At 56.1% G+C, this 56866-nt stretch carries 54 protein-coding genes and 4 pseudogenes (1 of these 58 cut by a window edge); 30 read left to right on the top strand and 28 right to left on the bottom strand.

Going from position 1 to position 56866, the window contains the following annotated elements:
• The 4 genes and pseudogenes from N4A58_RS06930 to N4A58_RS06945 all read right to left on the bottom strand — a co-directional run.
• Positions 1-192: pseudogene (locus N4A58_RS06930) on the bottom strand (IS110 family transposase); the annotation flags it as partial.
• 86 nt (positions 193-278) lie between these two features.
• Positions 279-455, bottom strand: a pseudogene (locus tag N4A58_RS06935) (transposase); the annotation flags it as partial.
• 62 nt (positions 456-517) lie between these two features.
• Positions 518-4027: a M10 family metallopeptidase C-terminal domain-containing protein gene (locus N4A58_RS06940; protein ID WP_293708513.1), complete on the bottom strand. Its 3510-nt coding sequence runs from the start codon at positions 4025-4027 to the stop codon at positions 518-520.
• Between the two features lie 792 nt (positions 4028-4819).
• Positions 4820-5149 (bottom strand): annotated as a pseudogene (locus N4A58_RS06945) (transposase); the annotation flags it as partial.
• A 304-nt stretch (positions 5150-5453) separates the two neighbouring features.
• Between N4A58_RS06945 and N4A58_RS06950 the strand changes: the two are divergent.
• The 6 genes from N4A58_RS06950 (at position 5454) to N4A58_RS06975 (ending at position 12276) form a co-directional block, all read left to right on the top strand.
• Positions 5454-6893 carry a methyl-accepting chemotaxis protein gene (locus tag N4A58_RS06950; protein WP_293708514.1) on the top strand — a complete coding sequence of 480 codons (1440 nt, stop codon included), beginning with the start codon at positions 5454-5456 and terminating at the stop codon, positions 6891-6893.
• Between the two features lie 734 nt (positions 6894-7627).
• Complete coding sequence (phnC, locus tag N4A58_RS06955; protein WP_293708515.1) at positions 7628-8452, top strand: phosphonate ABC transporter ATP-binding protein; 825 nt, start codon at positions 7628-7630, stop codon at positions 8450-8452.
• 66 nt (positions 8453-8518) lie between these two features.
• The gene (gene phnD / locus N4A58_RS06960) at positions 8519-9424 is read left to right on the top strand and encodes a phosphonate ABC transporter substrate-binding protein (RefSeq protein ID WP_092465394.1); all 906 of its coding nucleotides are present in this window, start codon (positions 8519-8521) and stop codon (positions 9422-9424) included.
• Between the two features lie 70 nt (positions 9425-9494).
• Entirely contained in the window at positions 9495-10346 is an 852-nt protein-coding gene (phnE, locus tag N4A58_RS06965; protein ID WP_293708516.1) for a phosphonate ABC transporter, permease protein PhnE, read from the top strand.
• Entirely contained in the window at positions 10346-11665 is a 1320-nt protein-coding gene (gene phnE, locus N4A58_RS06970) for a phosphonate ABC transporter, permease protein PhnE (RefSeq protein ID WP_293708517.1), read from the top strand. The genes phnE (N4A58_RS06965) and phnE (N4A58_RS06970) overlap by 1 nt, the downstream gene beginning before the upstream one ends.
• The gene (locus N4A58_RS06975) at positions 11665-12276 is read left to right on the top strand and encodes a DapH/DapD/GlmU-related protein (protein WP_293708518.1); all 612 of its coding nucleotides are present in this window, start codon (positions 11665-11667) and stop codon (positions 12274-12276) included. The genes phnE (N4A58_RS06970) and N4A58_RS06975 overlap by 1 nt, the downstream gene beginning before the upstream one ends.
• Here N4A58_RS06975 and phnF read toward each other — a convergent pair.
• A complete protein-coding gene (phnF, locus tag N4A58_RS06980; protein WP_293708519.1) occupies positions 12273-12983 on the bottom strand; it encodes a phosphonate metabolism transcriptional regulator PhnF in 711 nt (236 codons plus the stop codon). The genes N4A58_RS06975 and phnF overlap by 4 nt on opposite strands.
• Before the next feature lie 91 nt (positions 12984-13074).
• Between phnF and phnG the strand changes: the two genes are divergently transcribed.
• From phnG to N4A58_RS07020, 8 genes are read left to right on the top strand one after another with little or no spacing between them, the layout of a single operon-like run.
• Positions 13075-13530, top strand: coding sequence for a phosphonate C-P lyase system protein PhnG (gene phnG, locus N4A58_RS06985; RefSeq protein ID WP_293708520.1), 456 nt, complete (start codon positions 13075-13077; stop codon positions 13528-13530).
• A complete protein-coding gene (gene phnH / locus N4A58_RS06990; protein WP_293708521.1) occupies positions 13530-14099 on the top strand; it encodes a phosphonate C-P lyase system protein PhnH in 570 nt (189 codons plus the stop codon). The genes phnG and phnH overlap by 1 nt, the downstream gene beginning before the upstream one ends.
• Positions 14099-15187: a carbon-phosphorus lyase complex subunit PhnI gene (locus N4A58_RS06995; RefSeq protein ID WP_293708522.1), complete on the top strand. Its 1089-nt coding sequence runs from the start codon at positions 14099-14101 to the stop codon at positions 15185-15187. The genes phnH and N4A58_RS06995 overlap by 1 nt, the downstream gene beginning before the upstream one ends.
• A complete protein-coding gene (locus tag N4A58_RS07000; protein ID WP_293708523.1) occupies positions 15184-16056 on the top strand; it encodes an alpha-D-ribose 1-methylphosphonate 5-phosphate C-P-lyase PhnJ in 873 nt (290 codons plus the stop codon). The genes N4A58_RS06995 and N4A58_RS07000 overlap by 4 nt, the downstream gene beginning before the upstream one ends.
• The gene (phnK, locus tag N4A58_RS07005; protein ID WP_293708524.1) at positions 16053-16823 is read left to right on the top strand and encodes a phosphonate C-P lyase system protein PhnK; all 771 of its coding nucleotides are present in this window, start codon (positions 16053-16055) and stop codon (positions 16821-16823) included. Before N4A58_RS07000 ends, phnK begins: the two co-directional genes overlap by 4 nt.
• Before the next feature lies 1 nt (position 16824).
• Positions 16825-17508: a phosphonate C-P lyase system protein PhnL gene (phnL, locus tag N4A58_RS07010; protein ID WP_293708525.1), complete on the top strand. Its 684-nt coding sequence runs from the start codon at positions 16825-16827 to the stop codon at positions 17506-17508.
• Positions 17508-18077: a phosphonate metabolism protein/1,5-bisphosphokinase (PRPP-forming) PhnN gene (gene phnN, locus N4A58_RS07015; protein WP_293708526.1), complete on the top strand. Its 570-nt coding sequence runs from the start codon at positions 17508-17510 to the stop codon at positions 18075-18077. Before phnL ends, phnN begins: the two co-directional genes overlap by 1 nt.
• 8 nt (positions 18078-18085) lie before the next feature.
• On the top strand, positions 18086-19225 hold the full coding sequence (locus N4A58_RS07020; RefSeq protein ID WP_293708527.1) for an alpha-D-ribose 1-methylphosphonate 5-triphosphate diphosphatase: 1140 nt from the start codon (positions 18086-18088) through the stop codon (positions 19223-19225).
• 49 nt (positions 19226-19274) lie between these two features.
• On the opposite strand, the pseudogene N4A58_RS07025 reads toward N4A58_RS07020, so the two are convergent.
• The 12 genes and pseudogenes from N4A58_RS07025 to N4A58_RS07080 form a co-directional block, all read right to left on the bottom strand.
• Positions 19275-19417: pseudogene (locus N4A58_RS07025) on the bottom strand (IS256 family transposase); the annotation flags it as partial.
• A 162-nt stretch (positions 19418-19579) separates the two neighbouring features.
• Positions 19580-20500, bottom strand: a complete 921-nt coding sequence (locus N4A58_RS07030; RefSeq protein WP_293708528.1) for an endonuclease/exonuclease/phosphatase family protein — start codon at positions 20498-20500, stop codon at positions 19580-19582.
• 90 nt (positions 20501-20590) lie between these two features.
• A complete protein-coding gene (locus N4A58_RS07035; protein ID WP_293708529.1) occupies positions 20591-20872 on the bottom strand; it encodes an amphi-Trp domain-containing protein in 282 nt (93 codons plus the stop codon).
• Between the two features lie 14 nt (positions 20873-20886).
• The gene (locus tag N4A58_RS07040; RefSeq protein ID WP_293708530.1) at positions 20887-21960 is read right to left on the bottom strand and encodes a metallophosphoesterase; all 1074 of its coding nucleotides are present in this window, start codon (positions 21958-21960) and stop codon (positions 20887-20889) included.
• A 274-nt stretch (positions 21961-22234) separates the two neighbouring features.
• The gene (locus N4A58_RS07045) at positions 22235-22921 is read right to left on the bottom strand and encodes a histidine phosphatase family protein (RefSeq protein WP_293708531.1); all 687 of its coding nucleotides are present in this window, start codon (positions 22919-22921) and stop codon (positions 22235-22237) included.
• Entirely contained in the window at positions 22914-23999 is a 1086-nt protein-coding gene (locus tag N4A58_RS07050; protein WP_293708532.1) for an HprK-related kinase B, read from the bottom strand. Before N4A58_RS07050 ends, N4A58_RS07045 begins: the two co-directional genes overlap by 8 nt.
• On the bottom strand, positions 23996-24877 hold the full coding sequence (locus tag N4A58_RS07055) for a GAK system ATP-grasp enzyme (RefSeq protein WP_293708533.1): 882 nt from the start codon (positions 24875-24877) through the stop codon (positions 23996-23998). Before N4A58_RS07055 ends, N4A58_RS07050 begins: the two co-directional genes overlap by 4 nt.
• Positions 24870-26501 carry a phosphotransferase gene (locus tag N4A58_RS07060; protein ID WP_293708534.1) on the bottom strand — a complete coding sequence of 544 codons (1632 nt, stop codon included), beginning with the start codon at positions 26499-26501 and terminating at the stop codon, positions 24870-24872. The genes N4A58_RS07055 and N4A58_RS07060 overlap by 8 nt, the downstream gene beginning before the upstream one ends.
• A 130-nt stretch (positions 26502-26631) precedes the next feature.
• A complete protein-coding gene (locus N4A58_RS07065) occupies positions 26632-27108 on the bottom strand; it encodes a CYTH domain-containing protein (RefSeq protein ID WP_293708535.1) in 477 nt (158 codons plus the stop codon).
• The gene (locus N4A58_RS07070) at positions 27105-27857 is read right to left on the bottom strand and encodes an AAA family ATPase (RefSeq protein ID WP_293708536.1); all 753 of its coding nucleotides are present in this window, start codon (positions 27855-27857) and stop codon (positions 27105-27107) included. Before N4A58_RS07070 ends, N4A58_RS07065 begins: the two co-directional genes overlap by 4 nt.
• Positions 27858-27859: 2 nt before the next feature.
• On the bottom strand, positions 27860-29386 hold the full coding sequence (locus N4A58_RS07075; RefSeq protein ID WP_293708537.1) for a CHAD domain-containing protein: 1527 nt from the start codon (positions 29384-29386) through the stop codon (positions 27860-27862).
• Between the two features lie 4 nt (positions 29387-29390).
• Positions 29391-29564, bottom strand: coding sequence for a ribbon-helix-helix protein, CopG family (locus N4A58_RS07080; protein WP_293708538.1), 174 nt, complete (start codon positions 29562-29564; stop codon positions 29391-29393).
• Between the two features lie 161 nt (positions 29565-29725).
• On the opposite strand from N4A58_RS07080, the gene N4A58_RS07085 reads away from it, so the two are divergent.
• The 6 genes from N4A58_RS07085 to N4A58_RS07110 all read left to right on the top strand — a co-directional run bounded on the left by N4A58_RS07085 (position 29726) and on the right by N4A58_RS07110 (position 35052).
• The gene (locus N4A58_RS07085) at positions 29726-29923 is read left to right on the top strand and encodes a hypothetical protein (RefSeq protein WP_293708539.1); all 198 of its coding nucleotides are present in this window, start codon (positions 29726-29728) and stop codon (positions 29921-29923) included.
• A gap of 224 nt (positions 29924-30147) precedes the next feature.
• Positions 30148-31224, top strand: a complete 1077-nt coding sequence (locus tag N4A58_RS07090; protein ID WP_293708540.1) for an ABC transporter ATP-binding protein — start codon at positions 30148-30150, stop codon at positions 31222-31224.
• Complete coding sequence (locus tag N4A58_RS07095; RefSeq protein WP_293708541.1) at positions 31211-32488, top strand: ABC transporter substrate-binding protein; 1278 nt, start codon at positions 31211-31213, stop codon at positions 32486-32488. Before N4A58_RS07090 ends, N4A58_RS07095 begins: the two co-directional genes overlap by 14 nt.
• 54 nt (positions 32489-32542) lie before the next feature.
• A complete protein-coding gene (locus tag N4A58_RS07100) occupies positions 32543-33415 on the top strand; it encodes a carbohydrate ABC transporter permease (protein WP_293708542.1) in 873 nt (290 codons plus the stop codon).
• The gene (locus N4A58_RS07105; RefSeq protein ID WP_293708543.1) at positions 33412-34230 is read left to right on the top strand and encodes a carbohydrate ABC transporter permease; all 819 of its coding nucleotides are present in this window, start codon (positions 33412-33414) and stop codon (positions 34228-34230) included. Before N4A58_RS07100 ends, N4A58_RS07105 begins: the two co-directional genes overlap by 4 nt.
• A 12-nt stretch (positions 34231-34242) precedes the next feature.
• A complete protein-coding gene (locus N4A58_RS07110) occupies positions 34243-35052 on the top strand; it encodes a sugar phosphate isomerase/epimerase (RefSeq protein ID WP_293708544.1) in 810 nt (269 codons plus the stop codon).
• A gap of 823 nt (positions 35053-35875) precedes the next feature.
• Here the strand turns inward: N4A58_RS07110 and N4A58_RS07115 are convergent.
• The 8 genes from N4A58_RS07115 to N4A58_RS07150 form a co-directional block, all read right to left on the bottom strand.
• On the bottom strand, positions 35876-36733 hold the full coding sequence (locus N4A58_RS07115) for a fumarylacetoacetate hydrolase family protein (RefSeq protein ID WP_293708545.1): 858 nt from the start codon (positions 36731-36733) through the stop codon (positions 35876-35878).
• Between the two features lie 21 nt (positions 36734-36754).
• Positions 36755-37468 (bottom strand): ThuA domain-containing protein, encoded by a 714-nt coding sequence (locus N4A58_RS07120; protein ID WP_293708546.1) that lies wholly within the window; start codon positions 37466-37468, stop codon positions 36755-36757.
• Positions 37465-38337 (bottom strand): NAD(P)-dependent oxidoreductase, encoded by an 873-nt coding sequence (locus N4A58_RS07125; protein ID WP_293708547.1) that lies wholly within the window; start codon positions 38335-38337, stop codon positions 37465-37467. The genes N4A58_RS07120 and N4A58_RS07125 overlap by 4 nt, the downstream gene beginning before the upstream one ends.
• On the bottom strand, positions 38337-39845 hold the full coding sequence (locus N4A58_RS07130) for a sugar ABC transporter ATP-binding protein (protein ID WP_293708548.1): 1509 nt from the start codon (positions 39843-39845) through the stop codon (positions 38337-38339). Before N4A58_RS07130 ends, N4A58_RS07125 begins: the two co-directional genes overlap by 1 nt.
• A complete protein-coding gene (locus N4A58_RS07135) occupies positions 39842-40843 on the bottom strand; it encodes an ABC transporter permease (protein ID WP_293708549.1) in 1002 nt (333 codons plus the stop codon). The genes N4A58_RS07130 and N4A58_RS07135 overlap by 4 nt, the downstream gene beginning before the upstream one ends.
• Positions 40844-40854: 11 nt before the next feature.
• Positions 40855-41829, bottom strand: a complete 975-nt coding sequence (locus N4A58_RS07140; RefSeq protein WP_293708550.1) for an ABC transporter permease — start codon at positions 41827-41829, stop codon at positions 40855-40857.
• Between the two features lie 46 nt (positions 41830-41875).
• Complete coding sequence (locus N4A58_RS07145) at positions 41876-42679, bottom strand: SDR family oxidoreductase (protein WP_293708551.1); 804 nt, start codon at positions 42677-42679, stop codon at positions 41876-41878.
• An 85-nt stretch (positions 42680-42764) separates the two neighbouring features.
• The gene (locus N4A58_RS07150; protein WP_293708552.1) at positions 42765-43727 is read right to left on the bottom strand and encodes a sugar ABC transporter substrate-binding protein; all 963 of its coding nucleotides are present in this window, start codon (positions 43725-43727) and stop codon (positions 42765-42767) included.
• 329 nt (positions 43728-44056) lie between these two features.
• Here N4A58_RS07150 and N4A58_RS07155 point away from each other — a divergent pair, with 329 nt between their 5' ends.
• The 6 genes from N4A58_RS07155 (at position 44057) to N4A58_RS07180 (ending at position 50662) form a co-directional block, all read left to right on the top strand.
• Complete coding sequence (locus tag N4A58_RS07155; protein WP_293708584.1) at positions 44057-45796, top strand: extracellular solute-binding protein; 1740 nt, start codon at positions 44057-44059, stop codon at positions 45794-45796.
• A 15-nt stretch (positions 45797-45811) separates the two neighbouring features.
• Positions 45812-46621 carry an SDR family oxidoreductase gene (locus N4A58_RS07160; RefSeq protein WP_293708553.1) on the top strand — a complete coding sequence of 270 codons (810 nt, stop codon included), beginning with the start codon at positions 45812-45814 and terminating at the stop codon, positions 46619-46621.
• A gap of 66 nt (positions 46622-46687) precedes the next feature.
• The gene (locus N4A58_RS07165; protein ID WP_293708554.1) at positions 46688-47986 is read left to right on the top strand and encodes a Xaa-Pro peptidase family protein; all 1299 of its coding nucleotides are present in this window, start codon (positions 46688-46690) and stop codon (positions 47984-47986) included.
• Between the two features lie 3 nt (positions 47987-47989).
• The gene (locus N4A58_RS07170) at positions 47990-48754 is read left to right on the top strand and encodes a glucose 1-dehydrogenase (protein WP_293708555.1); all 765 of its coding nucleotides are present in this window, start codon (positions 47990-47992) and stop codon (positions 48752-48754) included.
• Positions 48755-48764: 10 nt separating this feature from the next.
• On the top strand, positions 48765-49508 hold the full coding sequence (locus N4A58_RS07175; RefSeq protein WP_293708556.1) for an SDR family oxidoreductase: 744 nt from the start codon (positions 48765-48767) through the stop codon (positions 49506-49508).
• Positions 49508-50662 (top strand): alpha-hydroxy acid oxidase, encoded by a 1155-nt coding sequence (locus N4A58_RS07180; RefSeq protein ID WP_293708557.1) that lies wholly within the window; start codon positions 49508-49510, stop codon positions 50660-50662. Before N4A58_RS07175 ends, N4A58_RS07180 begins: the two co-directional genes overlap by 1 nt.
• A gap of 175 nt (positions 50663-50837) precedes the next feature.
• Here the strand turns inward: N4A58_RS07180 and N4A58_RS07185 are convergent, their stop codons facing one another.
• From N4A58_RS07185 to N4A58_RS07195, 3 genes are all read right to left on the bottom strand, one after another.
• A complete protein-coding gene (locus tag N4A58_RS07185; RefSeq protein WP_293708558.1) occupies positions 50838-52697 on the bottom strand; it encodes a calcium-binding protein in 1860 nt (619 codons plus the stop codon).
• Positions 52698-52958: 261 nt separating this feature from the next.
• On the bottom strand, positions 52959-53651 hold the full coding sequence (locus tag N4A58_RS07190) for a fumarylacetoacetate hydrolase family protein (protein WP_293708559.1): 693 nt from the start codon (positions 53649-53651) through the stop codon (positions 52959-52961).
• Entirely contained in the window at positions 53648-54061 is a 414-nt protein-coding gene (locus N4A58_RS07195; protein ID WP_293708560.1) for a VOC family protein, read from the bottom strand. The genes N4A58_RS07190 and N4A58_RS07195 overlap by 4 nt, the downstream gene beginning before the upstream one ends.
• A 344-nt stretch (positions 54062-54405) precedes the next feature.
• On the opposite strand from N4A58_RS07195, the gene N4A58_RS07200 reads away from it, so the two are divergent.
• The 4 genes from N4A58_RS07200 to N4A58_RS07215 form a co-directional block, all read left to right on the top strand.
• Positions 54406-55266: a transporter substrate-binding domain-containing protein gene (locus N4A58_RS07200; RefSeq protein ID WP_293708561.1), complete on the top strand. Its 861-nt coding sequence runs from the start codon at positions 54406-54408 to the stop codon at positions 55264-55266.
• A 128-nt stretch (positions 55267-55394) separates the two neighbouring features.
• Positions 55395-56135 carry an amino acid ABC transporter ATP-binding protein gene (locus N4A58_RS07205; RefSeq protein ID WP_367176802.1) on the top strand — a complete coding sequence of 247 codons (741 nt, stop codon included), beginning with the start codon at positions 55395-55397 and terminating at the stop codon, positions 56133-56135.
• On the top strand, positions 56135-56803 hold the full coding sequence (locus N4A58_RS07210; RefSeq protein WP_293708563.1) for an ABC transporter permease subunit: 669 nt from the start codon (positions 56135-56137) through the stop codon (positions 56801-56803). Before N4A58_RS07205 ends, N4A58_RS07210 begins: the two co-directional genes overlap by 1 nt.
• 10 nt (positions 56804-56813) lie before the next feature.
• Positions 56814-56866 carry the 5' portion of an amino acid ABC transporter permease gene (locus N4A58_RS07215; protein WP_293708564.1) on the top strand. The gene runs 616 nt beyond the window's last position, so 53 of the gene's 669 nt are visible here — the first part of the coding sequence; the start codon lies at positions 56814-56816; the stop codon falls past the right edge of the window.

Genomic DNA, 56866 nt, shown 5'->3' on the forward strand with positions numbered 1-56866 from the left:
CTGCAACCAAATCGATAGCATTCCGCTTTCATGCACTATCCGTCGGGGCGTAAGTTCGCGGTTGCGAAACCAGCCCGCGACGCCCTCGGGATCAGCGGGACAGACGCCACGCGCTACAGTCTTGCCATCCCTGTCTACAACACAGATCGAAATCTCTTTCAGCGACACATCCAAACCGACATAGTATTCCATAGGTCGTTCTCCTCACGGCTTATATCCATGAGGCCAACATACCGGACCTCGTTCGCCCACGGAGAGCGACCGCCGCAATCACACCATGTCTTATGCGGGCCATACTCTTTTGGGGCGTCACGCCAGCGCAAACCGTTGCGATTGATGAAGATAATGCCGCTCAGGACCCGCCGGTCGTCGACCCGGGGCCTTCCATGTGACTTTGGGAAGTAAGGCTCCAGACGCGCCATTTGCGCATCACTCAACCAGAAAAGATCAGACATGCTCACCGCTCGTTTTCAAACGGTGAATCATGCGCGACCAACCAAATCAATGGGTCCTGACCCTAGATAAGTTCAATCGACGATGATATATCGGATATGTCTGATATGTTCTTAAATCCAATCAAGCCGTTTTCTGAGTATATTATAGACATATAGCCATCGACTTCTGCAAATTCTAAAAACTCAGCCCCAGAAATCCGGACGATATCTCCCTCTTCTATGGAGAAATCGACAATTAGATCTTTCCCGTTGCCTGCTTTGAAAACAAATATGTCTTCTCCTGCGCCACCCTCAAGTGTGTCGGCCCCTTCAGCTCCAAATATGGTATCGATGCCTAATCCACCAATCAGCGTATCTGCCTTGAGGCCTCCATCAAGATAGTCATCCCCCTTGCCTCCATTTAGGATATTTTTATCGCTATTTCCGATCAGGGTATCATCATCAGTTCCACCAATGATGTTTTCAATGCTATCGAACTGATCATTACCATAACTCCCAATTGACTGGATGGAGCGCGTCAAATTCACTCGAACGCCCAATGCCGCATTGCTAAAATCCAACCAATCACTTCCGCTTCCGCCAAAGTACTGGTCATCGCCATCGCCCACGAACGCAATGAATGTGTCTGCACCCTCGTCACCATAAACAGTATCAGACCCAGCACCTCCCGACAGAGTGTCGTTGCCATCTGCACCTTTCAAAAAGTTGTCCTGCGTATTCCCTGAGATATGGTCATTGCCGACCGTACCTGCCACGGCCTCCACTTGCTCTGCGTAAACGCTCCCAATGTTCGTTTCCTGTGCGCGCTCATCCGCAAGTGAAAAGGTCACATCTATCACCCCCTCATCAAAGCTCAGCAAATCAAAACCATCTCCGCCATACACGCGGTCGTTACCATTTCCCGCAACGAGTTGGTCGTCATCGCCTCCGGAGTATAGAAGATCATCACCACCTTGAGAGACTAGTTTATCTGCACCATCACCTGCCTCGAGAACATTACCCACGTCGCTCCCATTGATGACGTCATCTCCAGCGCCTGTAACCACATTTTCAATACTGATGAGGGTATCGGTTCCTTCACCTTCAGAGGTACCAGAATCTAGGTTGACGTACATATCCGTACCGGAGATGAAAATCGCCGAGTCGTACCCCTTACCGCCCTCCAGGGTATCGTTCCCAGAGCGGCCGTTTAAAGTGTCGCTACCACCTCTAGCGTTCAGGTAATTGTCGTCCCCATTGCCCGTAACGCTATCACTTCCACCTTGAGTCTCAACATTCTCAATATTGACAAAAGAAACCGTCAGTCGAAGCTCATCGTCATATTTTGTAATGTCTAAGTCGACCTCACGATCAACCTTTCCCAGAAATTTCAGGGTGTCAGATTCCTCTCCGCCATTAATGATCTTTTCACCCGTTTTCACGACGAAGAGATCATTCCCGCCCTCTCCCAAGATGCGCTCAACGCCGCTGCCAGCTATTACCGTGTCATTGCCTTCTCCGGCCTCTACACTATCGTTGCCTGCATGGGTTTCGATCCAATCTTCGCCCTCTCCAGCAATAATGGTATCGTCTCCGGCGCCGCCATACAGGTAGTCGGAACTGTATCCGCCTTCAAGCCGATCAGCACCACTATTCCCATTCAGAGTGTCGGAGCCGCGCTCACCAAATAAAGTGTCAGATCCGGGCCCGCCGAACAGCCTATCCTTGTCATTTCCACCGTAGAGAATGTCATTGCCACCCAGACCTGACAAATAATCAGCCTGATTTCCGCCTGTCACAGTTTCGCCGATATTTCTGCCGCTAAACGTCAACGAGAGATCCAGTTCAACACTCGCGACTTCAAAGTTAGATAATTGTCCCGAATTATCTGTCGACAAATCACTGAGGCGGATATCATAAGAGTAAAGTTTGGCTGCGGCATCAACCGTCACATCGCTATGGCCAAAGTTAACGAAATGGATGTGGTCTTGTCCACGCTGGCCATTAAGGGTTGAAAGCGCACTATTGACCTCAAAAAAATCATTGTCACTACCTCCACGAACCACTGCATCATTTGATAGAAGCTTGAAGACATCGTCTCCAATGCCGCCGGTAATAATAATATCTCCCATATCAACAATCATTTCATCGTTTCCGCGCATGCCGTGGACTCTGGTGAAATTGTTCAAAGGATCAGCGCTCATGACAAATTTGTCATCAAAATCAGATCCTTTAATCTGTTCGAATTCTTCATAATCCAGTGTAAGGAACTTGCCTGTCGCGAGCGCTTCAAGCTGATGCGTGTCAGTATTTAAAGAAAATCCCGCAGTTTCCGTGAGGTCGTCAAATTCTAGAGTGTCTGAACCAGCCCCTCCACGAAGAGTGTAATTGGAACCGTTAATTTCACTAACTATTAGCTTGTCTCTTCCAGCTCCTCCGTCGAAGAAGCCGCCATCGCCAACCCAAATTTTGTCATTTCCTGCCTCTCCCCAAACGCGGTCGACGCCTTCACCAGCATCAATAGTATCGTGACCCGCGCCCGCTTCTACGAAGTCGTGACCTAAGCCAGTTTCAATAGAATTTGCGTAACGGTTCCCAAATATGTCATCGTGCCCAGAGCCTGTTTTGACATTTTCAATAATTGAATCGTCAAAGATGTAGAGATTGTTCTTGCCCGATAGGATGCTCGAGTAACTATTTGGATTTAGGTCGACGATGTTTCTAACGTTGTAGGCATCAAAATCTCTGAGTGAAGAAACCAGATTGAGTGTGTCTGTCCCGCCCGTGTCAACTACTGTGAGAGCTGGGACTCTGTAAGAGCCAGTTTCGTCGTATGATGAATCCACCTGGACTGAAAAAATTTCGTTGATATAACTGTGCGAAACATTACCATCGAAGCCCCAGATTGTGTTATCTTCTTCTGCTGAGAACTCAATATCGTAGTGAATTTTGAGTGCGCGCAGATCTGCTTCGCGAAATGTTGCTGGAAAGCCCGAGAATTCGAAACGACTATATGGTCCCTCTCCAGGATTGACATACGACATTATAGACCATCCAACGCTGTCATTGGTAAATCTACGGTCTTCGAGTTCTAATTCACCATTATAATCTCCTAGATGACCCAAGCCCAGAAGATGTGTTAGTTCATGTATAAACACCTTTACATAATCGTTTCTTAGTACAGGATCGCTCAGAGAGAAAGCTTCTTCATCAAATAGTATCTTTGGATTGACTTGATAATATCCAGCGCTTCCAAACCATCCGAGGTCAGCTTCTGCATGCGCGAATTCCGTTCCCACAATTGCATCAACCCAATCTTCTTTGTGAATATTTACGTCTCCTTCGTCGCCGTCTGCGACGCGAAATGAGACTGTAATATTAAGAATATCGGCAACATACTTAAAAGCGTCTTTGACAATACTCTTCATTTCGGATGAAATATTATCGTCTTCATCAAAGTGAACGTTTAAGTGGTTGTTTTTAGAATGATCACCAGAGCTTGAAAAATTAAATTTGCGCCAGTGGTCATCTCCGAGATCCGTCCACGCATCATCCCAGTACTGATGACGCAGATAGTAAACAAAGTCGTCCATAGATCCGCGACGCATTTTCAAAACCTCTAACTAAGACCCTCTATAGATTATCTGATTCGAAGTGTTCTATAATATATCTTGTGTGTAGCGCCTGATATCGATCGTGTGCTTGGTGCTGATTTAAAGTGAACCCGCAGGGAATAATATTAATGGCATATTCATGTTCTTATACGCGAAGCCACCCGGAGGGATCCCGTTCCCGCCTATCTGGTCAACCTTAGATCCACTAGGAGTTTTTCGTGGCATCGCACTTTTATACTTTCAACGGTTCGGGAAACCCCCAAACACCATCATTGTTATCTGGATGTGTTTTGGCGTGTGAGGGGGGGTAGAGACGCTCAGAAATTTAATCGAGAAGGCTGTTAAGGGGGAGTGTTTTCCTGAGTATGGTGTTTGCATCCTTAAATAATTGATAGATATCAGATATATAATTGTCGTGGACAAAATACGCTCCGGCCACGCTCAACTTTGGAAGTAGATTTGCATCTTATTTTTGTCGACAATTCGAGCGGTGGAAAATCTCTTGCTCTGTCCGTCGTCACAGTTTTATGGGACAGCTGTCTATCTGATTTAGGAAAGGGTCTGACTCATCTGTTTGGTCGGACTATGCGGCGAGTTTGTGGTGAAGCAAGCGCTAGGTTTCGATGGCCTCTCGTTTGATCCTTTTTCAGCGTTTCAAGATTGTCTGTCGGCGCCCGAAGTTGAATAGCCCCGCGTTTTTTAGACGCCTTTGTTGTTCAGCTCGTGCCGCCGCTCGAAATCGATTGGCGACGGCATGCCGTTATGCCCGTGCCTACGTTCCAACGCCTGCTCGGCCACGACTTCCTTCAGATCGCGGGCCTCACGGCGAAGATCTTTCACTTCGGTGGATGTTGCCGCACGCGCCGTGGCACCGGAGAGTCGTTTCTTGCCAGCTTCGAGGAACTCCTTGGACCAACTGTAGTACAGACTCTGTGCAATGCCTTCTCGTCGGCACAGCTCCGAAATGCTGTCCTCGTCTTGCAGGCCGTCCAGCACGATTTTGATCCTCTCTTCTGCCGAATACTGTTTGCGTGTCGCTCGGCGGATGTTCTGTCGATTTCCTCCCCAGGGTCTGCTTGGTTCCGGGTTACTGTCTCTTATCCACTTCTTGGTGGTTGTGATGTACCAGAAACTCTCTCTTATCGAATTAACCGGAATAGTCCCATTGGCGCTGACGTCAGACATTTGTTAAATGTCCGAGTGGGGCCGTGGAACAACGTCTGCCGAATTTGAACGCACACCTGTGTGACTGTTCACCCGAACATCTGCGCTACGCTCCATCGACCGCATAATGGACCAATCCAATCGCGCAGCAACGCGGTTCATTCGATAGCGCGACTACAGACATCGCGATTTATGCCGTCAGTAAAACCTACAATTCATTACACGCGCTGGAGCAGTTTTCATGATCGACGCCAACATTCCTCAGTTTTCGCCCGAGCAGGTCGCACAGGGCCATCAGGTGCACGACCTGATCATCGGCAAACTGCCTGAGACGCTCCTTGGGGCGTATCAGAGCGTCTTTCCGGATTGGACAGAACTGCCGCCTGGTCTGTTCGACCAAGAGCGCACGAAGTTCGAGCGCATCATCACCGGCAACTTCTCGCAAGAGTATTTGACCGATCAGCGTGTGATCGCTCGTAACATCGCAGAGAGCGTCGACTATCGCTCTTACCTGTGGGGCTATGCATTCTACACTGGCGGCTTGGTCAAAAGCCTCGTGGCTGCGGCGGACGACAAAGAGCTTACGGCTGAAGACAGGGCTAACAAGCTCCAGACATTGCTTTGCGCGGTTTTCGTGGATGTGGGTGTGGCGATGGAGCAATTCTTTGAAAAGCTCATCAACGATGCCGAGAAACAGCGGGCAGAGTTTGATCGCCAGCGCGAAGCCGAGAGCGCCTCGGATGCCTTGGCGATGGCCAAACTTGGCGAGGCGCTGCAAGCACTGGCCAATGGTGACCTGACTTATCAGCTGACTGATGTGCCGGACAAAATCGCGGACGCCAAAAAGCACTACCAAGAAGCCACGAAAGCCATGTCTCAGGCGCTGACTGCTGTGGCTGAAACTGCAGCGGCTGTAGACGCCAACGCTGGCGAGTTTTCGCAAGCGGTGAAGTCGCTGGCAGAGCGGACTGAAGTGCAATCACGCACGTTGCAAGAGACGGCGACCTCGATGGAAGAGATCAACAATAACGTCCAAAGCAATTCTGAATTCGCAGGCCAAGCGCGCAGCGGCGCGAACGAGGCCCGCACGCTCGTCACTGGCTCGACCGAAGAAATGAGCAGCGCCCGCGATGCCATGGGCCGCATCGTCGATAGCTTCAAATCCATCAGTCAGGCGATCTCGGTGATCGACAATATCGCCATGCAAACCAACCTCTTGGCGCTGAACGCCAGCATTGAAGCCGCCCGCGCAGGCGATGCAGGGCGCGGGTTCAGCGTTGTCGCTCAAGAGGTCCGCGCCCTTGCCGCGCGATCTGCCGATGCAGCCAAAACCATCCGCGATGTTCTGGAAACCAGCGAGAAGCATGTGGAAAGCGGCGAAATGCTGCTTGGTAAAACCAACAACAGCCTCGCCATGACCGCCGAGAAAGTGTCCGAGATTGATGGTCTGATCCAAGAAATTTCGTCCAATGCGACCGCACAGGCGAGCCGGATCGAGCTGATCAACGTTGCCCTACGCGAGCTTGGCCTGACGACCCAGCAAAACCTTGACATGGTTGAAAGCACCACCAAAGGCGCTGACACAATGAAACAGCGCTCTACCCAGCTCTCCGCGCAGATCGGTCAATTCCGCGTGCAGCCCACCATGGCAGGCTATTCTGGGGCGGGGGTACGCTGGTAAAGCCGACAAAGCGAACGCAATTTTCGTAGTGCTTGCGAGGGCGCGCGCCCTTTTGCTGCGGCGATAAGCGTTCGCGAAGCCTTTGGGCGTGGCGCATTCCGCTATGTGGGCCGCTTGGGCAACAGACTGGCGCGATCGACTGTTCGGCTGGGATCAAGATATATTAATTTATGCCTCGCTCCCTGCTTTCGGCCATTTGGTGATCCTTTCCGGCGCCCAGATAACAAGCATCGTCTCAAGGAATGCAGGGACAGGACAGTCATGAGACCGGATGGTCTGGCCCTTCTTGGGTCACGACGCACCTTTGAGGCAAGCTCGCCGCAAGGCGTTCCCGGGTGATCGACAGGTCCAGGGAAAGACACGTGTCAGGTCGATCGGAAACAGAGCCAGATCACACCGAGAAGCCATGCGGCACCAAACCAGCGAATGGTTGATCGGTATTTGTGTCAAACCACCCGAGAACTGGCACCAATTATATGACTATTCGAATGAAACAGGACCGTATCGCGGGATTTTCGGCGCCAGATCGCCATCAGGAGTGTCTGCAGAACCACATTCGAACCGTACAAGGGCATCACGAGAAGCTTATTTAAGTCAATTAACCTTTGGACATTAGCTTTAAGTAAGCAGAACCGCGAAAAAACAGATTTTGATCCGTAAAGAAAAATTTACAATTCTGTTCAGAAACTGACACGTCGATCGGCGATTAGCCTCCTCAAAATACGGGGACAGCTATGCTAGAAGTCAAGGCGCTGACAAAGAAGTTTGGTAACAACACCGCGGTTGATGCGGTGTCTTTCACAGTAGATCAACCGCGCATGATCGGCATCATAGGTCGGTCCGGCGCGGGCAAGTCCACACTCCTGCGCATGGTGAACCGGCTAACTGACGCATCCTCTGGCGCGCTGATGTTCCAAGGCACCAACGTGCTGGACCTGAAGGGCCGCGCCCGCCGTGAATGGCAGTCCGATTGCGCGATGATCTTTCAGCAGTTCAATCTGGTGCCCCGCATGGATGTGGTGTCGAACGTGTTGCACGGGACATTGGGCAAGCGCTCGACCCTGTCGACCATGTTCAACCTGTTCACCCAAGATGAAATCCACAAAGCGATCGACCTCTTGGAACGCCTTGGCATTGCCGAACACGCAGCCAAACGCGCCGAGGCCTTGTCCGGCGGTCAGCAGCAACGCGTAGCCATTGCTCGCGCCCTGATGCAAGACCCCAAGATCATTCTGGCGGATGAACCCATTGCTTCGCTCGATCCGATGAATGCGCAGACCGTGATGGAGGCCCTGCGCCGCATCCACGAAGAAGACGGGCGCATGGTCATAGCGAACCTGCACACGCTCGACACCGCACGCCGCTATTGCGACCGTATCATCGGGATGCGCGATGGGCGCATGGTGTTCGACGGCACACCTGAACAACTGACCACCGGCGTAGCCCGCGACATCTATGGCGCAGGCGCGGGCTTTTCCGAGGCCGCGACCTCGACCGAAATCCGTGACCATGTCCACTCGGCCGAAGCCGAGAAGCTGATGGCCAAGGTCACGGTCTAACCCCTTTTCCCAAGTTTCATCAGCCCGTCAGGAAATAGACGGGTATCAACAGTTGGAGAGACCACGATGAAAACTTTGATCGCTGCCGTACTGGCCACCACCGCGCTTACCGGCGCTGCGGCTGCTCAGGACATCACCCAGTTCAACATCGGCATCCTTGGCGGTGAAAACGCGCAGGACCGTCTGAACAACCATGAGTGCCTGAAAAACTACACCGAAGAAACCCTTGGCGTCGAAGCCAAGCTATTCGCCCCTGCCGACTATAACGGCGTAATCCAAGGCCTGCTGGGTGGAACCATCGATATGGCATGGCTGGGGGCGTCGGGCTACGCCGCGACCTACCTGCAGGACCCCGAAGCGGTCGAGCCTGTGCTGGTCAAAGTTAACATGGACGGCTCGATCGGCTATTACTCGATTGGCTTCGCCCGCAAGGACAGCGGCATCACTTCGCTGGACGATATGGAAGGCAAGACTTTTGGCTTCGGCGATCCGAACTCGACCTCGGGCTTCCTGATCCCTTCGATCGAGATCCCCCAGTACAAAGAGGGCATCACCATGGAGTCGGGTGATTACTTCAAAGAGGTTACCTTCACAGGTGGCCACGAGCAGACCATCGTTGCAGTGAACAATGGCGACGTGGACGGCGGCGTCACCTGGGCCGACGGTCAGGGCGCATGGGAAGACGGTTACAACTCTGGCGCTCTGCGCAAAGCTGTGGACGCTGGCTTGATCGACATGAACGAGCTGACCGAAATCTGGCGCTCGAAAGAGATCCCCGAAGGCCCCGTCGTCCTCCGCAAGGACCTGCCCGAAGAGGTCAAGGCCAAGATGACCGCTCTGGTTCAGGGCATGTACGAGATGGATCCCGAGTGCACCTACAACATCGCGGCAGGTGACAGCCTGGGCTTCCGCCCCATCAGCCACGACAACTACCTGTCGATCATCGCCGCACGCGAAGCGAAATCGAACTAAGCCCTTAAACCTTTCAAAGGCCCCGTCCCCTGCGGCGGGGCCTTTGTCGCCTGTACCGGAGCCCCTCGCCATGACCTATCTCTCAACGGACACCCGCAGCCACTACGTGGCGCTGGTCCGCCGCAAGCGCCTGTATGGCGGCCTGACCCTTGGCATCTTTGCCTTGCTGATGATCAGCGGGTTCGGACTGGCAAATGACCGTAACGCGGGTGGGTTCTGGAACGGGCTGCCCAACATCTTCGACTTCCCTGCTGCGGTCTGGGAAGACACCGCCAAGCATCTGGCCGAAGTGCCTGGCCACTTGGTCACCTATTTCCCTGCGCTCATGGAAACGATCAACATCGCCGCAGTGTCGACGCTCGTGGGCGCGATCCTTGGTACGGTGCTGTCATTGTTGGCCACGCGCGGGCTGGCGCGCTGGCCTGCGATGATCCCTGTGTTTCGCCGGATCATGGACCTGTTGCGCGCCATCCCTGAAATTGTGATCGCCCTGATGCTCATCTTTGTCCTTGGCGGCGGTCCGGTGCCGGCCATGATCGCCATTGCGTTCCACACCAGCGGCGCGTTGGGCAAGCTGTTCTCCGAAGTGAACGAAAACGCAGACCTCAAGCCTGTCGAAGGCCTTGCTAGCGTCGGCGCCAAGTGGGGCCAGCGCATGTGGCTTGGCGTGATCCCGCAGGTCGCGCCCAACTACTTCAGCTACGCTTTGCTGCGATTTGAGATCAACGTGCGCGCCTCGGCAATCCTAGGCTTCGTTGGTGCGGGCGGCATCGGGTACGAGCTGAAGAACGCCATGTCTTGGGGCCAAGGCAAATACGACGAGGCCGCTGCGATCTTTATCCTGCTGTTCCTGACCATCGTTGCCTTTGACCAGCTGTCCAGCCACGTCCGCAACCGCCTGATTTCCGAAGGGGGCCACTGATGTCCACCGATGTCCTTTCGCGCGAAACCCTCTATGCCGATGCGGGCCGGATGTTCCAGCGCAAGAAGCTGATGTCCTTTGCCCTACCGGCGGTCGTTCTGGCCTATCTGGCCTATGTCTTCTTTGCCTTCGACATCCTCGGGCTGGCTGAACGTGCCCGTTGGGACAACGCACAGACGCTGATGTCGGACACCTACAGCTACAAAACCCACGTCACCCGTGACAATCGAAATGGCGAGGTCACCGTCGCGATCGAGGGCGAGCGCAAAGGCACCTATGACACGGGTTCCGCGCCGGATTGGGTTGACCTAAACGGTCAAACCACTCGCATCGACCTTGGCGGCGGCCAGATCGTCACCTTCTTGCCGAACAACGCGCTGCGCTTTGATATCCCCAGCTATGGCGTGATCGAGGCAGCCATGGTCGGCCGCAGTATCGAGAGCAACCTGACTGGCGAGCTACCTGACTGGATTTCGTCGTCTCGTTCGCGGCTGCAAATCACCACCGATGAGGGCCGCGTATCCCTGACCCGGAACAAGACCGAGGCGTTCAACTACTTTGTCGGTTGGGAGTTGTTCTGGTTCACCCTCGACAGCCCCTACCACGGTCACAGCCTGTTCCAGATCCTGTTCGGCGACCGGATCGTAGATGGTCAGAGCAACCTTGGGGGCGCGTGGCATGATTTCTGGTACAATCCCATGTGGCACCACAACATGGTGGCTTGGGCGATTTTTGAAACCATCCTCATGGCTTTTCTAGGGACCTTTGGTGCAGCAGTTGTCTCCCTGCCTCTTGCCTTCCTCGCGGCCAAGAACTTTGCCCCGCTGATGGCCGTGCGGTTTGCGCTGCGCCGTGTGTTCGACCTGTTCCGTGGGATTGATGGCCTGATCTGGACCATCATTCTGGCCCGCGCCTTTGGGCCTGGCCCCATGACCGGGGCGCTGGCGATCCTGCTGACCGACACAGGATCGTTCGGCAAAATGTTCTCGGAAACACTGGAAAACGTGGACAGCAAGCAGATCGAAGGCGTCGCCTCGACAGGCGCAGCGAAGACGCACACTTACCGCTTTGGGGTCATCCCGCAGGTCACACCTGTGTTCCTGTCTCAAGTCTTGTACTTCTTTGAATCCAACACCCGCAGCGCCACCATCATCGGCGCGATCACCGGTGGCGGCATTGGCCTGCTACTCACCCAAGCCATGCTGACCCAGAAAGACTGGGAAGAGGTCACTTACTACATAATCCTCGTTGTGCTGATGGTCATGCTGATGGACACGGTGTCGAGCTGGCTACGCAACAAGCTGATCAAGGGCGAGTGATGCCGCGTCTTGGACCTGAGCCCTTTATCCACCCTGATTGCGAGATCACAGGCTCCAGCTTTGGCACCTATGTCGAGATCGGCAAAGGCAGCCGTCTGAACAATGCTGTTTTTGGCGACTACAGCTATTGCGACCGCTACGCCGATATTGCCAACGCGCGGATCGGTAAGTTCGCCAATATCGCGGCCTTCAGCCGGATCGGGCCGACCGATCACCCGATGGCGCAGGCTTCGCTGCACCACTTTCTCTATCGGTCTGACGATTACTGGGAGGATGCTGAACGAGACGAGGCATTCTTTGATCATCGTCACTCGCGCCTCGCTCATATCGGGCACGACACGTGGATCGGCCACAACGCGGTGATCAAGCCAGAGGTGATTATCGGGCACGGCGCGGTCGTCGCCGCAGGCGCGGTGGTGACCAAGGATGTCGCCCCCTACACCATCGTCGCCGGACTACCCGCGACACCGATCCGCAGGCGGTTCGAAACACCAATCTCCGAACGCCTGATGGAACTGGCATGGTGGGACTGGCCGCATGAGGCGCTGCGCGAACGGCTGCCCGATTTCCGCAGCTTGCCGATCGAAGCTTTCCTCGAGAAATACGCCTAATCGTTCGCCAGCGTCAGCGCCACGCGATCGCCGACAAAGCAAGTGATCCCACGCTCGATCGGCACCCCGTCGAGTGTGGTGTTCAGCCCCACGGTCCGCAAAATCGGCGCGCCCTCGCGGATCCCTAGCAAGGCGGCTTGGCCCGCATCCGCAAGCTCTGCGGTAACTCGCGTGTCGCGGCGCACGTAGTCCTGCACCCCAATTCGGCGTAGGGCCTCGGTAACCGACGGTATTTCTGCCAGCGCCTCTTGCAGGCCCTCCAGACGGGTGATCGGAAAAACACTGACGAACTGCGCCACTGGCGTATGGCTGGACAGAGACAATCCCTCGCAGACCAACACCGGGTCGGTGGGGGACAGGTCCAGCGCCTCGGCTTCGGTGGCGTCGCAGGGGCGTTGCTCCAGCCGCAGCATTTTGCGCGTCGGCGTCCGGCCAGAGGCGCGGATATTCTGGTGAAACCGCACGCGGCGTCCCAGCGGATAATCGGTCGGCGCCGTCTCGACATAGACGCCAGAGCCGCGCCGCGACCGGACCAAGCCGCGCTCGGCCATATCGGTCAGGGCGCGGCGTACAGTGTGACGGTTCACCCCGAAACGGGCGGACAGTTCCGCCTCGGTCGGCAGCTTGGTTCCTTCGGGATAGTGGCCTGCCGCGATCTCTTGGCCAAGGGTTGCAGCGATGGAATTCCAGACGGTTGAGCGGGTCATTCACCAAAACTTCACAAACAGAGACTTGCCAGTATGAGTGGCCAGTCGGTATGATTTGTATAGTTGTATAGATAACTTCAGAGTCTGTCTAATGTCAAACCTCGATCCTGCCCAAGCGGCCCGCCAAAGCCGCATGAGCCTCTTGGCCAAGTCCGAGCCCAGCCGTTTGGCGGCACTCTTTTCTGCGCTGGCTGATGTGCCCGCACACACATGGCTCCGCACGCCCGAGGTTGGCGCTGTCATGGTGCGCGGCCGCATGGGCGGCACTGGCGCGCCCTTTAACCTTGGGGAAATGTCGGTGACCCGCTGCGCCTTGACCCTGCCCACGGGCGAGGTCGGTCATGCCTATGTCCAAGGCCGCAACAAGGACCACGCGACACGCGCCGCACTGGTGGATGCGCTGATGCAAACCGCCCGCTCAGACGAGGTGCAGGCCAACGTTCTAGACCCACTGACCGAAGAGGCCGCGACCGCCAAAACCGCTCGCGCTGCCAAAGCCGCCGCCACAAAGGTCGAGTTTTTCACCATGGTTCGCGGAGAGGATTGATGACCCAAGACACCCTGACCGGAGGCTTCACCGAAGCGCCCCAGCAATCCGCCAGAGCGTTTCGCAGCCTGATGAACGCCCTCGCCCGCCCCGGCACCATCGAAGAGATCACTGGCGGCACGGGCCCAGCGCCCCTGTCCGCCGCAGCCGCGACCACCTTGCTCACTCTGTGCGATGGAGAAACACCAATCCATTTGGCGGGCGGCCACGACACCGATGCGATCCGTCAGTGGATCGCCTTTCACATTGGCGCGCCCATCTGCGCCCGTGATCAGGCGATGTTCGCTGTCGGCACGTGGGGCTCTCTGACCCCGATCACCGATTTCCCCATTGGCACGCCGGAATACCCCGACCGGTCGACCACCTTGATCGTGGAAATGGATGCACTGTCTAACACAGGCGCGACACTCACTGGCCCCGGCATTCAGACAACCGCACAGCTGTCCCTGCCCGAAATCGCCGTGTTCCAGCAGAACCGAATGCTCTTTCCCATGGGCGTGGATTGCTACTTTACCGCAGGCACCCGTATCGCGGCCCTACCGCGCTCGACCAAAGTGGAGGCGCACTGATGTATGTGGCCGTAAAGGGTGGCGAACGCGCCATCGACAATGCACATGACTGGCTGGCCGAGGAACGGCGCGGTCCGACCGACGTTCCTGAACTGTCGGTGGACCAGATCAAAAGCCAGATGACGCTCGCCGTAAACCGCGTGATGGCCGAAGGCTCGCTCTATGATCCCGACCTCGCCGCGCTCGCGATCAAACAGGCGCGCGGCGATCTGATCGAGGCGATCTTTCTGATCCGAGCCTACCGCACCACCCTGCCGCGCCTTGGCCACTCGCGGCCCGTTGAAACGGACAAAATGGCCTGTGACAGACGCATCTCCGCCACGTTCAAGGACGCGCCTGGCGGGCAGGTTCTTGGCCCGACCTTCGACTACACCCACCGCCTCTTGGACTTCAAACTCGCTGCCGATGGCGAAACGCCAGAAGCCGCGAGCGCTGACCCGCTACAGGGCGACATGCCCCGCATCACGGAATTCCTGAAACGCGACGGGCTGATCCAGACCGAAGCGCCTAGCGATGAAACCCCGCGCGACATGACCCGCGAGCCGATGGAATACCCCGCCGGTCGCCCTCTGAGGCTGCAAGCCCTGACACGTGGCGACGAGGGCTTTGTCCTTGGCATGGCCTATTCGACCCAGCGCGGCTACGGGCGCAACCACCCCTTTGTGGGCGAATTGCGCATCGGTAAAGTTGCTGTCGAAATGGACATCCCCGAACTTGGCTTTGCGGTCGAGATCGGCGAAATCACCCTGACGGAATGCGAAACCGTCAACCAGTTCCACGGCTCCAAAACCGAACCGCCGCAGTTCACCCGCGGTTATGGCCTTGTCTTTGGCCAGACAGAGCGCAAAGCGATTTCCATGGCACTCGTCGACCGCGCCCTGCGGTGGGAGGAGCTTGGTGAAGACAACCTTGGTGCCCCCGCGCAGGACGAAGAATTCGTCCTCAGCCACGCGGACAACATTCAGGCCACAGGTTTCCTCGAACACATCAAGCTGCCGCATTACGTGGACTTCCAGTCCGAATTGGAACTGGTCCGCAAAATCCGCAGCGAAGCGCAGGCCAGCACCCTGAAGGAGGCGGCAGAATGAGCGACCCAGCCTATAACTTTGCCTATCTGGACGAACAGACGAAACGCATGATCCGCCGCGCGATTCTAAAGGGTATCGCGATCCCCGGATATCAGGTGCCCTTTGCAAGCCGCGAAATGCCCATGCCCTATGGCTGGGGCACAGGCGGGGTGCAAGTCTCGGCCGCGTGTCTGGTGCCCGAGGACACGATGAAAGTGATCGACCAAGGCGCGGATGACACCACGAACGCTGTCTCGATCCGCAAATTCTTTGAAAACACCGCAGGCGTGGCAACCACGGAAAAGACCCGCGAAGCGACCGTCATCCAGACCCGCCACCGCATCCCCGAAGAGCCTCTGACCGAGGATCAGATCCTTGTTTATCAGGTGCCGATCCCCGAGCCACTGCGGTTTCTGGAGCCTCGTGAGACCGAGACCCGCAAGATGCACGCGCTAGAAGAATATGGCCTGATGCACGTTAAGCTTTACGAAGACATCGCGCAGCACGGCAACATCGCCACAGCCTATGCTTATCCGGTGCAAGTCGAGGGCCGCTATGTCATGGACCCCTCGCCCATCCCGAAATTTGACAATCCAAAGCTCGAAATGGCCGCGATCCAACTGTACGGCGCAGGCCGCGAACAGCGCATCTATGCGATCCCGCCCTACAGTCAGGTCGTCTCGCTAGATTTCGAAGACTACCCCTTCGAAGCGTCCAAGGCCAATTACCCCTGCGATCTTTGCGGGGCCGAGCACACCTATCTGGACGAGGTGATCATCGACGACGCGGGTGGGCGGATGTTCGTTTGCTCTGACACTGATTACTGTGGCGAGCGGCAGGCCGAGGGCCACCGAGGCCGCCTGTCCCCCGAACTGGAGGCTGCCCAATGACCCCGCTTTTGTCCGTCCAGAACGTGGCGAAATACTACGGCGCGCGCGTCGGCTGCGAGGGCGTGAATTTCGACCTCTATCCCGGTGAAGTCATGGGGATCGTGGGCGAATCCGGCTCTGGCAAGTCCACTCTTTTAAACTGTCTGGCGGGGCACTTGGCCCCCGACGCGGGCAAGGTCCTGTTCGACACCCGCGCAAACGGGATGCAGGACACGGTCACCATGTCCGAACCCGAGCGCCGTATGCTAGGGCGCACCGATTGGGCCTTTGTTCACCAGAACGCCCGCGACGGTCTACGTATGTCGGTCTCGGCAGGCGGTAACGTGGGTGAGCGGCTGATGGCCGTGGGTGCACGGAACTACGGCGACATCCGCGAACAAGCCATCGATTGGCTGGGAAGGGTCGAGATCGCCGCCGACCGCATCGACGACCGCCCGCGCCAGTTCTCGGGCGGGATGCAGCAGCGTTTGCAGATCGCGCGCAACTTGGTCACTGGTCCGCGACTGGTGTTCATGGACGAACCGACAGGTGGCCTTGATGTCTCTGTCCAAGCGCGTCTGCTGGACCTGCTTCGCGGTTTGGTGCGCGAAATGGGCCTGTCCGCGATCATCGTGACCCATGATCTCGCGGTTGTGCGCCTGCTGGCCGACCGACTCATGGTGATGAAATCCGGTCAGGTGGTCGAAACCGGCCTGACCGACCAAGTGCTGGACGATCCACAGCACGCCTACACCCAGCTTCTGGTCTCTTCGGTTCTACAGGTGTGACATGATCTGCGTTGAAAACCTTTCCAAGACGTTCACTCTGCACAACCAAGGCAGCGCCGTCATCCGCGTGATGGAGAACGCAAACTTCACCGTTGCGGCTGGCGAGTGCGTGGCCCTAGTCGGCAATTCAGGAGCGGGCAAGTCTACTCTGATGCGCATGATCTACGGCAACTATCTGGCCGCAAGCGGGCGCATCATGGTAGGCGATTTAGACGTCGCCATCGCCGAGCCGCGCGAGATTCTGGACCTGCGCCGGAACACGTTGGGATATGTCAGTCAGTTTCTGAGGGTGGTGCCCCGCGTGGCCACACTTGATGTGGTCGCCGAACCCTTGCGTGCGGTCGGCGTGGATGAGGACGCCGCTTATGCCCGCGCCCGTCACTTGCTGAGCCGCCTGAATATCCCGGAAAACCTATGGTGGCTGTCGCCGACGACCTTTTCCGGCGGCGAGCAGCAGCGCGTCAACATCGCGCGCGGCTTCGCCCACAACTACCCGGCGTTGCTTTTGGATGAACCGACAGCATCACTCGACGCGACAAATCGCGAAACGGTTCTTTCCCTGATCGAAGAAGCCAAGACAGGGGGCGCCGCGATCGTCGGTATTTTTCACGACGCGCCCGCGCGTGACCGTGTCGCCGACCGTGAGATCGACGTTTCAACCTTTACCCCGAAGTGGGCCGTGTAATGGCGGGGCGGCTGTTTGCCATCGTGGGGCCTTCGGGCGCAGGTAAAGACACTTTGATTGAGGCAGTTCGCGCCCGCTGCCCAGATCTGGTGGTGACCAAGCGAGTGATAACGCGCCCCTCGACCGCAGGCGGCGAAGACTTCGAGGGCGTCACCCAAGAGGAATTCGACAATCGCCTGCGCGCAGGTGCCTTTGTTATTCATTGGGTGGCCCACGGATTATCCTATGGCATTCCGGCATCCATAAAAAACGATTTGGCGGCGGGACGTACGGTGATTTTTAACGGCTCTCGGGCAGCGCTCGCCAATGCGCATTCCCAATTTCCAGAGCTACAGGTCATCCTAATTACCGCCGAACCAGAAGTGCTGGCAGAACGCCTGACGGCCCGTGGCCGCGAAACCAAAGAGGACATCCTAAGTCGCCTGCACCGCGCAGATCTTTCCGTGCCGAATTGCTTGCCCGTGCACCGGATCGAGAACAATAGCGCCCTTGAGGATGCCGTTCATCAGCTTGTTACGCTCATTGGCCAAGAGGCATCCACCTGCCCCACATCGGGGAATCTGTTATGAGGACCAACATGACCGACACTATTTTTACGAATGCCCGCATCGTTCTGGACGACGAGGTCATTACCGGCTCCGTTACCCTGCGCGACGGACGCATTCACGGGGTCGATCAAGGATCCTCTAGGATTTCAGGCGCTATCGACTGCGCCGGCGATTTGTTGATCCCTGGACTGATAGAGTTGCATACCGACAATCTGGAACGGCACATGGAGCCCCGTCCCAAGGTCGACTGGCCTCACGCCGCTGCTATTTTGGCTCACGATGGCGAGTTGGCATCTGTCGGTATTACAACGGTATTTGATGCAATGCGTGTGGGTTCAATTCTATCCGGCAAGAGCCGCTACAACGAATACGCACGCAAGGTGACCACAGAACTTATGGAGTTGCGCAGCTCTGGCGCACTTAGGATCAGTCACTTTCTGCATTTGCGAGCCGAAGTCTGCTCTGAAACACTCGAGGCCGAGATGGCGCTCTTTGGTCCTAAAGACCGTGTCGGCCTAGTTTCGCTCATGGACCACACACCTGGCCAGCGCCAGTTTCGTGACCTTTCCAAGCTGCAAGATTACGTTCAAAAAAAGCACGCGATGACAGACGCCGATTTTGACGAACACGTCGCCCATTTGCGGAGTTTGCGCGCCGATTTTGGTGACCACCACGAGGCTGTGGCTGTCGCCGAAGCCAAGCGATATGGCGCGGTCCTAGCTTCGCATGATGACACGACAACAGATCATGTCGCCGTGTCTGCTGGCTATGGCGTCAGGGTCGCCGAGTTCCCCACCACGGTCGAAGCCGCAACTGCCTGCCACGAACGTAACATTGCTGTGATGATGGGAGCACCTAACCTAATCCGGGGCGGCTCTCACTCAGGCAACGTGGCCGCGCAAGAGTTGGCCGAGAAAGACCTGCTGGATATTGTGTCCTCGGACTACGTGCCCTCGGCGCTGATGACCTCGGCCTTCTTGCTTTCGCAATTATGGGGCGATCTACCACGTGCAATTGCCACAGTCACCAAGACGCCTGCACAGTCTGTTGGCCTAACGGATCGTGGACGGATTGCAGAAGGCCTGCATGGCGATATTGTTCGAATTCACGTGCTCGATGACACGCCAGTAATACGCGGAGTCTGGAGTCATGGTCGACAAGTCGGCTAGCAATAGCAGCTTGCGGGGGGTGTCTTAACGCCCAATTCAGGCCCGCTGACCGGGCCATCCGGTCAGCGCTCTTCTCACCGTATTCAGCGACGGTCTTGACGCCAATCACCTACACCATCGGCGGCTAAGCCGATCATCTCCCGCAATAAATCTGCATCATTGCTCTTTTCCACAAGCGCAGAGGTCCATCATGGGCTAGTTCATTGAGTGTCGTCCTTGGTTTAGGTGAGTGTTGAACCCCGACCCTACCAAGAAACCCGATGACCACCTGAGCGACACGACTTCTGTGGACGTCACCGTTACCGGCGGCCTGGGTGGCATCTCCCAATCAAAATTGGTGCGTCTCTGAGTGGTTTATTGGTCGAAACGTAAATCGATCAAATGGGGGTAATGATCGGTTGGCCATTCTCCTAAGAATTGCTGCCTAATCACAGTTGGTTGGCTCGCTGTCTGTACATCGCCGATCCAACCTATATGGTCGATCGCGCCGAAAAGGTTGAGGCCTCGGTTAAAGTGATAGGTTGCGCCTTCGACTGGGGCAAACGTGACGCCCTCGGCCTCTAAAATCTGGAGCGTCGTGTCGCCGAGACGCGCATTCAAATCCCCCATAACGAGGATCGTTTCCCCGGCTGCAACCCAAGGCCTGATGCGTTCGGCCACAAGTGCGACTGACTGTAGCCTGTTGCTGCGACTGGAAAAATCAGTGTGGATGTTCACGGCGCGAAACTCAGCGCCTGCTTCGCGATCCTCAAATGCGGCCCACGTCGCGTAGGCCGGATAAGACCCATTGAAGGTCCGCGAATACAGTGTTTCGGGCGTGTCAGAGAAGAAGAACCAGCCTTGATCGGTCATGCGGAGCCGGTCCCTGCGATAGAGAAAAGGCTGGGTATTGGGAAAAATCGCGGGGTCGCCAGAGGCTGCGGCAGTAGCCTTCGGATTGTTGGCGAGCAGGTAATCCAGCGTCAGATTTCCTTGGGTTTCCTCAGGACCAGAATGGCTCTCCATTTCTTGAAAGGCCACCAAGTCAGCTGCAATATATTTGAACGCCTCGTCCAAAGGTGCTTTGCGCCGGTGCCAGTCTGCGAGCGACCATGGCCCTGTCTCGCGCCGTACCGAGATGTAGTGGACGTTGTAAGTGGCTACGCGCAGAGCTTTTTCATCCTCGGGTGGCAGGGGGTCTGTGCCCGAGTTGCGGTAAATCTGGGAACAGGCGAGCAATGCAAGCAAGGCCAGGAAGCCTGCAAGGGCTTTGGATACTAGTTTGACGTAGGCCACCGAATTCCCTCCTTAACGGGCCAATGGGACTCTTTGGACTACTCTAAAGGACTTCCAACTCGCTGAACTGATAAAAGGAGGCTCCACCGATCATTTTAACGGAGTGATTTGCGGCTTTTGTTTTTGAACATCAGTTCCGCTATCGGGTTCTGCCCATGTAACGCGAAGATTGACGGAACACTGCCCATTCTCGCGTGCTGCCTTAATACGTAGATTGACGAGATTGCCAGTTTGCAAAACCAGTTCATTCTCTTCATCTGACAGCGTCATCTCACCCTTCGCAAAGCCCTTCGAAAGAGCGTTCAATAGGGTTTTCACGGTCTTTGCATCCTGAAGTGACTCGTGGATAAAGCGCGCGTCGCTTTCGGCCATAGGGGCTCCTGCTTTCAATTCATCCGCTCGGGCGCGAAATGTTTGGCCCATGGGTAATCCCTACTAAGACCGATCACATCTCCTGTTGGAAAGATCAAGGTGGCACCGGTTCCGATCCCATCTAGCCCCTCTAAAGCGCGCGATGTGCGGTCCAAGGTGATGTCACCTTCCAGATGCAACAGACCCTTTTTGGCACAGAGGCGTTGGCCTTCGTGGTTATTGACATGTCCTTGAACAACCATGTGCAGACCCGCTTGATGTAATGCTCGCACACCGTGATCCGTGAGTGCACAATCGGTTCCACGGTATTTCGTGCGCACGAGATTAGCGAGGGGACCAAAATAGAAACCCAAGGTCGCGGCGTCCGCCCCTGCGCGGTATTCCGCATTCACGGCTTCGATCCCGTTGGCGGCCAGTGCATCACACATGGTGTCGCACAAGCCCGCATGAACAAAGAGCAACGAACCGCTTCGCGCCACAACATCCATGCGCTGGTAGAACCACCCGTAATGACTGTCAGGTTCGAAAAAGATCTGGTGGCACTTGCGAAGCGAGACCAGAAGTTCGCGGTACGACAAACCAATCCTCAGCCTGTCAGTGTCGAATTTCGCTAGTTTCTCTTCTAGCTTGTGAACCTCTTTGCGAATGGCCTTCTGAGGCAGCTCTGCACGGGCAGCTTGGGAAAACCGCTCGGACCAGTTCTCGCGGGGCAAAAGCCGAGCTCGACACGTGGCTTCATCGGGGACCTTTGCCAGATCTTCGTCGGTAACAAAACGCCCCAAAACCTCTTGCAAAGCTGGCAGGATTTTGCGGCCCATGCGGACGAAAAGATGTTCATTCAGTACGGTGCGCTCTCCTTGGACAGAACCGATGGCCATGCGCATGCGTAGATCATGGTTCCCGGCAAGGATCTGGACGTGAGCACCCGCATCAATCACATCAGCGATCGCGTCCAAGAGCGCCAGATTACTCGGGCCCTTGTCCAGACTATCACCGCCCAAAATGATGCGTGCCTGCTGGCCGAAGGGGGTGAGCGAAATCCCATCCCGATCGCGACGGATGACACCTGCGGCGATCAGGGAACGCAAGAACCCCTCAGCATCTGCATGGGGGTCAGAGACAAAAACAATGGGTCGATCGGGCCAGTGCCATCCCCCGTGCATACGAGCATTTGCCAAGCATGATGCAATTTGTTCTGAACTGGCCTCAGGCCAAGGTCCGAGCGTACGAGGCAGATCCCCGAGGCACGCATCCGGATCGACGATTGGCGGCAAAGAAAATCGATGGCCCAACGCCGTGCTAAGTTCAGTCATCCCTGCCCCTCCGCGTCTTATCTTTGACCTGACGTTCGGAAAAGCGGGATCAATCCTTTGGTTCGTCCTTCGGGGAACGGACCTTCCACGCGCCGGCCAAGTGACACCATGTACCATCGCTTTGATGACAGATGAGTGACGGTTGGGCGTGAAACATGGAATATGCTGCAATATTTTCTTGGTTCAGAATACCTAGATGGTAGCAAGCGTGACGATAGGATGCGCCATGCCCAACGAACACTGTCACCTGGCCTGGCTCTGCGGTTTGGGAAATGTATGTGGCCACGCGTGCCCCGGATTGCATCAGGCTTTCTGCCCCTTCGAGCGGCAAACAAAAGTCGCTGTCAGACTTCCAACCTACGGGTGGCGCATCATATCGAGGATCATTGCGCAGGGCGTCCTCAACCTCAGCGACCGTCAGGTTTGCAGCGCTGCCGAGGCTACGCTCACCCAACGCCGAAGTTTCATGGATGCTATCAACCCGCAGGTTCGACTTCTGAAGTTCATCCGCCAGAACATGCGCGGTCTGCCACGCGCGCAGTTGCCGCGAGCTATGGAGCTTTGGCGACAGGTTCAGACCGAACTTGCCAATCATTTCCTGTAGCAGAGCTGCGCCTGCTTGAGCTTGAGCAATCCCCCGATCGGTCAATGCCCAAGGCTGCCGTGCCGAAGGGACACCCTTGCGCTGATGGTAGTCGCCGTGGCGCAGAAATGCGACGTAGCGCGGTTCAGCCATCGAAGAGTTCTCGCCCTGCTAACGCGATCCTGTCAAAGTCGATCTTGCCCGAGACTTCGCAGACCCGCACACCCTTCAGCGCTTGTAGATAGGAGGCAGGATCGGGTGTATTGCCGTTCGGTTCGAAGCTGCCATCAGTCTTCTGGTAGAAAGGGCCAGGGCTTTTCATAATCGCTTGCAGCAGGTCCGGCCGAGAGACGAGATCGACTTCGCTGATCTGTGTGTCCTGTTCTGCCGAGTGGCTCCAGTTAAGAACCCAGAAATCAGTCATCAAGCCATCGAAGCGTACCCGCCCTGCTCCGTACACGTCTCTGATCACCAGATCATGTTTTTCTTCGAGCGCCCACAAATCGGCAGGCGCCATGGCCTTCAACTCGGCGGTCCGGGCTTCTGTCAACAGGCCTGCCAGGCGCGGATTACCTAGGATCGTGCCCGGATTGATACGTGGCTGCTTCGGTATCCCAAGGGCCTTAGCAGGCGCACCCCCTTTAATCAAAACGCGGTCGTTGCTGAGGAAAGACAGCCCGTCGGTGTCCATCAACCGTAGGATAGATGTCGACTTCCCCCCGCCTGATAGGCCCGAGATTGCCAGCGTCCGTTTCCCATTCGTGACTGCGGCGGCATGCGCCAGCTGCCAGCCTTCGCGCAACGCAATGTTCAGAGCCTGCGTGTTGATGAAGTTGATAACGGTGCTCTCGTTTTGCTCTAGCGGGCCAAAGGCCACTGCGTGATCGAACGACTGATAAAAGGTCACGCCGCTGCGCACTTTGTGGATTAGACGCGCGCCGTCCAGATCGCAAACCGCATCCTTGCGACCCACCTTGCCTCCATCGCGCCGCCAATCAGTCCACGCAGGCTCTGGCGTCAGTTTCTGGTCAGGCAAAAGGTGCACCGTGATCGCGCCTGCCTCATCGGCCAAAGCGTCGTCGAAATAGGCCATCAAGCGATCGCACAAAGGCTGCGGACACAAAACCTTGACCCCAATCCCGCCGACCTTGAGCGCGAACCCTTCGTCTCCGGCCGCCGAGAGATCAAGCTGCGCCAGCACATCCCCAGCGCTCAGTTGGGCAGTCGTCATGCAGATACCTCGGAGATCACGTGCTCGGCCACCAAAGCCGCCGCATCGACCCCACATCCTTTCAACGCGCCGGAATAGCCTCCGAAAGCCGAGACTTCAAAGACAATCGGCCCCGTCGGCGTCAACGCAATATCAACAGTGGTGAAAGTCAACCCAAAGGGCTGTTGCGCACGGCGGCCCAATTCGATGAGCTCTGGCGAAGGCTCGTATGGTGCATATTTGCCCCCAGAACGGATCGTCGTGTTCCAGCTGTCATTCTGACTGACGCGCGCATAAGTGCACAGGTACGAGCCGTTCAGAAAAACCATGCCGAGATCGTGTCCGGACAAATCCGCCTTGGCCTGAATGTACATCATAGGATTAGCGGCTTTGAACGTTGCGATTTGCGCCTCGGCATCGGGGGCGTCGGCATCCAGCAACACCATCCCTCGGGCCTTTGTCGAGAAGAGCGGCTTGAACACGGCAGACCCATAGCGGTTCAACGCTGCACTGGCTTCCTCGACGTTTTCGGTGATCGTCGTCGGCGGCATCGGCAGCCCCGCATTCGACAGGGTCACTGTGCAGGCCAAGCGATCCATCAAGCGGATAACGCGTTCCGCAGGACTGAAGACGCGAACCCCTCGCGCCTCGGCCACGCGGAGCATTTCCAGCCGGTCCAGCGCATCGGGGCTGTATGTCTCAGCTGCCTTTTTCAAAACCAGACCATCAAGTTCACACAGATCAAGCTCGCCGCACATGAGTGCGCGCGTCTGCAAATCAAGGTGAACGTCCGCCATGTCGATCACATTCCGATAGCCGGTACGCTCAGCGAAAGCATCGGCCAACGCCTCGGTCGACCATTTTCCCGGCGTGCCGATCACGCCTATGCGTTTAGTCATTGAAGAGTTCCCTTATGGGCAGTTTGAAACGCGCCTCGCGCCCCTCGGGCACGGCCAGCGCAGTCTCGAGGATATAGCGGGCGCGCAGCAGCATCCGTCGCGCATGGTTCTGATCGACGACAAAGCGGGTTGAGCTGGCGAACGACCGCGCCAACCCCAAGGCAAGCCGATAGTCGTAGGTCGCATCTTTCCGCCGGCGCGCGAATTTCGAAGCCATTTGGTGCATCTCGGTCGCAACGCCGGCGATGCGCTGGCGCGTTGATTGGTCCAGCACCTGCAGCCGGTAGTTGGACACCATGAAAACTGAAACATCCTGCACATAGTCCATGTAGCGCGAGCGATGTAGGTCGATGAAACGGATCTTGGCGCTGACAGGATCATAGATCACGTTGTCCAGATTGAAGTCACCGTGGATGTAGACCGAGAAAGGCGCGGATAGCCGCTCCTCGCGACTTGCCGCTTGGGCGATCAGTTCATCAAAGCAATGTACGACGCAGCCATTCACATTCTGCGCGGCTCGCGCGAACCAAGGGTGCAGGCGATAGACGTCTTTCATCCGCTTTGATAGTTGATCCATCGCTTGCATAGCTGCGGGTTCGGGGCTGGCTGTCTGCCTCCAAATGTCCCTGACAGTGCGATGCAAAGCCGTTTGCGCTTCGGCCAAGGCAGCATCACTGCCACCAAGAACAATGTCCTCGAATGTCTCGCCATCAAGGTGTTCGATTAGCAAGGCCGCCGATTTCCCGTTTTTCTCGTAGGATAGAATCTCAGGGGCAAGGCCGGGATAAACCGAGTTCCAGCTTTTCACACCAACCCGCTCTTCCTTGACCTTGCGTTTGTCGCCATCCTTGAACACCGCAGAGATGGTATCCCCGCTCGGGCCTCGCATTCTGACGCTCGAAATCGCAGAGCCGGAACGCGTTTCGGCTAGGGGTGTCAATGCCACCTCTTTGCCATCAGACACCGAGGACAGGATGCTGCGCAAAGTGAAGTATTTCTCAAATCGCACCGACTGCCCGATGTTGATGGACAGGATCGCTTCAGAGATGGCCTGCAGAGCCTCTCCGATCCGCGTGATCTCGTTCAAGGTCAGCAGAGCGAAGGCTAGATCCTGCGTGTGTTTCGACCCTTCCATTTCGCGCGTGTAGGTTTCGAAAAGGCTTGAGTGGAATTTTTCGATGGACTGCCTTTCTTTGCCAATCGTGACCGCAAGTTTGCTATCTCTATCCGCCAGTGCTGACTGAATCCGCCCCAGCGTTTTGCGCACACGGCCAAGTGGCGCCACGTACTCCATAGCACGTAGCACCCTCTTTCTCTCGACCTTCTCGGCTTGATCCACCGCGCGGCGACCCAGACGCGCGATCAGGTCCAAATTCCGTGCAATCGTATCAATGCCTTGCAGATGAAGATCCGTTCGATTGTTCTGCTTTTCTCGGATCATAGCGGCCAGACACGCTTTGCTCACACGAGAGGACAGGTTCCCCGAATAGCCTGCCCGCTGCATCAGTTGGGCAGCCAATTCGGACTGCGGGTCCTTGAAATAGGTCAACAGTTTTTGCAGTTGGCCATCCATCTCCGCGATTAGCAGGGACAAGTTTTCCGCAATCGGATCGAGCTGGGGCACCGTTGGGTTTCCTGAAAGTCTAGTCGGTGGGTCTAGCGCGCCGCACTGAAGCCGCAGGCGCGCATTCGGGTTAGCTTACAGATCAAATTCTGCAGTTCTGTGAAGGTATGCCCCCGGTTAAAGACTCTTTTTATGCCGGAGGCTGATCCGCCACCGCCAGAGCGCTGTTCTTGTAGCGCTTGTCTTCGGTCACGTCGGCGCCAAACCAGCCAGGCGCTTTAAATGCGTTGGCTTCCTCGACTGAGGCAAACTCAACCTCGACCAACTGCAACCCCGCCAAGTGGCCCTCGAAAAGATCAAGCTCGACCGCCGCGCCATCTGGCAATGTGCCGGTATAGCGGGTCTTTTCCAAACGGCGCCCTGCTGTCGCGGGCCAGAGTGTTTCAAACTGCGTTGGTTCTATCGCAGCTTCGTATTCTGACCTCGCAAGAGTGCCTTTGGATTTGACGGTGATGTAGTAGCCCTCCCCCTTTTGGCGGACCCGCACCTCGACGCTATCCTCGCCAGATGTGATGTACCCTTGTCGGACGACTTCGGCTTTGAAATCATCCAGAGCGGGGCATTCTGAGACAAGGAACTTCTTCTCGATTTCCATGGGCGCGCTCATGCTTTGTTCAACCTTTCCATCACTTCGTCATGCAACTGGCGATAAGCCACCGAAACCGCACTTCGGGGCGCTGTCGCTACCACAGGGGCACGATGCACCCCCATCCGCTCGACATCCGAGGCAAAGGCGATCTGCGTTTTGAGGAAACGTTTCTTATGCTCCTTGCGCATTTCTTCCATGGTCTGACCATGCAGCGACTTCACCCCTTGGGACATCGAGAAGAATGCGTGTAGCTTTTTCGGCGGTAGGGCGTTCTCGCGGAAGAACTCCTCGAGTTGCTGGAATGTCCGCTGGGACAAAGTGGTCGGAATAACAGGCACGACGATCCCGTCCGCCGCGCTGAATACGTTTTCGGACAGGGTCGAGATATTCGGCGGGCAGTCTAAGAGGATGACGTCGTAGTCGCTCTTGACCGATTTCAGTGCCTTTTTTAGGCGTGAACGACTGTTCTTCATCCGGCTGAGGAACACGTCGAAGTCGCGGAAGGTCATATTCGCGGGCAGAATATCCAGGTTGTCGTAGTCGCTGCCACGGATAGACTTGGTGAACCGTTCGACATCGTCAAAAAACTTGGTCTCGGTCAGTTTCTTGGACGGTTTCACACGGAAATAGAAACTTGACGCTCCCTGCGGGTCTAGATCGCACAGTAAGGTCCGGCGCCCTGCATCCGCCAGTGCATAAGCTAGGTTCACGGCGGTTGCGGTTTTACCGACGCCGCCCTTGTTTGAATAGCACGCAATGATTTTCATGGTTACCCCTTCCCGCCGTGGAACAGATCTCGGAATGTTGCCTGTGTTGCCGGACTATTGAATGCCGCAAAACTCTCGACAACCTTTTGCCGCTCTGCGAGCTGTCGCTGGTGTAGCACCGCGATCAGGGCACCGACGCTCTGCGCCAATTGCATATTGGCCACGTGATCGTCGGCCTTCAGCCCGCTGAGGAAATCCTTCAGGCTCTCTTGCTGCACAGAATAGTCGTTGAATAGCCCTAGATTGTCTTGCAGCTTTTTCAGTGGCTTGATCAAAGACTTGAACTCGTTTTTCGGGAATGCGGGTTGAAAGAATTCCATCAAGTAGCGCAGCTTCTTGCACTGGATGCGCAGTTCGTGAACCTCTTCATCTTCGGTCCGATCATCAATCCCCGCAGCGATCTTGCAGATCTTGCGATAACGCTTCCAGATCAAGGCAGAGGCGAAATCATGAGCAGGTTCTTCCGCCGCGGGGCCCGCATGCAACTTCTTGGGTGTGTCAAACAGGTGGATCAGTTTTGTGATCTCTGTCTCGTAGCCCTTACTCTTCAAGTGCTTTGACAGCTTCTGCAGCTCATTCTCGCGCTCGGTTGAGAATATCTCTGACATGCGATCCAGACCGCCGAGCAGGGTTTCTGGCAGCAGATCGTAGAAGAAGTCGCGCTCGAGCAGGTACACATCCAAATCGCGCAGCCGCCCCGTGGGTGCCATCAGATCGGAAAACCGCTGCTTCAGTTTCTCGGTTTGCTTGTCGGAATACACGCCTTTGAAAAGGCTAATCACCGACCGGATTTTGCGCAGCGCAATCCGATAGTCATGCAAATACTCGACATCAATGTCGTCAATAACGCCCTGCTCGTTCCTGCGCGCCACAGGAAGATAAGCACCGATGATCGCATTCGCTGTTTCGAACGCAGTTGCATCCTCGGCCAGATCGAGTTTCGGCTTGGCGACATAGGGCTGATGGTCGGGGAAAAGAGCCTTCAGCGGATGTGCCTGTGTCAGAGGAAGCGCGCCCGCCAAGGTTAGATCATTTTGCAACTGTTCAAAGGCTTTGTCGTAGCCCCGCAGGCTCTGCAACTGAGCAATCGCAACCCCTTGCCCTACCTCTGTAGCTAGCACATGAAACTTTGCGCGGGCCTGCGTCTTTTCCTCGTCGTCAACCAAAGCGAGCTGCGCCGAGGACAAACGTCCCTGCCCCAATGGCACGAGGCTCCGGAGTGCAGGCACACAGCCAAGGGCGTCTTTGACCAGACCCGAAGGAAGGTCCGCCACAAACCGCGCCGGAGCGCCGACACCAGACTGCCCAAGCATTGCGCCATCAGCAGTCCAGAGGATCAGTTCAGCGCCCGCTTGGAGCAGGCACATGCCGCGTTGGCGAAGGTCTTCGTCAAACGTGTCCAGAAGAGCAAAAGCTGAGTCGTCTTCGTTGCGGGTCAGTTGCGCGGTCAACTTGCCAGACGGAGCGCCTGAAAAAGCGTCAAGCGCCGAGGCCGAAGCCAAGTACGTAGGAACGGGTGGAAATGTCATGTTTTCAAGATTTCTTGAGGTAATCTTCGACGAGCGTTTCGATGATCTTCTGAACGCTCGTATCGTCTTCGATCGCGCGCAGTTTCAACGCCTTGAGAGTTTTGCTGTCCAGTCGGAGCGAGGTATTCTTCTTCTTGGCTTTGTCATCTTTGTTTGACGACTTTTTATCTTTCGACATAGGCAGTCCATTTTGACGTAATGACGTCATTATTTCACTTTCATGAAGTATTTTCAACCACATGGAAAAATTTATTTGAAATTCGCCTGAAACGGGCTTGTCATACGGACAGAAAGAACAGAAAGCAGTTGTCCCTCAATTTTACCAAGTAGGTAGATGTTATGGAAAAATGCCTGTTTGTCGCCGAGACAGATGACAGCAACGCAGTCAGCCACGTGTGGTTTCACAGCAAAAACAGCTTGCCCCGCCCCGTTCAGCCTTGCGACGTGACCCCCGACCACCTCTCAAACGCCGAGTTCTCTGGCGCGCCTGCTGAGTCGATTTCGGCTTGGCTCGAACGCTTCGCAAGCGATCTTTAAAAGACTGCCAGCAACGCACATCCCTTTAGGCATGCTGCACCACCAGCGACTTCTCTTCCTATGCCGCTGGTGTTCCACCCAGTATGGCGGCAAAGACAGTGGCTATGCGATTGCAATCTGAGACACACTGTCAGCCAGTTGGCATCCATCAGATTTACCCTCTGACATAAAACCTTCTTTTTACTGTCACTTAGTATTTGCCGATTGGTGATTTCTGCACACGCATGCAGAAAAGCAAACACCCGATCCAGATCAGTTCCCTGACCCGAGCATTTGGCGAGAACTATGCGCTGCAAGATGTCTGCGTGACGTTGAAGCAAGGTGAGTTTTCGGTTCTGCTTGGCCCGTCCGGCTGCGGGAAATCGACCCTACTACGGTTGATTGCAGGACTGGATCAGCAGACGAGCGGCACCATTCAGATCGACGGCAAGGATGTTGGGAACGCCTCGCCCAACGACCGGAATGTGTCGATGGTGTTCCAATCCTATGCTCTGTTTCCGCACCTGAATGTGGCGGAGAACATCCTGTTCGGCCTGAGGGTCCGCAAAACCCCCAAAGCCGAACGGACCCAGCGCCTGACCCACGTGGCTGAGATGATGGGGCTGAGCGCGCTGTTAGACCGCAAACCGGCGCAACTGTCGGGCGGGCAGCAGCAGCGCGTGGCCTTAGCCCGCGCGGTGATCAGCGAACGGTCGATCTGCCTGATGGACGAGCCGCTGTCGAACCTTGACGCTAAGCTGCGGACCGAGATGCGGATGGAACTGCGAGCGTTGCAGCAGCAGCTGGGTCTGACGGTCGTGTATGTGACCCATGATCAGGTCGAAGCGATGACCATGGCGGACCAGATCATTGTCATGAACCAAGGCCGGATCGAGCAAGCCGGCACGCCCCACGACATCTACACCCGCCCCGCCACGACCTTTACCGCAGGCTTTATAGGCACGCCCCCGATGGCGCTATTCGACCCTGCAGATCTGGCGGGCGGCCCCCTGTCTGATGTACCCCAACCACACCTAATTGGTTTGCGGGCCGAGGATATGCGCGTTGCCCCGACCGGCCCCACCGCGCGGATTTCCGGCATCGAATACCTTGGCGCGGATCGTTTGATCAGCGCCACCGTAGGCCAGACACATTTTACAATGCGGATGCCAGCCTCTGCCCCAGTGCCCCCGCATGAGTTCTCTCTTGGTTGGTCGCCAGAGGCTATCAGCGTGTTCGCTGCCAATGGCCAGCGCTTGACCCAGTACGATTTTCCCACCCCGTCCCTAGCTCAAAAGGACACGACACATGAAACTGCGTAACGTCTTCTTCGCAAGTTCGGCAATTGCTGCGCTGGCGAGCGCTGCTTCGGCAACCGACCTGGAATTCTACTTCCCCGTGGCCGTTGGCGGCGCCGCGGCAGACACCATTCAGGCCCTGACCGAAGAGTACATGGCCAACAACGCGGACGTGAACATCAACGCGATTTACACTGGCTCCTACGCGGACACCACGACCAAGGCAATCACCGCCGTCCGTGGCGGCAACGCGCCCCAGCTGATCATCTCGCTCTCGACTGACATGTTCACCTTTATTGACGAAGACATGATTGTTGCGTGGGACGATTTCGTCACCGAAGAAGAGCAGAACGAATGGATCGGCGGCTTCTACCCCGCGTTCATGGCAAACAGCCAGACCGAAGGCAAAACATGGGGCATCCCCTTCCAGCGTTCGACCCCCGTTCTGTACTGGAACAAAGAAGCGTTCGCAGCTGCTGGCCTGAACCCCGAAGAAGGCCCGAGTAACTGGGCTGAAATGGTCGAAATGGGCAAAGCCCTGACCGTCAAGGACGACGCAGGCAACGTCACCCAGTGGGGCGTGCATATCCCGTCGTCGGGTTTCCCTTCGTGGCTCTGGACTGGCATCGTTGCTGGCAACGGCGGCGGCACTCTGGCTGACGACACCGGAACCGAAGTCAGCTTCAACTCTGACGCCGCTGTTGGCGCGCTGGAGGCTCTGGTCAATCTGTCCGCAACCGACGAAGTCATGGCCCCCGGCATTCTGGATTGGGGCGGCACCCCCAAGGCGTTCTTCGACGGTCAAGCCGCGATGATCTGGACCACCACCGGCAACCTGACCAACGTCCGCACCAACGCGCCCTTTGACTTTGGCGTGGGCTTCCTGCCGGGCCTGCAGCAGAACGGCGCTCCTACCGGAGGCGGCAACTTCTACCTGCTGAAGGGGTCGAGCGACGAGGAACTGCAAGCCGCTGCGGACTTTGTCAAATGGGTCACCGCGCCCGAGCAAGCCGCCAAGTGGACCATCGCAACCGGCTACGTTGCGCCTCGCCCCGACGTCTGGGACACCGACACCATGGAGGCCTACACTGCCGACTTCCCACAGGCTCTGGTTGCCCGTGACCAGCTGGAATACGCCGTGCAAGAGCTGTCGACGTTCGAAGGTCCCAAGGTCACCCAACTGCTTAACTCGGCACTGGAATCGGCGATCACTGGTCAGACCGAACCGCAGGCTGCTTTGGACGGCGCGCAAGCCGCTGCCGAAGCTATCCTGAAGCCCTATTACTAAGTCTCTATTGGGGCCTTCGATTGCGGGGGCCCCATTGTTTTTTCGGGGATGCACATGATCAAACGCGAATGGCTCTACGCTTGGGCGCTGCTTTTGCCGGCGTTTGTATTCCTGATCACCTTCACCCATCTGCCCGCAGTTCAGACGCTGGTGAACAGCTTCTGGACCACGCCCAAAGGTCGCCGCGCCTCGGTGTTTGCCGGCCTTGGCAACTATGAGCAGATGTTGAGCGATCCGGTGTTCATCAAGGCGATGGTGAATTCGGCAATCTATGCGGCGATCACGATCCCAACCTCAATCGTTCTGGCGCTGTCCATGGCCCTACTGGTGCACCGCTCGTTCCGAGGTGTCGGGCTGATGCGCATGTCTTTCTTCACGCCGACGGTCCTGCCCTTGATCGCTGTCGCCAATATCTGGCTATTCTTTTACGCGCCGGGCTTTGGCCTGATCGACCAGATCCGCCTGTTTTTGGGCCTGCCCTCGGCCAATTACGCGGGCCAGCCGGACACGGCCCTGTTTTCCGTGGCCCTTGTGACCATCTGGAAAGAGGCCGGTTTCTTCATGATCTTCTTCCTTGCGGCCTTGCAAACCGTCCCCCAAACCTTGCGCGAAGCCGCCGCGATTGAGGGATGCTCGCGTTGGACCTTCTTTAGGCGCGTAACCCTGCCACTCATCATGCCCACGACCCTGTTTGTGTCGGTGAACGCAGTGATCAATGCCTTCCGCCTTGTGGACCATGTATTCGTGATGACCAAAGGCGGGCCGGATAACGCTTCAATGCTGCTCCTTTATTACATCTACGAGACCGGCTTTCGGTTCTGGGACACGGCCTATGCGGCGGCGCTGACGGTGGTGCTGATCGCAATCCTCGGGGTCGTGGGGATCGGGCAGTTTTTCCTCGCCGACAAGCGGGTACATTATAAATGATTCATGACACGCCCCTTGACCGCATCTTGATCCGCAGCGCGGGCACCCTGCTGGCGCTTCTCTGGATCGTACCCCTGGCATATGCCGTTTGGGCCGCGATCCACCCGCCCGCGTTCGAGGCACGCTTTGACTTGACCGCCCCATTGACGCTGGCCAACTTTACCAGCGCGTGGGACCAAGCACCGTTTGCCCGCTATTTCCTGAACACCATCCTCTTGGTCGCGATTATCCTCAGCACCCAACTGGTCCTGTGCACACTGGCGGCCTTTGCGTTTGCGCGGCTGGAATTTCCCGGAAAATCGATCTTTTTTGCCCTGATCCTGATGCAGCTTCTGGTGATGCCCGATATCCTGCTGGTCGAGAATTACCGGACCATGCGCAGCCTCGGGCTGGTCGATACCATCCTTGCCATCGGCCTGCCCTATTTTGCCTCGGGATTTGCGATCTTCCTGCTGCGCCAGACTTTTATGACGATCCCCAAGGAACTGGACGAAGCCGCGAGGATCGAGGGCTGCTCTCTCCTCGGTCTTCTTTGGCGCGTCTATGTCCCCTTGGGCAAGCCCGCGATGCTGGCCTTTGGCCTCGTGTCGGTCAGCCATCACTGGAACAACTTCCTCTGGCCGCTGATCATCACCAATTCCGTCGAAACAAGGCCACTGACCGTCGGTTTGTCGGTATTTGCCACCACCGATAGCGGCACATCTTGGGCGGTAATCAACGCCGCAACGCTCATGACCTCTGCCCCGCTTTTGCTGGGTTTCTTCCTCTTCCAACGCCAGTTCGTGCAGAGCTTTATGCGCGCTGGCATCAAATAAAGGACCACTTTTTTGGCTCTTTCAACCATTGGCGCAGCTGTTGAATTCGACAGCTACCTAACCATCAAAAACTGGCTCTGTGAGTCCGACCGCCCTATCGAAATTCAGGATTTCGTCATGCCGGACGTGATCGCGGGCGATTGCGGCGACCTGATCGGCCAGTACCAAGCCGCGCTCGACGGCCACAACGGCCTGCGCGGTATCCATGGCCCTTTCTTTGGCCTCGAGCTGTCCAACCCCGACCGTGCCATCCGCGCTATCATTCAGGACCGGTTCCTGAAGGGGCTGGAGATCGCCGAAGCCTTAGGCGGCAGCCATATGGTCATTCACAGCCCGTTCACCATGTGGCACGTCCTGAACCGCCGCAACTACCCCAAGGTCGAATCGCAGATGATGGAGGCCGCCGCCGACTGTCTGGCCCCCGTTCTGACCCGCGCTGCAGATATCGGCTGCACCCTGATGCTTGAAAATATCGAGGACACCGACCCCGCCACCCGCGTGGATCTGATCCGTCAAATCGACCATCCGAATTTGAAGATTTCTATCGACACTGGCCACGCGGATTTAGCGCACAACAACTATAACGCCCCGTCTGTGACCGACTTCATCGCGGCGGCGAGTGGCCACCTGGGGCACGTTCATCTTCAAGACGTCGATGGTTACGCCGACCGCCACTGGCACCCCGGCGAAGGCCGCATCAACTGGGTTCCCGTTCTGAATGGATTGGATGCGCTAGAAGAAGCACCACGCTTGATTGTCGAAGTCCGTGACCGTCTGAAACTACTACCGAAAACAGTAGCTTGGTTGGACACGCTCATTTAAGAACTGAGCGCCTTACAACGGAGGGAACGGCTTTGAGAAAGTGCCCCTCCCGCGCGGCATACTCCTGCAAGTACCAAAAAACCATTTCGCCATGAAATGCGTCCTACGCATTCTTCGGTTTTCTCACCACTTCTGCAGAAAGGCGGGCGGTGGCGTGAGTGATCCTTTCCGTTTCAATCTCACACCACGCGGAAGTCCTCGGAGAAGCCGAAGGCGCTGTATTGGTCGATGAGTGCGACAAAGATATGGATTTCGGGGGTTTGGCGGTCGGGGTCTCTCGCGGCGATGCGCTCGCAGAAAGACCTAAGGCAGGGCTTCCTGGCCTTGGCGCCGCTCCGGTATTCAGTCGGCCGCTTGCAGTTGGTTATGGCGCAGTTGCGCGTGGGATTTCGTTACGTGCCTTGGAGGCCGTGCAATCCTCCTTCCACGGTCGACGATTCTTCCGGAACTGGATAATCGCGATGACCCCCTTCACTATTGAGTGAACGTCAGAACTGTATCGCTGCATAAGATACGAATGGTTGTCTCCCCGCACCGCCCTCATGCGGAGTGTGCCAGGCCATTTCCTCGCCCAACCCAATCAGTAAGGACCCGGGATTGTGCAGATGGGCGCTGTAGTCGGACGAGTTCACCGTTCCCTAGCGAGCGCATGCGTTGTCTCAGGCTATCCATCTAACCATATGGATTCGCGCTGTTAATCCTTGGCAGGCTGAGTCTTGTAGCAACACACTGAGCCTACCAAGAGCAGACCGCTGGCCAAAGACTTATCTCGTCGTTGGTAATGTTGAAAAAGACAGGACAGCGATCTTCAGGTGATGCAGCATTAGGATGACGCGAGCACCAAGCTGCTTTGGAACCCAAGGCCCTCTATCCCGAGCGTGACCCTTTCTCCGCCGCGTAGGTACCGAGGCGGTTTCTGGCCCATTCCGACTCCGGGCGGTGTTCCAGTGGAGATCACATCACCTGACTGCAAGCTCATGAATTGGCTACAATAGCTAATAAGGTGCGGAACCTTGAAAATCAGCGTGCTTGTGCTGCCATCTTGCATTCGCTTTCCGTCCACATCGAGCCACATATCGAGCGCATTGACATCGTCGATCTCGTCAGGTGTCACCAGCCAAGGGCCGGTCGGACCAAAGGTGTCGCAGCCTTTGCCTTTGTCCCAAGTGCCAGAGCGGTTGAGCTGAAAATCGCGTTCAGAGACATCATTAATCACGCAGAACCCTGCGACATGGTCCATCGCCTCAGACTCGGATATGTAAGATCCGGGCTTGCCGATCACGACGCCTAACTCGACTTCCCAGTCTGTTTTAACGCTATTGCGTGGGATTTGGATATCGTCGTTCGGACCACAAACGGCGGAGGTCCATTTGTTAAAAATAATTGGTTCTTCCGGTACCGGTTGCCCGGCTTCTGCCGCGTGGTCGGCGTAGTTCAGGCCGATGCAGATGAATTTTCCGATTTGACCGACGCAGGCTCCTAAGCGGAGGGTTTCTTGAGGTGCCCCATCCACACGTTGCAGAGTGTCGGGATCGATGGTGCGCAGACGCTCCATGCCTTCGGGCGTCAAAGCTTGCCCTGCAATGTCTGGAATGATGGCGGACAGGTCTCGTACAAATCCTTCGGAGTCCAATAGTCCAGGTTTTTCCGCCCCGTGCGGTCCATAACGCAAGAGTTTCATGTCATCTCCTTCGTGGTTTTGTCAGGCTGCAGATTTGCCTTCGGCAGCCCAAAGAGCGCCGCGCCGCATGATTTCTGTCACCTGCGGTATCTTCAGGTCGCTGAGTTCGTGCCCAATGGAGCAATAAAAAACGCGCCCCTTGTCCCATCGCCGTTTCCACACGACAGGGATCACTGTCCCTTCGATCCACCACAGGTGATCGCCAGAGAATGTCGTGGTCGCGAGGACTTCATTCGAGGGATCGACGAGCATGTAGTATTGCTCGGATGTCAGCCGGAAGCTCTTGATACCTTGGACGATCGGATCGTCCGGTTTGCAAATCGTTACATCGTAGTCGATGTAATCCTCGCGTGGTTGTAGATTATCGGGCCAGCCCGGAGGATGCGCAACGAATTGTCCGCCAATCAGGAAGTGGTAAGTCGGACGGTCTCGGAAGGCGTCGCCCATGTGCCCGTGCCACCCAGCGATCCCGCAGCCGTTGCTGATCAGAGACAGCAAGCCATCTTCTTGCCTCTTCGTCATATTGCCGAACTCTTCGCGGTGTCCTGAGCGGGCCGAAGACCAAATTGGTGTTATTAGGTCGAGGTCAGCCAAAACCTCGGGCCGCTCGAGCGGCTCCATTGTGTCGTAAACCACCACTTCGAAACCGTTTTGTTCCAAGAGATCTTTATACCAACGGGCGAAATCAGTCGGCGCGTGGCCTTCCCAACCACCAACAAATAGTGCAGCTTTCATGGCCTTTCCTTTCGCATGTAATCGAGCATGGCGGCCATGTCCCGCTCTCCATACCCATGAGCTTGAGCCGCGCGTAGTTTGTCCAATGTGACATGGCCTTGCGGCATCGCGGATTTGAGTTGGTCGGCGAGCGTTGCTGTGATCTTCATGTCCTTGAGTGCAAGGTCTACCGTAAAGGTTACATCGTGATTGGCCTCATCGAGGTAGAGCGGCCGCCTGTATCGCAACATCGGCGCGCATGCGGCGCTCTGTTCGATGGTGTCAAAGGCATCCTCTCGAGCAATACCCGCAGCCTCGGCCAAGGACATCGCTTCAGCCAATGTTTGGTTAATGCCGTGGATCATCGAGTTCACCGCAAGCTTCATGATGGCGCCAGCGCCGCTGCGTCCGAGAAAAACGGTTTTCCTTCCGAGTGCTTTTAGGACCGGCTTAAGATCTTGCCCGTCCTGCTCGTTGCAACCCGCCATAATCAGAAGATCCGCATCGGCAGCAGCTTGTGTCGCGCCCGAGACAGGGGCATCAACGATCCGCGCACCGTCCGGACCGCTTTTGACGAGGATGTCGATGTGGCTTGGACTCATAGTGCCCATCTCGACAAAGGTGCGCGCGGATCCTTGAAACAGTCCATCTTCGGCCAGATGAACGATTTCTGAAGATGGATCGTCGGCAAGCATTGTTATGACAATGTCAGATGCGTCTGAGAGCGCCTTTGGAGAAGCCGCAACAGAACAGTCCAAGGATTTTGCTAGCGCCTCGGCTTTGTCAGCACTTCTGTTCCAAAGCGTTAGTTCGGTATTCGGCAACCGCTTTGCGATGTTCGAAGCCATCGGCGCCCCCATGCGCCCCAACCCCGCGAACCCAATACGCATCACGCACTTTCCTTGCGTGGGGCGAGACCAGAGATAGCTTGAATCAAGCTGTCCTCAGTGACTTCTTCGGAGGTGAAGGTCCGCATGATCCGCCCTGAATACATTGCAACAATCCGATCAGAGACATGCAAAACCTCGGGCATTTCCGAACTGACAACCATAACCGCGTACCCCTCGGCAGCGAGGGCACGCAGCAACTTGTGGATTTCGGATTTGCTTCCTACATCGATCCCGCGTGTCGGCTCATCGACGATGAGCACCTCGGGATGCATCGAGAGCCATTTGCCAATTACGATTTTCTGTTGATTGCCGCCCGAGAGGTTCCCTACTTTCTGTTTCCAGCCAGGCGTACGAATGTCGAGGCCTTCGCGATATTTGTCAAAAATTGCAATCTCTGCACCCTCAGCGACAAAGGGACCGGCCTTCAAGTTATCGACCTGAGGCAAGGTCATGTTATCGCGGCAGTTCATTCCCAGAACCAGTCCCTGCCCTTTGCGATCTTCGGGGACAAGAGAGATGCCAAGCGAAATCGCGTCGGTGGGCGAATTGATCTGTTGTATGACACCATTAAGTACAATCTCGCCTGAGGTTGGAGTGCGCAGACCGAACAGAGTTTCGGCAATTTCTGTGCGCCCCGCCCCGACCAGACCGTAGAAGCCTACGACTTCACCTCTGCGAATTTCAAAGCTGACATCCTTGTACAACTTACCGCATGATAAACCGCGTACTTCTAATGCAACTTCACCCAACTCGTGATGGGACGCGTTGCGTGTTAGATCCAACTGCCGCCCAATCATCATCTGGGTGACGGCTTCTTCATTTGTCTCAACCGTGTCTACGGTGCCCTGATATTGTCCATCGCGCAGGATCGAGATCCGGTCAGTGATCTTAAAGATTTCTTCCATGCGGTGAGAGATGTAGATGATCCCGACGCCGCTGGCTTTTAGCTCTGCAATGACGTCAAACAGCACAACCTTTTCTGCGTCCGTCAGCGAGGCGGTCGGCTCATCGAAAATCACCGCCTTGGCATCGACAGTCAGCGCGCGCGCGATTTCCACCATCTGCTGGTTGGCGATCGATAAATCTCCAACCCGTGTTTTGGCATCGAAGCCCACATTCAGTTTCTTCAGGATTGTGTTCGTCCGGTCTGTCAAAGTCGGCCAATCGACAAAGCCAAAGCGTTTGCGTGGTAACTCTCCCAGATAGATGTTCTCGGCCACGCTCAATTCTTCGGCCAAACTGAGTTCTTGGTGAATGAACACGATGCCTTTGGCTTTAGCCTCAAGGGGACCAGCCATAACGACCCGATCATTCCCCACGTAAATCGCGCCCTCAGTGGGTTGGTGAATGCCGCCAAGGACTTTCATCAAAGTGGACTTACCAGCGCCATTTTCGCCCATGAGCGCATGAACTTCCCCGGGCATCACGGCAAAGGAGACGCCATCTAGTGCACGAACACCAGGAAAGGTCTTTACAATATTCTCGAGGCGCAAAACGGGATCGGTCATACCTTCAACTCCTCTTTGCCTTTGATATTCAACTGCTTGTCGAGGAACAGCACCGCGATCAGGATCAGGCCGATTACAAGATTGACAGTGGACGTATCCGCACCGATATGGCCAAGGCCCTTGCGCAGAAGCTGGATGGCGATCACACCGCCAAGGGTTCCGATTACGTTGCCTGCTCCGCCTGTAATTTTTGTCCCACCGAGCACGACTGCCGTGATGACCCACAACTCGTAGAGCTGACCGTCGTTGGGGTTCACAGAACCAGACTCGGAGTAGAAGATTACCGCCGACAGTGCTGCGAGAAAGCCGATGATCGCGAAGTTGACCATCATGTGGGGCCCAACCCGGATACCGGCATTCACGGCGGCCTCGCGATTGTCGCCGATTGCATAGGCGTTACGACCGTGCACGGTTCGGGCCATGAGAAACCACATGATCAAGGTGACGCCAGCTAGGAACCAGGTAGCTGTGGCAAATCCCAGAAATTGCGCTTCGGCAAAATCCACCAATGTCCAGTTAAGGTGACTCGTTGGGTTCTCGCCGTTGAACATAAAGACGATACCGCGGTACCCAAGCATCGACCCGAGCGTCACAATAAATGCATCAACACCGGTTTTCCAAACTATGAAGCCGTTGAGCGCACCGAGCAAAGTCCCGACCGATAGTGCCAGCAGCCAAGCAACCGGAATTACCCAATCCCCAAGTCCCGCAAAGATGGGCCATGTCATGCTATCCAGCAGAATGATCGCGGCAATGGCGAATGTGGCACCCACTGACAGGTCGATATTCCCATTCACCATCACGATTGTCATTCCCATCGCGATGATACCGATTGGTGCAGACTGCTTGAACAGAAGCAGCATGTTCTGCCAGTCCATGAAGGCCTTTTCCGACAGGGATAAGTATTCTCCTGCCACAGAAAAGAAGACGAGTTCGAGCAAAATGAAACCCCAGATCGCACCGCTCTTGACCAGATGAGAGAGATTGCCTTTTTTCATGACTGACCTCTTCACGCGATGTGCGAAAGTAGCTTGCCGCGCTTGGCTGCAATATCGAGCCAAACTGCAAGAATGATGATGACCCAAGTCACCACAAATTGGACGTAGAACTGCAGGCCGACCAAAAGCAGGCCGTTCTGGATGAACCCCAGGATCAGGACACCGACAACAGTTTTGAAAATCGTTCCGGAGCCGCCAAGCAAAGAAGCCCCCCCAAGGATCACAGCCGCGAGAACCTCTAGCTCAAGCCCCTGGCCTACCGTGTTTTGCGAGCCAAGCGAGCGGCTGGCCTGAATAACCCCAGCAGTCGCCACGCATGCGGCAGACAGCAGATAACAGGTGAAGACCGTGCGCGCGCGGCGGATCCCCGAGAAGGTCGCCGCAGTCCCATTGCCACCGACGGCATAGACTTTGCGGCCAAACGGCGTTCTTGCAAGCACGACACCCAGAAGTGCGGCGAGAGCGATGAAAATCAGGATCGGAACCGGAATGCCAAGGGCGGTGCCTTGTCCAAATACAGAAAACCACGTGCCTTCTTTGTCGGCTATGTCCATGTTTTGGCCACCGGAGTAGGTCAGCGTTAATCCATGGATCGCTGAGAGCATTCCGAGCGTTACTATGAGCGAATTGAGCCTGAGATATCCCACAAGGAATCCGATGAAAGCACCTAGGCAAAGCGTCATCACAAACATGGCTGGTATCGCCAGCGCGGGACCAAGTTTGTCATGCAGGTCTAACACTACGATGGTCGAGAATGACATCATCGATCCCACAGAAAGATCCAAGTTGCCACTGATCACCACGAAGGTGACCCCAAGAGCCATGACACCAAGGATCGCGGATGACCGCATGACACTGAAAACGTTATCAATTGTGATGAATTTTGGATTGGCGATGGTGAAGACAATCATGAACAGTGCAAAGGCGATCAGGATGCCCTGTTTCGCCAGCAAACCGCCGATCTTCCCCCTATCTAATCGTGCCATGATCCCCTCCCTTGAACCGTAGGCGTTGTGCGTGGTCTGGTTGTGGTCAGACCAGTTCCATCCCTCCGTCGATCATAACGATCTGGCCCGTCATGTAGTCGCTATCTTTGGACGCGAGGAACGTGGTTGTTCCGGTAATGTCCGGCGGACTGGCGACACGCCCTTTGAGAATGGACGCAGAGAATTCCTGCATGGCCTGTCCGGGGCGCTCCGAGGCGCCAATCTCCATCAGGTCTTGATCGACCTGCTCCCACATTTCTGTCTGAACCACACCCGGCGCGAAACCAGTTACCGTGATCCCGTGTTTTGCCAAGTCGCGTGCCCCGGATTGGGTCAGAGAAACGACGGCAAACTTGGACGCGCAGTAAGGCGCGACGTTATCGTATCCCTGGCGGCTTGCAATCGAGGCCGTGTTGATGATCTTGCCAGCCATCCCATCTTGGGTACGGCCCTGCGCAATCATTTGCCGTGCGGCTTCTTGCATGCCGATCATGCAGCCCAAACCGTTGACGCCCATTATGAAATTCCAGTTGGCCTCGTCGACATCCATGAAATTCATCGGCTTGTTTACACCGGCATTGTTGAACTTTACGTCAAGACGCCCAAAGGTCTGGACCGTGTGTTCAATCATTGCACGCACTTGCGCGCGGTTAGTGACGTCTACGGCTGCCGAAGTCACCTTGTCCCCGTAACGTGCACGGTTCTTATCTGCGACCGCAGCGGCACCGATCTCATCAATGTCTGCAAAACAAACTTTTGCGCCTTCTGCGAGCAAGGCCTCGCCGATTGCCCGGCCAATTCCACGAGCGGCACCCGTGACAAGGCAAACGCGATCTGTGACACGTCCCATGGCGTGCTTCCCTGTGCGATAGTAAACTGAAATGCCTAGAGCGATGCGGAGAGCAACTCGGCTCCCCGCACCACAGGAGGAAAATTTAGAACACTGGCTTTGTGAACTGATCCATGTTGTCCTGTGTGATCTTCGGCGTGTCGAAGTAATTCAGGAATGGTACATCTTCGCCTTTCAGGACGTCGATGGCGGTCTGGAGCGCTGCCTTCGCGTCATCAACAGGAGACTGATAGATCGATCCCCAGTAATCACCCGCAGCCATGGCCTCGTAACCTACGGCAAAGTTCGTCGCACCGACAAAGATGATACCTTCGCGACCCGCAGCCTTGGCGGCATTCAGCGCGCCAACCCCCATATTGTCGTCACCCGCGTACACGCCGTCGATGTCATCATACTTCACCAAGAATGCTTCCATAACCTGCTGCGACTTTTCACGGTTCCAGTCGCCGGGTTGTGTGTCTATTACGGTCACATTGGGGCAGACCTCGGGCAAGCGATCTTCAAAGCCTTTCGCCCGCTCAATCGCGGTGGTGTAACCAGGTTGACCTGTGATGTGGACCACATTTGCTTCGTCTTGGACGCCCATCTCTTTGAACTTGTCGCACATGATCTCTGCCGAACGTGCACCCTGCGTGATGTTGTCGGGACCCGAGAAGGATTTCACGAAATCAAAGCCAGCTTCTGCGATGTTCGAGTTGGTCACGATCACAGGGATGCCTGCCTGATGGGCTTTGCGAACGGCAGGGATCACGGCTTCGCCGTTTGTGGGCCAGATGATGATCGCATCGACTTCTTGTTGGATCAGGTCCTCTACCTGAGCGATCTGGCGCGCAACGTCACCGCCTGCGTCCAAAACCACAGTTTCGACCATATCGTTGGCGTTGGCAGCTTCGATGAAAGCCTTCTCATACGTGGTTTGATAGCTATCGACACCCACGTTGTTCTGCGTGATGCCGATCTTCATGGTGTCCCCGTGTCCGCCAGCAATGGCGGCACCTGCAAATGCGACAGCTGCGGTGGTCGCGGACAGGATGGTCCTGATTGTCATGTTTCTTCCTCCCAAAAGATTTAGCGGCGGGGCGTGCTGCTCCTCAACGGCGTACCCCTAGGCCCTTGCGAGCCTGTTTCGCATCTAGCTGTGCCAGACGACGAGACTCAGCTTGCCCAGTTGTAGTGCGAAAGGATCCCACAAAAACATTCATATTGGATTATACTGCATCCGAAATGGACATTTTTAGGATACGTTACCAATCCCACATTGGACATCTTGCTAGGAGTTAAGCGATGGCACGAAAGAATTCATCCGAATTGGACAGAATGCTTCCGCAGGCCGGAACAACGCTCAGCAATACAGGGCACGCGAAGGGCATGAAAGATATGGGGGGACATATACGGCAGAGTACTGGCACGCCGATGGCGAAGTCGGATGCAATTGCCATGCTGTCGTTCCTCGAAAGCGTGACCGACGAGGTGGATGGTGCCTATGACCTATTAGCGCCAAATCCGCACCTGCGCATGATGATCCACCTGATGGAAGGGCATTTCGAGGGCAAAACGGTAACAGCATCATCGTTGATTAGCGCCAGCCGTGTCCCCTACGCCACCGCAAACCGTCGCCTGCGAGAAATGATCGACGAAGGCTTGATCGAGCAGCGCCCCCGTACAACCACAGGCAAAAGCTTTTCACTGCACCCTAGCGAGACGATGCTTGAGGGGTGGATGCAACTTTCTGGTCGCCTACGCCGCGTCGGTGAAGGTGCCTTTGGCGGCTTGGCGCGCGGGCAAGACACCAAGGACTATTATTACGGAGGCAGCTACATTGCGGCGCAGTCCATTCCGCCGTTGCGTGTCCTACCCGAACCTCTCAAGGTGTCCGGTGGTATTCGCGCTCTAGTGCACGGTGATCCAACCTTCATGGTAATGGACGCGCTCAAGCGCCAGTTCGAACAGGTCATCGGCACAGATATCAGCCAGCGGGCTTTTTCGATTGATCGACTTCGCGAGGAAGCCTTGCGCAACGCGAAACGAGAGAACAGCCGATATGACATCATCGCGGTCGATTTGCCTTGGATAGGAGAATTCGCCAGCAAGAACGTTTTGATGCCACTGGATCAAGTGATGGATCTGGCATCCTTGGACACTGCGGATTTTCATACCGCCGGTTGGCATGGTGCGCACTGGGATGGCAGGGCCTACGGTGTCCCGGCGCAGACCACTCCAGAACTGCTGTTTTATCGGCACGATTTATTCGCAAAAGCGGGCCTAGAGCCGCCCACATCGACCGAAGCGTTGCTAGAGGCAGCACGCACTCTGCACGACCCAAAGCGCGGTAGATACGGAATCGCATGGAATGCCGCGCGCGGAACAGCACTGGGACACACGGTCTTGATGACCTTTGCGGACTTCGACCAGCCTATACTCGACCTGCCCAAAATGGCGGGCGGATACGATACTGATAAACTTGCCATGGGGGACTACCGGGCAACGATCGATACAGAAAATGGGCTGAAGGCGGCGGAGTTCTTGTTGCAACTTCTGCGCTATTCTCCTCCAGATATTCTTTCGATGTCTTGGTACGAACGGGTCAGACCATATGCAGCTGGGACTGTTGCGATGGCCTATGGCTACACCCTGCTTGCGCCGTATTTTGAACTAGATCAAACCTCGCCAGCATGCGGACAAACCAGTTATTTGCCACATCCGCCAGCGCCCGGAAAACGTCCGGTCGCCCCTGTCGGAGGGTATGTCATGGGCATCCCCGCGAACCTTGCGCCAGAGCGAATACCCGCGGCAATCCAAGCACTTAGAGTCTTCACCTCACCCGAGGCACAGAAACTATATGTCCAGAACGGCAGCCGGACGAACCCGCGTTACTCAGTGGGTTCGGATCCCGAAGTGCGCCGTAGTTCGACCATCTTCGAGGCTGTGGATGGAATGTCTTGGCGAGACGAGCTGCAGTTCTGGCCACGTCCGCCGGTTCCCGAAATAGGACAAATTATCCAGATCTGTGGCGAAGAATTTCACGACATGTTGCGCGGCATCGTGTCCCCGAAGGAAGCGCTCCGCAGAGCGCAGATACGGGCCGACGCAGTCATAACACCAAACGGGAAACTGTAATCTAGGGAGGGATACATGGACCCCAATCGACTGAAAGGTAAGAACATACTGATCACCGGTGCCGCGCGCGGCATGGGGGCAGCCAACGCCGAGGCTTTCGCTGCGCAAGGCGCGAACGTCTGCCTCGGCGACCTAGACGAGTCCGAGGCGCAGAAGGTCGCTGATGAGATCAATGCCAAAGGTGTGGGCCGCGCCATTGCTGTGAAAATGGATGTCACTAAACGAGAAGATAACGCCAAAGCGGTTGCCGCGACGGTCGACGCCTTTGGGTCCATAAACGTTGCCCTGTTTAACGCTGGCTTGAATAAACCTCGGTTCTTCATGGATATCGATGAAGACAACTGGGACATGATCATGAACGTGAACACCAAGGCGATGTGGCTCGGGATGCAAGAGGCCGCGCGCCAGATGATCGCACAAGGCCCTATGGAGGATCATCCCTATAAGCTAATCAACGTTGGTAGTATCGCGTCCAAGAAGCCGTTGGTGGATGTGACTGTCTACTGCACGTCGAAATACGGTTGTCTTGCTCTGACCGAGTGCGGGGCGCTGGGACTGGCCGAACACAATATTACTGTTAACGGCTATGCGCCCGGCGTTGTGGTTACTCCCCTTTGGGAGCAGCTCGACAAAGACTTGGTCGAGATCGGATTCAAAGAGCGCGAAGGCCAAGCCTATGACGACATCGTTGCCAATAACTTAGTGGTCAAGCGCGTTTCTTATCCGAAAGACATCGTTGGCACCGCGTCTTTTCTTGCCAGCGACGATAGCGACTACATGACCGGGCAGATGATCTCGATCGATGGTGGCTGGGTTACCAAGTAACCTTCTCTTTTTCTTCAGTTTTCACACTTACAAACGGGCCGCGCTGTGTGCCCGAAGGAGTTCTCTATGTCACGCGCTCTGATGCCGAACATGCTCACCCCCCAAGATCTGGAACCCAATTGGGAATGGCGCGACAAGCTACCCGCTTGGGGACATATGTCGGTGGATTTCGAACGCCGCATCGACCACGATCGTTTGCGTCGCTACCGCCTTGCCCGCACCCGTCAAGCCCTGCAGAACTCTCCTGCGGGCACTCTACTGTTGTTTGACGTAAACAACATTCGCTACGTGTCTGCGACGAAGATTGGCGAATGGGAGCGAGACAAGATGTGTCGTTTCTGTCTGCTCACAGGCGATGACAGCCCCTACGTTTGGGATTTTGGCTCTGCCGCGGAGCACCACAAACGGTACTCCGACTGGCTTGAACCAGATCACTGTCTCGCTGGTGTCGTTGGTATGCGCGGTACCATTCCGCCCGAGTTCGGGCTGATGAAGAAATACGCCAAGCAGATTGCAGGCCTCATTCGCGACGCTGGAATGGCGGACATGCCTGTCGGGGTAGACTACGCTGAAACAGCCATGTTCCACGCGCTACAAGAAGAGGGTCTGCACGTCATCGACGGTCAACAGATCATGCTGGCCGCGCGCGAGATCAAAAACTGGGATGAAATCCAACTCCTCACACAGGCCGCGTCCATGGTCGATGGCGTGTATCACATGATTTACGAAGAGCTGAAGCCGGGCGTTCGCGAGAATGACATCGTCGCGCTGTCGAACAAAATGCTCTACGAAATGGGGTCTGATGACGTTGAGGCAATCAACGCCATCTCGGGCGAGCGATGCAATCCCCATCCGCATAACTTTACAGACCGTCTCTTCCGCCCCGGAGACCAGGCGTTCTTTGACATCCTGCAGTCCTACCAGGGGTACCGAACCTGCTACTACCGGACCTTCAATATCGGCAGAGCCACGCCCGCACAGAATGATGCCTACATCAAAGCGCGAGAGTGGATTGATGCGTCAATTTCCATGATCAAACCCGGTGTGACGACGGACAAAGTGGCCGAAGTCTGGCCACGAGCTGAAGAGTTCGGGTTCCCCAATGAAGATGCGGCGTTTGGCCTGCAATTCGGTCATGGCTTGGGACTGGCACTGCATGAACGGCCCATCATCAGCCGCGCAATTTCTTTGGATCACCCGATGGAGATTCAGACGGGTATGGTCTTTGCGCTAGAGACATACTGCCCGGCCGCGGACGGTTATTCCGCCGCCCGGATCGAAGAAGAAGTGGTCGTCACGGAAACTGGCTGCGAAGTGATAAGCTTGTTCCCGGCCGAGGAACTGCCCATCGCGAACCGGTATTAAGCCATGACAAATCTGTTCGACCTAACCGGCCGCAAGGCCTTGGTGACTGGCGGTGCGACGGGCATTGGTGAGGGCATTGCCCTCGCCCTTGCCTCCGCTGGCGCAGACGTCGCGCTGACATACCGCAGCCACGCACCCGAAGACACGATTGCCAAGATTGAGGCGACGGGACGCAAGGCAGCGGCGGTCCGCGCTGATTTCACCGACATTGATGAAGACGCGGCTGCAAATGTTGTCAATTTTGCTGCAGATGCACTCGGAGGCTTGGACATCCTCGTGAACAACGCAGGGATCATCCATCGCGAGGATAGCAGAGATATGTCTCTGGCCGATTGGCGCCGTGTGTTGTCGGTCAACTTGGACAGTGTTTGGTTGCTGTCCCAAGCGGCGGGCAAGCGTATGGTGGCTCAAGGTAGCGGAAAGATCCTGATCGTCTCTTCTGTACTCGGCTCGCAGGGCGGACTGCGCGTTCCGGGATATGCATCCTCGAAACACGCCATTCTCGGCCTTACCAAAGCGCTCTGTAACGAGTGGGCGCCGCACGGTGTGAACGTGAACGCGATCGCACCAGGCTACACGGCGACAGACAACACCCAAGCTTTGCGCGACGATCCCGAACGGTCAAAGGCGCTACTTGACCGCATTCCCGCAGGCCGTTTTGCCGAACCCGCCGAGATCGCAGGTGCGGCTGTATTTTTGGCCTCTGACGCGGCCGCATATTGCCATGGTAGCTGCGTCACAGTCGATGGCGGTTGGCTCGCACGCTAAGGAAAAGAACATGCGTACTACATTTGCAGGAAAAACTGCCGTTATAACAGCTGCCGCGAACGGTATCGGGCGTGCCTCGGCATTGGCTCTGGCGGCGCGCGGAGCCGACGTCATTGCAACGGACATCGATGGCGACGGCGTCGCCGCTCTTGCAGACGAACAGGCGGGCATCACGGCACAGCGCCTCGACGTCATGGATTCCAATGCAATCGATGAATTGGTGCAGAATAACCCACGCATCGACATTCTCGTAAACTGCGCGGGATGGGTCCATGATGGCAGTATACTGGACTGTGACGAAGAGGCATGGGACCGCTCCTTTGCGTTGAATGCCAAGGCGATGTACCGGATCACCAAAGCGGTTTTGCCGGGAATGTTAGAAACGGGCACGGGAGCGATTGTGAATATCGCTTCAATCGTCTCGAGCGAAAAAGGTGCCCCGCGACGGTTCGCTTATGGCGCGTCCAAAGCGGCGATCATTGGGATGACCAAGTCTATCGCTGCCGACTTTGTACAAGACGGCATACGCTGCAATGCGATCTGTCCGGGTACCGTGCAAAGCCCATCTCTAGAAGACCGCCTACGTGCAACAGGTGACTTTGATAAGGCGCTTGCTGCATTCCAGCAGCGGCAACCCATGGGCCGACTTGGAACGCCTGAAGAAATTGCGGAAATGGTGTGCTATCTAGCGTCTGACATGGCTGGATTTACGACAGGTCAGGCATTCGCGGTCGATGGTGGGTGGTCAATCTAATGAAACTAAGCCGTGCTGCATGTATTGACGATCTCCGCGAGATGGCCCGTCGCCGTATCCCGGGCTTCGCCTTTGATTTGGTGGATGGTGGCGCGGAGTCAGAGCGGAACTTGCGACGAAATGTCGAGGCTTTCGAAGAAATCGAGCTGACCCCTCGCTATATGATCGACGTTGCGCGGATAAATACGCGCATGGCTCTATTTGGCAAAACATACGACTTGCCCTTTGGGATGGCGCCGATCGGGGTGCTCAATGCCTTCTGGCCAGACGCGGACCTGACGCTCGCGCGGCTCTGCAAGAAAGAGAATATACCTTATGTCGCCTCGTCGGCAGCATCGACGGCACTGGAACGTCTGGCCGAAGCCGCAGATGGCAACGGAATGTTCCAGCTTTACGTGTCGGGTAGCGATGATGTCACCGAGAGTCTGATTTCCAGAGCGGAATCAGCGCAATACGATGTGTTGTTCGTAACTGCTGACGTCCCAGCCGCTGGCAAGCGCGATCGAGATATCCGCAATCAGCTTGCGGTGCCGTTTCGTTTTACCCCAGAGGTCATTGCGCAATGTGCATGCCATCCGAGATGGTCTCTGACCAGTCTACGTCACGGCAAGCCGAATGTAGCAAATTATGCAGATCTTTTGCAGCAAGCCACTTCTTACGCCGAGGTGCAAAAGACCCTGATCACCCCAAGCTTCTCTTGGGAGAGCTTGCAAAAACTGCGTGACAGGTGGCGCGGAAAGCTTGTGGTCAAAGGCATCTTGCATCCCGAAGACGCGGATCGTTGTGCGGACATGGGCTGCGATGGCATCGTCGTTTCCAATCATGGTGGCAGGCAAGTTGCGTTTGGGCCATCAACAGCCGAGGTGTTGCCCGAAATTGCAGAGACCGTGAATAAACGCATGACCGTCATCGTGGACAGCGGCATTCGGCGCGGGGCCGACATCATGCGCGGCAAAGCGCTTGGGGCCGATTTTTCTCTCGTTGGTCGGGCAATGGCCTATGGGGTTGGGGCAGCAGGTCGCACGGGTGCCGAACGGGCGTTAGAAATCCTTAAACTCGAACTCGTTCGTGCGCTTGGCCAACTCGGGACCCCTTCGATCGTACAAGTCGGAGCCGAAAACCTGACGGATAGGACACTTCGTCGTCATCTGTAGCCTTCCCCTTATTGTCACGATGATTGCGTAGACACGTGTGCATCTTGGGCGCAGAAGACAAGCGTGCTAAGAAATCAAAAGCTTATCTGGTGCGGCCAAGAAACTGTTGGGTCGAGCGTCTCACGGCGGTCGGCCCATTGGTTAGCGATTTGCCAAGGGCGGGCGTACTGATCCATCACATCAGGTCCACGGACTCTCGGATGTCATTCCAGAACACGTTTTCGATGATCAGCAGATCACTTCCACCAAAGTCAAAATAGACGTTGCCGTTGCTTTCGGTGGCCAGAGCATCCAGATCACTCAAGGTCGTAACGCCGAGGTCTTCGGTATAAATCCGGAGGGTGTCGTTCTGACCCGCGCGCATGTCCTTGATGCGGTCAGTGTCAGACCCTGCGTAAAAGAGAAAAGTATCCGCGCCTTTGTTGCCAAACAGCTTGTCGCTGCCAGCACCGCCGGTCACCATGTCAGAGCCTCCGCCGCCCTTAACGACGTCTTTGCCATCCCCACCATACAACGCATCTGCTCCGCCGTTGCCAAAGAGCTTGTCTTTGCCGCCAAATCCAAAGAGCGAATCGCCGCCGCCTTGGCCTTTGAGTTTGTCGTTACCAGCGCCGCCCGTCATAAAGTCGTCGCCTTTGCCGCCCCACAGTTTATCGCGGCCGTCGTGTCCGTCGATGTCGTCATCTCCTGCGCCCCCAGCAATCATGTCATTGCCGCCAGAGCCGAGAAGTTGGTCGTCACCGTCACCACCACCGATCCAGTCATCCCCTTCGGCGCCAAATACGCTATCGTTGCCATGTCCGCCGAAAATATAGTCACGTCCGTCCGTCCCGTACGCGTTGTCCGCCCCCTGGCTGCCGACATACCGAACCCCCACCGCATCAAAATAAGCCGAGGCAGACGACGCAAAGTAACCGTCATTCTCTTGGGTATTGATTGCGGCGCCCATCAGCGCGTCGCCAGTATCGCGTCCGGCGAACGCAATCCCCTCGACGATCGACCCGACCGTGCCTGTGTTCTGAAACAAGAATTTAGCGACCGCGTCCTGATGAACTTCGTTTGCCTTCAACCATGTATTGAGAGTGTCGGCATCGACGAAGTTGCCGTTCTCATCCACCAAGAGATCCAGCAACTGCAAGCTGGGATTGATAAAGATATCTAATAGACTGGTCTGGAATGTTTCTGCCGCGTTCAATGTGGGAAACAATCCCGCCAGCGAACCGGTGCCAACCTGTGAAAGGGCATCAGAGATTAGGTATGTTGTTGCGGCTTCCATAGGGGATTGCAGCATGCTGCGAAGGTCCAGATCATATGACACAGGCGCGGCTTCAATGCCAAAAAGCCCGTCGTCGTCAAAACTGGTGTGCGGGCGGACAAACCCGTCCGGAATATCGTCGGCATATTCGTCTACGAACTGTGACGGGGCCAAGGTTTTGGACGCGAAAAACGCACTGATTTGCCCAAGAACGTCCGTATTAGTGTCCCCAGTGCCAGCGGTGTCGACCGGGTCACTGGTCCCGCCTGACCCGCCGATCACGCCGGAATCGTCGCTATCCTCGTCAGCGTTTAGGTAGATAACCTCGTCCGCCGCGCTTTTCACCTGCTCCAGCTCATCTCCGTCGAGGTATTTGATGACCCAGATCGAAGCCGGTTTTTCGTCGTAATTATATGGTCGAGGTCTCCCCTCGTCACGCCATGCGTCATACCCATCCGATGACGTTGTAATCTCTCCGACGCTGCCTTTGTAGTAATCGGATCCCAGCCAATCACCCCCACCACTTTGATCGCCCACTGACCAGTTCCCACTCTCGGTCGGATCATTCAATGATCCGTACTGAGCCTGTCCGATCGAGATGCCATCCCCGATCGTTAACCATTCAGCGTTATAAAGATCAGCGGTCGCGAATGAGGGACCAAGGATATCGACCTTGAGCGTCTCTGCGAAAGGCGCTTCGCTGTATTCGTAGGTAACCTCAATATAGAACTTCGTCAGGCTTCCGCCCTCGTCGCCATTCAGGTAAATCGTGCCTGCCATATTGTAAGGTCCCTTGGTAAATTGACTTTGGTGCACCAGCGCTTTGTGGCGTCAAACGGATACGTCGCCTAACACCCCAAAGTTTCAATCACATATACGAACGATTTCAAGTCGCCGATTCCACCAGTCCCAGAAGTATTGCCAAACTCGAACAACATCGGCATTACTCTGAGCACAGTACTTCTGTTGGAATTATCCTTTAAGGTTGAGTACTGCCGAAGGGGATTAGATCGCGTCTTTCTGGAAAAGCCTTACCGACACTTAGACAATCTTCGTCTCAATCCTTCCCAAACCTTCGATCTCCACAACGACTAAGTCCCCTTGCGACAGGCTGCCGACACCCGCAGGTGTGCCGGTCATGATCAGGTCTCCTGTTTTTAATTCAACCGAGTGCGAGAGCGCTGAAATGACTTCGGGGATATTCCAGATCATCTGGTTTAGATCGCCCGATTGGCGTGTTTTACCGTTGACGACGCTCTGGATTTTACCGGACGAGATGCTCCCTGTTTGGCGCTTAACGGGTCCGATCACGGCGCCGCCGTCGAAGCCTTTGGACAAGTCCCAAGGGCGTTTGAGCGACTTCGCCTCTGCTTGCATGTCGCGGCGGGTTAGATCGTTGCCCACGGCGTAGCCAAAGATGGTGCGCTCTGAAGCGGCCAGATCCAGATCGCGCCCACCGGAACCGAGACAAACAACCAATTCGCCTTCGTAGTGCAAGTCCTGCGTCTGCGGTGGGTAAGGCACCTCCTGACCGCCTTGGGTCACCGAGTCCGCTGGCTTTGAGAAGAAAAATGGCGGTTCGCGGTTCGGATCGTGCCCCATCTCGCGGGCATGGTCTGCATAGTTGCGGCCGACGCAATAAATCCGGCGAATGGGAAAGCGCGCCTCCTCTCCGGCAATAGGGAGCGAGGGGATCGCGGGCGGCTCAAAGGCATACTTGGGTGCGTCACTCATTTTGCGAACAGACCTTCGAAGTCGGCGAAGCCTTTGATCTCGATCGGGTTGCCCGAGGGGTCGAAGAAGAACATGGTACGCTGTTCGCCCGGCTCGCCTTCGAAACGAATAACCGGTGGGATGTCGAAGGCAACACCGTTTTGCTCCAGCCGTTCCGCCAATGCTTTCCAATCATCCAAAGCTAAAACTGCTCCCATGTGGGGCATCATGACCATATGATCCCCGACTTTTCCGGTGCGAGTCACCTCGAACGGCTTGCCCAAGTGGAACGACAACTGATGACCAAAGAAATCGAAATCGACCCATGTGTCTGTTGAGCGTCCTTCTTCGCAGCCCAAGACGTCGCCGTAGAAGCGGCGAGTCTCGTCAAGGTCGGTAACATGAAGCGCAAGGTGAAAGAGGGACTTCATTGCGGTTTCCTTTCGGGGATGGAGCTAGAATTGCCTCTTATTTGCGCAGTTGCGGACAAAGCGTAAAGGGGCGTGCAGATGGCGACGATCTCTCTTTAAGCCAAGAGCTATCTTAAAGTGCATCTCTCGTGGGCCTTAAAAACTATTTTATAACAGAATGTTACGCCGACATCGGAAACTTGCGCAACGGAAAGCCCACGCTTCAAAGTATAATCTGAGGATATAATTCTACTTGTATAATAATCCAAATCTATATTGGCACTCGCTCAGAAAAGTGGCGTTTTGACTTCAAGGGCGTGCCTTAACAAGCGCCCCTCCTCCCCAACCCAACAGGAACTGAGCTTATGATCCGAACTCCCCTCCTCGCCTCTGTCGCCCTCTTCGGTTTGGCCACCGCGACCTTGGCTGCCCCTGCCGAAATCAAGTCCGAAGGCTACAAAGCTGCCCTCGACGGGACCTTTGCGCCCCACGCCATGCCCACCATGTCGGGCGATGTCGAAGGCTTCAACATCGACCTCGCCGCCGCGATCAGCGAAAAGCTTGGCGCACCGATTGAAGTGACCGCTGCGCAATTCTCGGGCCTGATCCCTGCCCTGCAAGCGGGCACCTATGACTTCCTCGTCGCGCCTGTGACCGTCACCGAAGAGCGTGCCGCAAACCTGCTGTTCAGCGAAGGTTTCATGGGAACCAACTTCCGGTTTGTCGTCCCCCAAGGCTCGGAAGCGGCAGACTTCACCGACCTTGACGGGTTCAAGGGCAAAACCATCGCGGTGAACAAAGGCTCGGTTTACGAGTCCTTCCTCGCTGACCGCGCCGACGAATATGGTTGGGAAGTTGTTTCTTTCGGCACCAACACTGACGCAATTCAGGCCGTCACTTCGGGCCGTGCAGATGCCTCTCTCGGTGGTGCGACGACCTCGGCGTGGGCCGTGAAAAAGAACCCCGCGATCGAGCTGTCCTATGAATACGAAACCGGCCTCGTTTGGGCGTTCCCCTTTCGCAAGGATGACGCGCCGACCCGTGACCTGATCGATAGCGTTCTCGAATGCCTCAAGACCGATGGCACCATGGTCGCTCTGTCGGAAAAATGGTTTGGCGTCACCCCTGCCGAAGGCACGACCATCGTCACCCCGACGCCGGGCTACGGTACACCGGATTTCGCGGGCTATGACGCGACCGAACACGAGGTGACCTGCACGTTCTAAGACGTCGCGTCATCTCTCACAGGTCTGGCCCGTCGTCCCCCTCCAGCTTCGGCTTTGACGGGCCAGCACTTTGTTTCTGGCCAAACCCCAAGACCACAGAGGCCCCCCTTATGTCCCAGCCCCGCGCCATGCTCGAGATACACGCGCTCGAGAAAAGCTTCGGTCAAACCGAGGTTCTCAAGAATATAGATTTGAAGGTGCGCGAAGGGGAGCTTGTGTTTGTCATCGGACCTTCGGGGTCAGGCAAATCCACGATGCTGCGCTGTTGCAACCGGCTCGAAGAGCCGACGTCCGGCGCCATCATGATCGACAATGAGCGTATCACCGACATCCCGCGCCGTGATCTGGACAAGATGCGGCTGAAAGTCGGGATGGTGTTTCAAGGTTTCCACCTCTACCCGCATATGACCGTCCTGAAAAACGTGATGCTCGCGCAGGTGAAGGCGCTTGGCCGCTCCAAGGTAGAGGCCGAAGCGCGCGCGCTCGACATGCTGGATCAAGTGGGTCTGAAGCATAAGGCTGATGCGCGCCCTTCGGAACTGTCTGGGGGTCAGCAGCAGCGTGTCGCGATCGCGCGCGCGGTCGCACTTGATCCCAAAGTCATGCTGTTTGATGAGCCGACCTCTGCGCTCGATCCCGAACTGGTTGGCTCGGTCCTCAAGGTGATGAAAGAGCTGCGCCAGAAAGGCATGACCATGCTGGTGGTCAGCCACGAGATGGCCTTTGCCCGCGAGGCAGCGGATCGTGTTGTCTTTATGGACGGCGGATATGTCGTCGAACAAGGCCCGCCCGAAGAGGTCTTTGGCAATCCGAAATCTGACCGGCTCAAGGCGTTCCTGTCACGCGTTTCAGGGAATGAAGTGGCCTGATGCGGTTTCTCGAGACATTCTTTAATCCGGCGGTGATCGGTCAGTATTTGCCCGACATCTTTGCCGCCATGTGGGTCACGATCTATCTGGCCGTGGCGACCGTTATAACCGGTGTCCTGCTGGGGGGCGCTCTGGCGTGCATCCGCACCGCGAACCTCAAAGTCGTGAACTTCTTTATCATCGTCTTTGCTGACATCATGCGCGCCCTGCCGCCGCTGGTGCTGATCCTGATCCTCTATTTCGGGATGCCATCCGTGGGCCTGAGCTTGTCTGCGGAAGTCGTGATCTGGCTGGTTCTGTCAGCCGTTCTGACCGCCTTTGCTGAAGAAATCTTCTGGGGCGGACTGACTGCCGTCCCCGCTGGTCAGTGGGAAGCTGGCCGTGCGACGGGGCATTCCAAGTTCCAAACCCTGATCTATATCGCCCTGCCCCAAGCCGTGCGCATGGGCATCCCGCCGCTGGTCAATCGCATCCTCGCGACGACCAAGCTCACTGCGCTTGGCTCCGTGATCGGGGTCAAAGAGATCCTGTCCGTCGCCTCGTCCGCGCAAAGTTTCTCTGGCTCCGCGACGCCGCTCACGATGGCAGCGGTGGCCTACATGATCATCTTTATCCCCGCCGTCATTGCGTCCCACTGGGTGGAACGACGCTTCAGCTACAAGATGTGAGGGCGGCAAAATGGATATGTTTCTAACCACATTCTTCAACATCGACATTATGATGCAGGCGCT

The organism is Donghicola sp. (genome assembly GCF_025210255.1).
GTDB classification, from domain to species: domain Bacteria; phylum Pseudomonadota; class Alphaproteobacteria; order Rhodobacterales; family Rhodobacteraceae; genus Donghicola; species Donghicola eburneus.

Coding starts and splice junctions, on each gene's coding strand:
- N4A58_RS06940 (WP_293708513.1), bottom strand. CDS start 4,027: ATGGACGACTTTGTTTACTATCTGCGTCATCAGTACTGGGATGATGCG.
- N4A58_RS06950 (WP_293708514.1), top strand. CDS start 5,454: ATGATCGACGCCAACATTCCTCAGTTTTCGCCCGAGCAGGTCGCACAG.
- phnC (WP_293708515.1), top strand. CDS start 7,628: ATGCTAGAAGTCAAGGCGCTGACAAAGAAGTTTGGTAACAACACCGCG.
- phnD (WP_092465394.1), top strand. CDS start 8,519: ATGAAAACTTTGATCGCTGCCGTACTGGCCACCACCGCGCTTACCGGC.
- phnE (WP_293708516.1), top strand. CDS start 9,495: ATGACCTATCTCTCAACGGACACCCGCAGCCACTACGTGGCGCTGGTC.
- phnE (WP_293708517.1), top strand. CDS start 10,346: ATGTCCACCGATGTCCTTTCGCGCGAAACCCTCTATGCCGATGCGGGC.
- N4A58_RS06975 (WP_293708518.1), top strand. CDS start 11,665: ATGCCGCGTCTTGGACCTGAGCCCTTTATCCACCCTGATTGCGAGATC.
- phnF (WP_293708519.1), bottom strand. CDS start 12,983: ATGACCCGCTCAACCGTCTGGAATTCCATCGCTGCAACCCTTGGCCAA.
- phnG (WP_293708520.1), top strand. CDS start 13,075: ATGTCAAACCTCGATCCTGCCCAAGCGGCCCGCCAAAGCCGCATGAGC.
- phnH (WP_293708521.1), top strand. CDS start 13,530: ATGACCCAAGACACCCTGACCGGAGGCTTCACCGAAGCGCCCCAGCAA.
- N4A58_RS06995 (WP_293708522.1), top strand. CDS start 14,099: ATGTATGTGGCCGTAAAGGGTGGCGAACGCGCCATCGACAATGCACAT.
- N4A58_RS07000 (WP_293708523.1), top strand. CDS start 15,184: ATGAGCGACCCAGCCTATAACTTTGCCTATCTGGACGAACAGACGAAA.
- phnK (WP_293708524.1), top strand. CDS start 16,053: ATGACCCCGCTTTTGTCCGTCCAGAACGTGGCGAAATACTACGGCGCG.
- phnL (WP_293708525.1), top strand. CDS start 16,825: ATGATCTGCGTTGAAAACCTTTCCAAGACGTTCACTCTGCACAACCAA.
- phnN (WP_293708526.1), top strand. CDS start 17,508: ATGGCGGGGCGGCTGTTTGCCATCGTGGGGCCTTCGGGCGCAGGTAAA.
- N4A58_RS07020 (WP_293708527.1), top strand. CDS start 18,086: ATGACCGACACTATTTTTACGAATGCCCGCATCGTTCTGGACGACGAG.
- N4A58_RS07035 (WP_293708529.1), bottom strand. CDS start 20,872: ATGGCCGAAAGCGACGCGCGCTTTATCCACGAGTCACTTCAGGATGCA.
- N4A58_RS07045 (WP_293708531.1), bottom strand. CDS start 22,921: ATGGCTGAACCGCGCTACGTCGCATTTCTGCGCCACGGCGACTACCAT.
- N4A58_RS07050 (WP_293708532.1), bottom strand. CDS start 23,999: ATGACGACTGCCCAACTGAGCGCTGGGGATGTGCTGGCGCAGCTTGAT.
- N4A58_RS07055 (WP_293708533.1), bottom strand. CDS start 24,877: ATGACTAAACGCATAGGCGTGATCGGCACGCCGGGAAAATGGTCGACC.
- N4A58_RS07065 (WP_293708535.1), bottom strand. CDS start 27,108: ATGAGCGCGCCCATGGAAATCGAGAAGAAGTTCCTTGTCTCAGAATGC.
- N4A58_RS07070 (WP_293708536.1), bottom strand. CDS start 27,857: ATGAAAATCATTGCGTGCTATTCAAACAAGGGCGGCGTCGGTAAAACC.
- N4A58_RS07075 (WP_293708537.1), bottom strand. CDS start 29,386: ATGACATTTCCACCCGTTCCTACGTACTTGGCTTCGGCCTCGGCGCTT.
- N4A58_RS07080 (WP_293708538.1), bottom strand. CDS start 29,564: ATGTCGAAAGATAAAAAGTCGTCAAACAAAGATGACAAAGCCAAGAAG.
- N4A58_RS07085 (WP_293708539.1), top strand. CDS start 29,726: ATGGAAAAATGCCTGTTTGTCGCCGAGACAGATGACAGCAACGCAGTC.
- N4A58_RS07090 (WP_293708540.1), top strand. CDS start 30,148: ATGCAGAAAAGCAAACACCCGATCCAGATCAGTTCCCTGACCCGAGCA.
- N4A58_RS07095 (WP_293708541.1), top strand. CDS start 31,211: ATGAAACTGCGTAACGTCTTCTTCGCAAGTTCGGCAATTGCTGCGCTG.
- N4A58_RS07100 (WP_293708542.1), top strand. CDS start 32,543: ATGATCAAACGCGAATGGCTCTACGCTTGGGCGCTGCTTTTGCCGGCG.
- N4A58_RS07105 (WP_293708543.1), top strand. CDS start 33,412: ATGATTCATGACACGCCCCTTGACCGCATCTTGATCCGCAGCGCGGGC.
- N4A58_RS07115 (WP_293708545.1), bottom strand. CDS start 36,733: ATGAAACTCTTGCGTTATGGACCGCACGGGGCGGAAAAACCTGGACTA.
- N4A58_RS07120 (WP_293708546.1), bottom strand. CDS start 37,468: ATGAAAGCTGCACTATTTGTTGGTGGTTGGGAAGGCCACGCGCCGACT.
- N4A58_RS07125 (WP_293708547.1), bottom strand. CDS start 38,337: ATGCGTATTGGGTTCGCGGGGTTGGGGCGCATGGGGGCGCCGATGGCT.
- N4A58_RS07130 (WP_293708548.1), bottom strand. CDS start 39,845: ATGACCGATCCCGTTTTGCGCCTCGAGAATATTGTAAAGACCTTTCCT.
- N4A58_RS07135 (WP_293708549.1), bottom strand. CDS start 40,843: ATGAAAAAAGGCAATCTCTCTCATCTGGTCAAGAGCGGTGCGATCTGG.
- N4A58_RS07140 (WP_293708550.1), bottom strand. CDS start 41,829: ATGGCACGATTAGATAGGGGGAAGATCGGCGGTTTGCTGGCGAAACAG.
- N4A58_RS07145 (WP_293708551.1), bottom strand. CDS start 42,679: ATGGGACGTGTCACAGATCGCGTTTGCCTTGTCACGGGTGCCGCTCGT.
- N4A58_RS07150 (WP_293708552.1), bottom strand. CDS start 43,727: ATGACAATCAGGACCATCCTGTCCGCGACCACCGCAGCTGTCGCATTT.
- N4A58_RS07155 (WP_293708584.1), top strand. CDS start 44,057: ATGGGGGGACATATACGGCAGAGTACTGGCACGCCGATGGCGAAGTCG.
- N4A58_RS07160 (WP_293708553.1), top strand. CDS start 45,812: ATGGACCCCAATCGACTGAAAGGTAAGAACATACTGATCACCGGTGCC.
- N4A58_RS07165 (WP_293708554.1), top strand. CDS start 46,688: ATGTCACGCGCTCTGATGCCGAACATGCTCACCCCCCAAGATCTGGAA.
- N4A58_RS07170 (WP_293708555.1), top strand. CDS start 47,990: ATGACAAATCTGTTCGACCTAACCGGCCGCAAGGCCTTGGTGACTGGC.
- N4A58_RS07175 (WP_293708556.1), top strand. CDS start 48,765: ATGCGTACTACATTTGCAGGAAAAACTGCCGTTATAACAGCTGCCGCG.
- N4A58_RS07180 (WP_293708557.1), top strand. CDS start 49,508: ATGAAACTAAGCCGTGCTGCATGTATTGACGATCTCCGCGAGATGGCC.
- N4A58_RS07185 (WP_293708558.1), bottom strand. CDS start 52,697: ATGGCAGGCACGATTTACCTGAATGGCGACGAGGGCGGAAGCCTGACG.
- N4A58_RS07190 (WP_293708559.1), bottom strand. CDS start 53,651: ATGAGTGACGCACCCAAGTATGCCTTTGAGCCGCCCGCGATCCCCTCG.
- N4A58_RS07195 (WP_293708560.1), bottom strand. CDS start 54,061: ATGAAGTCCCTCTTTCACCTTGCGCTTCATGTTACCGACCTTGACGAG.
- N4A58_RS07200 (WP_293708561.1), top strand. CDS start 54,406: ATGATCCGAACTCCCCTCCTCGCCTCTGTCGCCCTCTTCGGTTTGGCC.
- N4A58_RS07205 (WP_367176802.1), top strand. CDS start 55,395: ATGCTCGAGATACACGCGCTCGAGAAAAGCTTCGGTCAAACCGAGGTT.
- N4A58_RS07210 (WP_293708563.1), top strand. CDS start 56,135: ATGCGGTTTCTCGAGACATTCTTTAATCCGGCGGTGATCGGTCAGTAT.